Genomic DNA, 57,671 nt, shown 5'->3' on the forward strand with positions numbered 1-57,671 from the left:
TCGACAACAATTACCCCCTAAAATACTTCACCTAGTGATCGGGTTTGCTATCGTACTAGTCCCTACAATCTTAATCCAAAAACAGCCTGACTTGGGAACCTCTTTACTGATAGCCAGCTCTGGCATTTTTGTGTTGTTTTTGTCTGGTTTAAGCTGGCGTCTAATCGGAACAAGCGTGTTGTTGGCTATTCCCGGGGCGTTTGCAATGTGGCACTTTGTCATGCACGAGTACCAAAAACAGCGCGTCTTGACTTTGCTCGATCCAGAAAGTGACCCGCTAGGTGCTGGATATCATATAATTCAGTCAAAAATAGCCATCGGTTCAGGGGGAATAGAGGGCAAAGGTTGGTTGCATGGTACACAGTCACAGCTCGAATTTCTGCCTGAGCGCCACACTGATTTCATTTTTTCAGTATTAAGCGAAGAGTTTGGTCTGCTTGGTGTCGTCATGCTATTGAGTGTGTATTTATTTATAATCGGCCGTGGACTTTACATTGCTGTCAATGCACAAGAAGCATTTAGTAAGTTGCTTGCGGGCGCGCTCACCCTCACCTTTTTTGTGTATATTTTTGTCAATATCGGCATGGTATCCGGCTTATTGCCTGTTGTTGGTGTGCCACTACCTTTGATCAGTTACGGTGGGACATCAATGGTTACACTGATGGCTGGTTTCGGTATCATTATGGCAATAGCAACAGATAAAAAAATGTTACTAAAGTAATTTATGAAGAAAAACGTCCTTATTCCTTTGACTGCTTTACTACTTCTCAGCGCATGTAGCAGTCGATATCATACAAACCAAGACAAGGCACCGCTGCGTGCCCCGACAGAGCTCGAAATGCAGGATGCCAAAGTCACAAACGAGCCAAAAAGCGTCAGTGCTGGGCGGCCTTACACTGTGCTTGGCAAACACTATGCACCAATGTCAGATGAAAAAGGATTTACACAAACAGGAACTGCGTCTTGGTATGGCCGTAAATTCCATGGTTACTACACATCCAATGGTGAAACATTCAACATGTTTGACATGACTGCTGCTCATAAAACGCTGCCCTTGCCCAGTTTTGTCAGAGTCACCAATTTGCAAAATAACGTGAGCGCCATTGTTAGGGTGAATGACCGCGGGCCGTTTCATGATGATAGGGTCATTGACCTCTCTTATGCTGCCGCATACAAACTGGGTTATCATTTACAAGGTACAGCTGAGGTTAAGATTGAGGCAATTACTATTGACCGCAAAAATCCACGCTTAACTTATGTGCAAGTTGCCGCTGGCAGTAGTATGGAAAATGTACAGGCATTGGCTGTGCAACTTTCTAATAAATTTGAACTAGGTACACCCATCGCATTTGAAGATAATCTTTACAAATTGCGACTTGGACCCATTTTGGATGACCATACAGCACAAAAAGTGCTACAAACCTTACAAGAAGGTGAATTTAATAAAGCTTTCTTGCTTTACACAGAGTATGAACTTTAAAATATTCTAAAACTGAATTACATATTTTTTGTTCCGCGACTAATGCCTCCAGATAGGTATAATATGTAGTATGCAGTACAAAAATAAAATCTACTGGTTAGTCTAACAATAGAACGACTATCCAGACTAATTAAAAAGCGAGCATGATGACAGTATTTAAACCAAAAGTAGTTAAAAAAATCCTTGGTGTCGTGTGTTCTTTGTCATTGTTTTCGGCAAGTGCACAGATCATACCTTCTCCACCTCAAGTGAGCGCGAAAGGTTATTTCCTGGTCGACTTCACGACAGGTAAAGTCATCGCTGAAGGAGAAGCTGATACTAAGCTTTTACCTGCAAGTTTAACCAAAATGATGACCAGTTACGTGATTGGGACGGAAATTCTTGCTGGAAATATTTCTCCTAATGATATGGTTACCATCAGTGAAAAGGCCTGGGCAAAAAATTTCCCTGAATCTTCAAAAATGTTTATAGAAGTAGGGAAGAAAGTCAGCGTTGATGATTTAAACCACGGCATCATTATTCAATCAGGAAATGATGCATGTGTTGCAATGGCCGAGCATATAGCTGGCAGTGAAAGTGCTTTTGCTGATTTGATGAATGCACATGCTGAAAAGCTGGGTATGACCAATAGCTATTTTATCAATAGCCATGGTTTAGATGCTCCTGAGCAATTCACTACGCCCAGAGATATGGCCACGCTAGGGGCTGCGCTGATCCGAGATGTTCCTGATGAGTATGCTCTTTATAAGCAAAAATCATTTACTTTTAATGGTATCAAGCAATATAACCGTAACTCGCTGCTGTGGGATGCAAGCTTAGATGTGGATGGTATCAAAACCGGCCATACCGCAGAAGCAGGCTACAGCTTAGTCACTTCTGCAACCAAGGGCGATATGAGACTCATAGCCGTGGTAATGGGCACAGAGAGTGAACGAGCGAGAAAAGTAGAGAGCAAAAAACTGCTAAACTACGGCTTCAGATTTTTTGAAACCATTACACCTTACAAAGCAGGTGATAGCTTTGCAGATCAACGTATTTGGATGGGTAACAAAGAAACCGTTTCTTTGGGTATCACACAAGATACGCCCATTACTATTCCTCGTGGCCAGCGTAAGAATTTAAAAGCACATTTTGAGTTGGATCAAACGTTGACAGCTCCCCTTGCAAAGGGCAGTACTGTAGGTACTTTGTTCTTGCAACTTGAAGGGGAAGATATCGCCGAGTATCCACTTGTGACACTCGAAGAAATCGAAGAAGGCAGTTTCTTCAGTCGCATATACGACTACTTACGTTTACAGATCATGCAATAACCCTGTGCAGAGTATGTATATAATGCAACAGCGCCTCTACTAGAGGCGTTTTTTTTTGCTGCAAAAATGATAGAATGCCCGGCATTATTGAGGTGATGATGCCTAAGTGAAAACAATTCACATTACACAATCATCGCTTAGTATCTGTAGTGAGGAAACCGTCATGGTAACACCTGTAAAAAACACTAAGTTTGATGAGTACTTAGAATTCCCTTGTCCGTTTACTTTTAAAATTATGGGCCTAGCAAACGTAGATCTGACAGATCAAATTCTGACTAAAATGCAAGCTATTGCACCTGGCGACTACGCTCCAAAAGTAAAGCCAAGCAGCAAGGGTACTTATGAGTCTGTGACTTTGGTTGCAACGGTAACGTCAAAAGAACACATTGAGCAGATATATACCGAGTTAGGTAGTATCGAAGCGGTTCGTTACGTATTGTAATCAGGGAAGTCCATGAGCAACCATCATGTCATCATTCGTCATCTAGGACGAAAAAGTTACGAGCCAATATGGCAAAAAATGCAGCAATTCACAGATCAACGTGATGAATCTGCGCCAGATGAAATCTGGCTCGTTGAACACGATCCTGTATTTACTCAAGGTCAAGCTGGTAAAGCAGAGCATCTACTTGCGCCGGGAGATATTCCTGTTGTGAAAGTTGATAGAGGTGGCCAAGTAACTTATCACGGTCCTGGGCAGCAAATGATGTACGTGCTATTCAATTTGCGACGTCTAAAAATTGGCGTGCGTGAACTTGTTACTTGGCTCGAAGAAACCATTATTGATGCCTTGCAAGAGTATAATATCAATGCCTACGCTAAAGCAGACGCTCCAGGCGTTTACGTCGATGATCGTAAGGTGGCTTCTTTGGGATTAAGAGTGAGAAGAGGCTGTTCATTTCACGGGCTTGCACTCAATGTCAATATGGACCTTAGTCCATTTTTACGTATTAACCCATGCGGCTATGCCGGCATGGAGATGGTACAAACTAGCGATATAAATGGGCCTGATTCGCTCGATACAGCGGGTCAAGGGCTCATCAAACATATGCTTAAGCGCATTAACGCTGAGCATGTTGTTCACACTGAAGGGTTTGAGAACGAATGAGTAAACCAGTCAAAATGGAACCGGGTGTAAAGTTACGCGATGCTGAAAAAATGGCATTGATCCCGGTAAAAGTACTACCAACTGAACGAGAGCAAATGCTCCGCAAACCAGAATGGCTAAAGATCCGCTTACCAAAATCAAGTGAGCGAATCGAAGGGATCAAAAGCGCTATGCGAAAGCATGGCTTACATTCTGTTTGTGAAGAAGCGTCTTGCCCTAATTTGTCTGAATGCTTTAATCACGGTACAGCAACTTTCATGATCTTAGGTGCTATTTGTACTCGTCGTTGTCCATTTTGTGATGTGGCACATGGTCGTCCGCTGAAACCTGATGCGGCAGAGCCAGAGAAGTTAGCACTTACCATCAAAGATATGAAGCTCAAATATGTGGTGATCACCTCTGTTGACAGAGATGATTTACGTGATGGTGGTGCCCAGCACTTTGCAGATTGTATTAGAGAGATCCGCAAACATAACCCAGGCATTACCATTGAAATCCTAGTTCCTGATTTCCGCGGTCGTATGGACCGTGCACTAGAGATCTTAACTGAAACGCCACCTGATGTGTTCAACCACAACTTAGAAACAGCACCGAGACTATACAAACTAGCTCGTCCAGGTGCTGACTATAAATGGTCTTTAGAGTTGTTACGTCGATTTAAAGAAGCACACCCTGAAGTAAAAACTAAATCAGGTTTGATGGTTGGATTAGGGGAAGAGATCCCTGAAATCGAAGAAGTACTAAGAGATCTGCGAGAGCATAATGTTGATATGCTGACAGTTGGTCAATATCTTGCGCCTTCGAAGCACCACTTACCTGTTAAGCGCTATGTGCCACCAGTAGAGTTTGACGCACTAAAAGACTACGCAGACGAAATTGGCTTTTCACATGCTGCATGTGGCCCATTCGTTCGCTCAAGCTACCATGCTGATCAACAAGCTGCTGGTAAAGAAGTTAAGTAGTTTATCTTTACCCATAAAAAGCAAGTCTCACGACTTGCTTTTTACCCTACCTTTTATTTAACTATCAACTGATCTTCCCATAAATGGATGTGATTGGGGTTTGTCAAATTGAAGACCTTCACTGCCATGGTCTTTCCGGCCGCATTTTCACACTCGATAATTTGATACAAAACTTGATGCGCTGGATTCGTCAATACTTCATTTTTTATAAATACATCCGAATGAAAAGGACCTTTGCGGTCTTCGCCATGAAATAACCCAAGCGATACACTCCGATTTGCCAAAGTTGTACAGTAAGACTGCGTGTTTTGGTTATTAACACTAAGACGGCTTTCAATCTTATATGCTGAATGATAGCCATATGAATACGGTATATAAATAAACTTACCGGCAGGCTGTAAAGAAACTTGCCAATCGACAATTGGCGCGCCTGGTACATTGACCAACACATTGAACTCCTGCCCAAATTCGTCAGTACACCCGATATGAACCGTCTTAGGATCTTGCAGTGCACTTTCATCGCTGAACTCCGTTTCCATCGTCAAACTAGTCAGCACATGGGAGTTTATAGAGACATTTAAACTCGCAAGATTAGTATGTGTGCGATTGGAATACACATTGGCATTGTCACAGCGACTAAATTCGTTGCTAAGTTGTACGTTAAGTATCAGTTTGTGGGCATGCTCACTTGTAATAGCCACACTACTGACGGGTCCATAGGCGTAACTGGTTGTGCGTTCATAACCATCGACATCGGCCACATTTTGTACCGATGCATAAGAATTTAAACTCGCTAATAACGTACCAATGGTCAGTGATAATTTAGATAAAGACATAATAATTTCCTTTCATATTGAGAAAAAAATTTGTAGTCTGTACTGCTTACTCAGCTATCCATTGAGTAAAAAGTTAACAGGCAAATTCTCTAATATCAAAAGCCTTTATCTCCGAATAAACACCCTGAATTTGAAAATCTTCTTATTTAAATCAACAAATTAAAAATTCACTCAAAGGGCGATACGGGAACCCTTTGAGTTTAATAAGAAGTCATTAGAAAAAATCAGCTATCCTATGTAAAACACCAAAATCCATCATAAAAACTAATTTCTCAGTCACCAAAACTACAAGTTGGCTTACCTGACAAACCCTGGGGGTTTGTTTAGAGAGGTCATAATATTACGCAGGATCAGTAAGCGCGTAATAAACTAACCGAACTTATGATACACAGCACACGCGTAACTATTTACGCAGTTATTTCGGAGTCATTTCTTACCCCTTCAATAACTTGAGTAATATCCATTAAATACACATCTTCAATCAATGAAATAACATCATTCCATCTCGGGTTATATTCATTGTTTTCCCAGCGCCTTAACGTACGCTCCTCTATACCATAACAAGCAGCTGATTCAGCTTGTGTATATCCCCTACACTTTCGTGCATACTTTAATAATTGCGCGCCTTTTGGTGTACGCACTAACTTGACAGGTTTTGGACTTAAGTCAGCACCGCTATGAGCAGACACCAGATGCTGAGATAGTCTAGACTTCATTTGTGTATTAAATGTTGGGTGGTTGGCCATATTCACTTTCCTTATTTTTTTACGCAAGCAAGTACGTTTGCACTCAAAAGTGCCCTACTAACTGTTATAACTTACCGTAATTAATGCATACTGAACCGTACTAAAGCTCGGTCTGCGTAATTTTTTAATAAGTATAGAGCAAAATATTACGCACCACAACCGCTAATAAATTTATTCCTGCGTAAAAAATTGCATTGAGTTTATTTTTAAAGCTCCTTATAATGTCCAAATTGACGCTTAAATAGATGTGATGTAGGAAATGAAACCCATTATGGACGGAGAAAGTTACCTAAATACCCTGGCTGAACGTGTAGAGGAAGCTATAAAGCCTCACAGTATCAGGGCATTTGCGTCAAAAATTGATGTTTCTGAAGGCACTTTGCGTCGAATATTAAAAGGCGAAGACCCTAAGCTCAGTATTATTGAAAGGATTTCCAGTGAAGCACAAGTGAGTTTATTGTGGTTGATCACAGGAGAAGAGAGCTGCGCCCCTGACTCAACATTACACCCAATTGTAAAACTGGATGAGTTCAATGACGCCTTTGTATTAGTGCCAGGCTACCATGTCTCAGTTAGCACAGGACACGGCGCCTTTAATGATCAAATGCAAGTATCGAGGCATTTAGCATTTAGAAAAAAATGGCTCGAGTACAAGAACCTCGAAAAGAGTAAATTGGCAGTTGTATTTGCCAAAGGCGACTCTATGGAGCCAACCATTCACAATAACAACACCATTTTGGTTGACTTGAGTGACAAGAAGCTCAGCGAAGGTCTGATCTATGTAGTAAGACTTGGTGAAGAACTATATGCCAAGCGACTACAACAGTACTTAGATGGCTCGGTGAGGCTTATCAGCGATAATAAAGAATATGTAGAACAAGTCGTAAAACCCGACGAAATGGAGCAGTTGGAGATCATCGGAAAAGTAGTGTGGATTGGTAAAGATTTAACTTAGCTTTTTTCAAACACCGCACAGCACCTTAAAAGACAAAAATTAGCTGCGGTATAAAGTATCGCAGCTCCAATTAATAACACCTTCTCACCTCAAAGCTTGCATGTTCATTACCACACTTTAATTACGCTCATCCATCAGCATGACCTTTAAGTGTGTAACTGTAAAATTTTACACCTTAAAAAATTCAAAAAACCACAATAAAATCAAATAAAAAAACAACCAATTTAAAATAAAGTATTCTTTATGTAACTAGCACAAACCGCCATATATGATGGTGACATATAGAAATATTTTACTTTATTAAATGCTAACTCAGGTCGATAGACTGACCATTATGCTGTGAACAAGGTAGTCGGCTAATGAAATTTATTGATATTTTTGATACATGGAAACAATTGGGTGCATTAGAAAACACCTTGAGCGATGATCACCAACAAATAAGCTATCAAGATGCAATTCTACGTATCAATACTTATCGAAACTGGCTCTTAGATAACAAGTTAACCCCACCGATTGCATTTTGCTGCGATCAGTCAATTGAGCATTTAATGATGTTGATGGCCTTATTGAGCACCGACATAAATTTTGCTTTATTACCTGGCAATCACACTGAGTTTGATGGCGACGTATTTGGAGACCAATTACGTATGTCCGCCCACTATCACAGTGATTTAACACACATCACACTCAACAAACATGATAGGGGTAATACTACAACGATTGCGGGTGCGGTCTATTTTGTTACTTCAGGCAGTTTAGGCTCTCCAAAGGTAGTCGTGCATCAGAGAGAAAATTTGGTCGCCAACTCATTTAATGTGTTAGAGCGCCTGCCGCTTGACCATGAGAATCGCGTCCTTATTCCTGTTCCGATTCACCATATGTATGGTTTTGGTGCAGCCCTGTTACCTAGTTTGCTTGTTGGCGCTACAGTTCATATAACAAGCAACCTTAATATTATTAAATTTAAAACTGTCGAACATCACTTTGTTCCAAATGTTATTTACCTCACTCCCCATATGCTAGATGGCTTGCTCTATAAGCCAAATCACGATCTGGTCTATCAATTTATTGTCAGCGCCGGAGACTGTTTCGGCAATCATAAATATACTCGAGCCACGGCCAAATTTAAGCAGATTTTTAACCTTTATGGGTCTACCGAATTGGGAGTCATCGCAATTGGGGAAGTGCAAAAAGCCGGTCAAGAGATCAATGATGCGGTTGTTCCATTGAGCGCAGTAGAAGTCAAAATAGACAAGGGAAAACTCACTGTTAAGCATCCTTTTGGGTTTGACTATTATTTGCACCAACCAAAACAACAGTCACTCTTCACAACGGGAGATCTCGTCTCAATTTCAAAGCATAGTGGCTTTAGAGTTATCGGAAGAGACACATTTAGTGTAAATAGAGATGGCCGTTTACTTGCCTTTTCTGAACTGGAAACTCAAATCAAAAGACATCAAGACATAGAGGATGTCGTCCTAATAAAGGGCAAAGAAGATATAAAGGGGCATACTATTGTTGCAGTTGTTGGGTCAAGCACTCAGGCAGACCCCAAAGTTCTCCGCAAACAATTAGCTGATTATTTACCGCCCTACGCAATGCCTGCAAAGGTCATTGTCCTCCCGCAGCTGCCAAAGCTGAGCAGTGGAAAAATTAACCGAAAAGAAATAACAAAACTTTATGAGGGATCAGAAATATGATTGATGCATTAAAACAGCTTGTCGTAGAAAAACTCGATGTGAATCTCAGTTATGACGAATTCGACCACACAACCCCCCTTTTTGAAGATGGCTTGGCAATGGACTCTATTGTATTCACCGAGTTTGTCTTACTGTTAGAAAAAACCTTCAATGTTGAATTTGAGCATGACTCACTAACTTTCGAGAATTTTTACAATCTTGAAAAAGTGTCGCAGATCATCGCTAAGCACAGTGGCAAATAGCCATGTTGACTCTGACACTAAGTATAAGAAGCCAATATGGAAACTAAAAACGACGAAGCGCAGCTGCCTGTCAGTGATCTGAACCGCAAAGGCTTTATGACCACTTATCCGCCTAGTCGCTACTGGAAAGGCACATTTCAATCTGAAGCACTGGATAACGACAGACTAAATCTGTATATCCACATTCCTTTTTGTATTCAGCGATGCAGATACTGTTTTTTCAAAATTATAGAGTTGTCTGAGAGTAACCAGCAGGATATAGACAATTATGTCGACTACCTATGTAAAGAAATCGCGCTAGTATCGAAGCAATATGCATGGTCTAAACGTCCGGTCGATACGCTTTACTTTGGCGGGGGTACACCGAGTTTATTAAAAGCGCGTCATCTATCCCAGATCATGGATACCCTAAGCGCACATTACACAATGGCTTTATCTGAGTTTGTATTTGAGGTGGAGCCAATTACGTATAATAAAAAGAAGTCAGAAGAGCTCGCACAATTTGGTATTACGCGTCTTAGTTTTGGGATCCAGTCTTTTTGCGATGAAGTCGTCGCAAAGACAGGCCGAAAAGACACTGAAACGATGAACATAAAAGCCATTCAGCGGGCACTCGATACCGGTGTTATCGTCAATATTGACCTACTCAGTGGGTTGGAGGGGGAAACCGAACACAGCTGGCGATACAGTATTGACCGCGCGATTGCGCTCAATGTTCATTCGATCACTGTCTACAAAATGGAACTTTATCAAAATTCAAAATACTTTAGTGATCTACATAAAAACAGCATCATCCTACCAACGGATGACCAAGAAATGGCGTTTATGGATTATGCCATTGAGCAACTTCATGCTCATAGCTATCAAAATTCTACATTTTTTACTTTTACCAAAAATGGTGATTACCAACAAAAGCATTTACATCAGCGTTGGCAAGGTGAAGATACCTATGGATTTGGCGTTTCGGCCTTTTCGTCTTTACAAAGGGAATACATTCAAAACACTTCGAGGCTAGAGAAGTATAAAGCAACTATCGACCGAGATATGTTGCCCGTTGAGCGAGGTGCAAAGCTCACATCAATGGATTTGATAGCCAGAGACATAGTACTGGGCATGAAAACATCTCGCCTTGATTGCAAATGGCTCAAAGCAAAACACGGAGTTGATTTATTATCCCCAAACAATGTGATGCTACAAAAATTAATAGAGCAAAATTTTATTGCTGTACAAGAGAACACAATAAAAATGACAAACAAAGGTGTGTTTTATGGCGATTTTGTAGGTAAAGCGCTTAGTCGGCACTTTTTAGACTCATTCGCTTAATTGCCAAACCGTACACTACTCTATGGCGGTAGACACCTGACTTGGGTTCCCGTCGCCTTTATTACGAGTGTCTATTGAGGCGTATACATGATAGTTGACAGGTTCTTATACATTAAAAATTACCCCCTCAATGATTGTAAAAATCCACTAAATGAAACGGGTTTAACAAAATCTAATCGGACTCATCGTGGTGACACTCCAATAAAATAAGGAAAGTTCAACATGGTAAATAACTACCCAAACTTATTTGTCGTCGGCGCACCGCGCTCAGGCACAACAGCTATGTGCCTGTACTTAAAGCAACACCCGTCAATACATGTATCTATTTTGAAAGAACCCCACTACTTCGCAACAGATCTGATGGTGCAACCACATACAATCACTGAAACCAATGACTATCTAAAGTTATTCGTCAACTCACCTATCAATGCTGAAGGCTCGGTGTGGTATCTCACCAGTAAAGCTGCAGCGCACAATATTCACACACATTGTATAGACGCAAAAATCATTATTATGCTGCGCCGCCCGTGGGAGCAGATACAGTCGCTTCACTCGCTCTATTTACGCACTGGAAATGAAGATCAAGCTGATCTTGAGCGCGCTATATCACTTTGCCAAAATAGGCGAGAAGGAAAGTGTATTCCACCAGCGAGCTACTTTCACGACGGGCTGCAATATTTGAATAATGCCAGTTACTATCAACACGTCAAACGCTACATAGAAGTCTTTGGCAAAAATGTAAAAGTGATTTTATTTGATGATTTTATTCAAGATACGCACCGCATCATGGCCGAAACCTTTGACTTCATAGGCACAGTCCCCTTTGATGATATCGAGATTGACCAACAACAGGCCACACTCAAAATCCGCAATACTGTACTGCGTCAGCTCAAGCAATTACCTGAAAATATTCGCAACAAGCTACACCGCAACCACGTTCGTGTACACAAAACCGGGCAAGTCTCTTCGATGAGTAAATCTCTAAAGCAGTACCTCATGGACTACTATTACACCGATATTCAATCCACTGCGAATTTACTAGATCGAGATTTAATCAGCTTATGGTACGAGCGATAAATAAAGGACAGTCATGATTAATCTACACTATTTAACGCTACTCAAGAGATTGAAACATAGACACGAACACCTCAATGGCGAAGCCGTTGAAACCAAATTTCTTCATTTGCTCTCCTTAAAAATGCCCGATGTTGGGTTTGATCAGCTCCCTTACAACCCGCAGTGGCCGCAGTGGTTTGCGCATGAAAGACGGTGTTTAGTTGAGCAAAGTAATACACTAAAGTTGGCAGAAATTCAGCATATAGGCAGCACTTCAATCCCGAGTATGTGTTCAAAAAATATCATCGACATTGCTGCTAAAACCCCCTATGAACCCGATGACATTCACGTACAGTCTGCGCTAGCACAATTGGGTTATACATTTTATGGCAGAAGCCCAATTCATACGCAATGTAGTTGGTACTGGAAAGTCGAGTCTCGTAAATGTTATGTATTACACCTCGCCCATCACGCTCTCCCCTGCTTTAGCGAAGCCATCCTTTTTCGTAATTATCTTAATTCAAACAAAAAGCAAATCGCTAAATATCAAAAGTTCAAAGATCACGCTTTTGCATCAAGTTCTGACATGCTGTCATACTCTGTACGCAAAATTGACATTTACTGCGACATACTAAACGATGCAAAACGCTGGTTAGCAACGGCTAAACCATGAATGTAAGTCAATTGATGGGTCATAGGGTGGGGCTTTTCTCGTTCAAAAAAACAGTGTCACTTCTTCAGTTTGTGATGAAGTGACACTGATGTATTGCCATTAAGGTTTATTTTTGTATGGTCTTGTTAGGCCATGTTACCTAGCATTAAAGCTTTTTCCATGCACCACTTTTTCCAGGTTCATCACCTTTAGTCCACCACAGTGCCTGATAACGTGCACACAGGTTAGACGCATCGCAATGATTTACCTCTTCACCAGCGTTGTATGCCACGTTTACATGCCATGGAAACTCAGCTTGGCTAATCAATTTCCAAGCATCAGCAAAACGCGTCGGCTCAACACCAGATACCCAATATTTGGCTTCCCAAACAAGAGTTTGCTTCACTTCTTGGTCAAAGTGACTGACGCGGTCACCGGTATTGTAAATTGCAGATGCATCATACGCAGGGTGCCCACCAGTCCCTTTTGGCGTCACAGTCACCGTCACAGTATCCGTGTAGTTGTCCACTCCATTGTCAGAAACACTTAGCTGGAACACCAATTGTTCAGCCTGAGTTACTTGAGGAGCTGCAAAGGTTGCCTTATTGGTATCACCGCCTACCAATACAACCGTGCTACCTGACACTTGAGTCCAAGCATAAGTAAGTGCATCACCATCCGCATCGGATGTCGCACTACCATCTAATAATACGTTTGCAGTGCCTGATTCAACTTGCTGATCTGCACCGGCATTCACTACAGGTGGTGTATTTACAACACCATCGCGCACCGTAACAACGACTTCATCACTTGTACTACCGCCTTTGCCGTCATTGGCTGTAAAGCGCAATGTAATTGTGGCTTCACCAATTACATCAGGCGCAACAAATTCTACGTTTAGTGCGCTTGTTACACCAAGCGTCACCGCAGGGCCTGACACTTGTTGCCATTGATAGGTCAACGCGTCATTGTCCGCATCACTGGCTGTTGCAGATAACTTGACAACGGACCCGGACAATACACTTTGATCCGCACCGGCGTTGACCACAGGCGCTCGGTTTGAGCCGTCAACCAGTGGGTGTCCAAGAGATTCATGCATCCAGTTTAAGATGTCGCCGTTATCGGTATCAATTTCCCAACCAAACATACCTGCAAGGCCTTCTTGGAATACAAGTTCGCCTTTCGCTTTTATCGATCTTTGATCATCGTAAGAGATCAAATCCCCCGTGCTTGGACGGTAAATATAAGGTGCCTGCGCAACTGTATCGTAGTGGTACTCCCAATCGGGGTGTTTTGCCCACTGCGCAATGTTTGCATACATTAACGTGCCCGGCTCAAGTTTAAATGCATCCGCTGGTGCAGATGGTCCAGTTGCAGTGCCCTGCATATGGTGTGTACCAGGCGTATGCTCAACACCCGTCCAGCCTCGGCCATACATTGCAATACCCGCGATCAGTTTATTACCCGGTACTCCTTGCGCCTTGAGCAGATCAATACCTGTTTTTAGATTGTATTGTGTTGTACGTACATCAGAAGGTTTGAAATCAGAAGGATAAACCGCGGTTTGGTGACCTAGACCTTCTAAGTCCCAAGCGCCAAAATAGTCATAGGACATCATAAGAATATAGTCCATATACTTAATCGCTTCGCCGTAGTTGACCTTTTCTAATTTATCAAAACCGACATTGATGGCAGATGTTAGCTCGTATTTTCGACCTGTACGTGCTTCCTCTTCATCTAGCATTGCGCGAAGCTCTTTCATCAGTTTGATATAAGTTGCGCCATCACTTGGTGAACCTAGGTTAGGGTTTGCCGCCGCAACGCCTGGGAATTCCCAGTCGATGTCAATGCCATCCCAAAATTGCCATGTTCTCAAAAATTTACGACATGACTCAACAAACGTTTTTCGCTTGGCATCATCGGCCATAAAGTAGAAAGGATCAGATAAAGTCCATCCGCCAATAGATGGAATGATCTTAAGGTCGGGATAGCGTTGCTTCAATGCCATCATCTGACCATAGTTACCCTTGATAGCATCTTGATTCACTTGGTCACCAACAGGCTTCATATAAGCAGCCCAAGGATCTGGTGGCGCAAGTTCGAAGTCATTTAATCCAGCGGCAACACGTTGAAACGTATTGTAGCCAGTTGGGTTCTCTTTTTGAAAAGACTCATTAGGACCTGTGATAGCGACAAAACCATAAAAAATATGGGTTAAATTTTCCGCCGGAATATTATCGATGTAGTAGTCCATTCCCTCTACACGATACACGGACCATTCCGCCGCATACGCTGCGACAACTTTACCCGTTGTGTTGACGTATGATCGGTTTGTCATTTCAATCGGAAAACGAGGATCATTTACCTTCATTGGCAGTGGATCTAAATGGCTCCCTGCTGTATCAGCAACAACGAGCACTTTGTTATTAGTGCTGTCACTACATCCGTCCAGATTACACAGCTGCACGGTTAAATTAAATTTACCGCCTTTTGTAAATGTTAATGTTTCTACACCCGATTGCGAGCTGCCTACCTCAGTCAAAACTCTACTATGTACTACTTGCCCATCAAGTAAAATCTTAACTGTTTCGCCAGCTTCCCCAGTCCACTTTGACCAAGGCACAGAAACATCAACACTTGGCGCGACGACGACATCTTTATATGCCAGTGAATCTGTAATTGTTACTAAACTATGTTTTTCGACCATCCACTCTACTTTTGGTGCGCCAGGTACCGCAGCAAAAGCAGGAAGAGAAGCCATAAAGCCAGAGAGAAGCAATGCTTGCTTCACTCTGCTTAATACCCTGTTGTGTGATTTTTTCATTTTATTTCCTTCTACATGTTTTTCTTGTTTTACAGGTTATTATTTGCCTGCCTTTTTAAATTTCAGAGGGCCTTTATTACCACCTGAAAAATACTCTCCTATTAGATATTGCCCGTCATCAGACAAAGTTAAGGTATGGACACCTTCAGTTGTCCAGCCTGGGATCTGTTGTGTTACTTGGACCTTAACCGTAATGGTATCTTGCTCTCTCTTGCCAGCGCCATGTTCAACAAAAGGTATGCCTTTGAATTCAAGGTAATGTGCAGTAAAGATTTCACTACCCTGTTGCGACACTATCAAATGACCATTGGCAAAATTACTGTTGTTTACGTCATGCCATAATCCTGCAATACGCCTCTCGGCAGCTTGCTCCTTGACATTGGCCACATCAGAGACAGCGCTGTCATCAGCGTGAACAAGAAAAGAACAATGAAGTGTCAAAAATAAGATGATTGGACGAAAAGAAATACGCATGAGCTCATGTCTCTCTGAATTTAATTAACAAAACAAAAATACTGTTAACACCAATGTACCGAATATAACGCAAAACACAACCCACTTTAGGGACTAAAAAGTAATCACCGCAGTTCAATCTCTTTTTCTTTGCATGCACCCATACTTATAAATTTCCCTACCAAGTTGAAATTCAAGCTTATAAAAATTGAACAAAGTTAATTTCCTCAAAAACAAATAGTAAAAATAATTGACTAAATAACATTCAATGCCACGCCTTGACGACATTAAAAAACGTAGATACTTATACGTCCTTGGAAGTCTTGCAATTTTTCCAAACCGTCTAGATAAGCAATCATGCAAAGTAATTCTTGCTACGTGAACTAAAATTCAAATCATCACGGTCATCTGTCGATACTTCAAAGTTTTTTCTAAACATATAGGAAACGATATGGCACAGAACACCTATACCCCAGAAAAAGTGTGGCAATGGGAAGCTGGAAATGGCGGTAAATTTGCAAATATCAATAGGCCTACAGCTGGTCACCGTTTTGACCAACCACTGCCAACAGGTAAACACCCTTTGCAATTGTATTCATTGGCAACCCCAAATGGAGTTAAAGTCACTATTCTATTAGAAGAGTTGCTTGAAAAAGGGCTCAATGGAGCAGAATATGATGCATTTCTCATTGATATCATGGAGGGTGAACAATTTTCTTCCGGGTTTACAGATGTTAATCCGAACTCAAAAATCCCCGCTTTGGTCGATACCACACACCAACCTGCAATAAATGTGTTTGAATCAGGTTCAATCTTACTTTATCTAGCAGAAAAGTTCTCTGAGTTTATCCCTGACAAACTTGTAGATCGAACAAAGTGCCTTAACTGGCTATTTTGGCAAATGGGTTCAGCACCTATTTTGGGGGGTGGATTTGGCCATTTTTACGCGTATGCACCAGAAAAATTTCAGTACCCAATAGACCGTTACACCATGGAAGTAAAAAGACAGTTGGACGTATTAAATATTCATTTGCAGAATAATCGCTACCTGTGTGGCGATAACTACACCATAGCAGATATGGCTATATGGCCTTGGTATGGGGTACTTGTAGAAGGAGGTCTATATGAAGCCGCTGAATTTTTAGACGTGCAGGCATATCCAAACGTGATCCGTTGGGCTAAACAAATCTCCGCAAGACCTGCTGTAAAAAAAGGGCGAATGGTAAATCGCACGTGGGGGGAAGAGCACGAGCAGCTTCATGAGCGCCATGACAGCCAAGATTTTGAATCAAAGTCCCAAGATATACACACAGCTAAGTAACAAGGTTACTGCGTTAGCCTCATTTGAATGAGGCTTCCCGCTCGCTGTTAACCCTGCTTAGACATATATTCACTCATCCTTTCTTGCAGTTCCAATTCACTTAAATCTTCAATATGCGTAGCGATCGTCCATATATGGCCAAATGGATCTTCAAGTGTTCCCGCTCTATCGCCATAAAATTGATTCTCTACCGCTCTGAGTTCTTTTGCTCCCATAGCCAAAGCTTGAGAAAATACCATATCCACGTCTTCAACATAGTGCATTAAAGTAACGGGCGTACCGCCAAGTTGATTGGGCCCTTTAAAATGCATGTCGGGACATTCATCACTGATCATGAGGTGAGAATTACCTATTTTAAGCTCTGCATGGGCAACACCACCATCTGGCATATTCATTTGTAATACCAACTCGGCTGCAAATACCTTTTGATAAAATTGAATTGCCTGTGTAGCACCCTGCACAATAAGATATGGTGTTAAAGCGTGATAGCCTTCGGGAATTGCGTTCACGGCCATTGTAGTGTCTCTCAGTTGCTAGTTAGTCTGAATAAAATTAGTCTATTTATTGCAAAGCACAAACGACTGTGACCACAAAAACCAAGTTTTACCAATCTGAATATCCGCTTTTCTTCGTGAAAAAAAACGCTAAACTATGCGTTTTTATCGCCGTTAGGGGTCATTATGCAGCGCAAAAAATTAGTCAACCAACTTACTGAATTACTCAAGCCCTTCCAGATAAATGACTTTTGTCCAAATGGGTTACAAGTCGAGGGTAAAGACAACATCACAAAAGTAATTACCGGTGTCACCGCTAGCCAAGCGTTGATTGATGTCGCGATAGAAAAGAACGCCGACGCCATTTTGGTACATCACGGATATTTTTGGAAAGGCGAAGAGCAATCAATTACAGGCATGAAAAAACGCCGAATCCAAAGCCTCTTAGCGCATGACATCAATCTTCTTGCTTATCATTTACCCCTTGATGTGCACCCAGAGCTTGGAAACAATGCACAGCTCGGAAAATTGTTAGACCTAGAAATTGAACGCCCATTAGAGCCGTGGAACAAAAACAGTGTTGCAGTTAAAGGAAAACTCAAAAACCCGATGACGGTAGATGAATTCGCGAAACTAATAGAAGATAAGTTGGATCGAAAGCCGCTCGTTAATCAAGCTGGCGACCATCTCATTAAAACCATTGCTTGGTGCACAGGTGGCGGCCAAAGCTTCATCGACTTAGCAGCGAGTCAAGGTATCGATGCCTACCTGACCGGCGAAGCATCAGAACAAACAATTCACAGCTCCAATGAGCAAGGGATCCACTTTTTTGCAGCTGGACACCACGCCACAGAGCGTTACGGGGTGAAAGCCCTGGGTGAATACTTAGCCGACAAATACGACCTAGATGTAGAATTTGTCGATATCAATAACCCGGTATAAATATAACATGGCTAAAAAGCACTCCACCTCCGTGCCAACGGACCGCAATTTTTGCGATATTGCCGGAAAATTTAAAAATAACATTTACGGCACGAGTAAAGGCAAGATCCGAGAAGCGGTTCTAAAACGAGACTTGAATGAATTACTGAGCGAACACTTCGACAATAAACCACTCAGGATCTTAGATGTTGGGGGTGGACAAGGGCAACTGTCGCTATATTTAGCTGAACTCGGCCATAAGGTTATTTTACTTGATATCTCTGCGCAAATGTTGGCCATTGCCAAAGAGCGCGCCGAAGCACGGGAAATTTCATCACTGTCGTTTATCAATGCACCGCTGCAACAGCTCACAGAATTAGAGCTTGGGCAGTTTGATCTTGTACTTTGCCATGCCGTACTAGAGTGGGTTGTGGACCAAAAGGCGGCTTTGACAATCCTTAATAATTGCTTAAAGCCAGATGGTGTTTTGTCCTTGATGTACTTTAACAAATCAGCACAACGGTTGGCCAATATGGTCTACGGTAATTTTGATTATGTATCAAACGGTCTTCAAGTGAAACAGAAAGTGGGCCTGAGCCCAAACCAACCCCTTGAAAGTGAACATGTAGACAGTTGGCTCGCCGAACTATGTTTATGCACTTTAAGCAAGACAGGCGTTCGCTGTTTTCACGACTATTTACGTGAACTTAATAAAGCAGATGAGCAATTCGAAGAACTACTGGCACTTGAACTTAAATACAACAGAGCGGAGCCATATGCCTCGATTGGCAGGTACACCCACTTGCTCTTGAAGCAGGACCGATAGAAGGTAAAAGAAAGCGGCCTTAACACAAAATACCCACCACGGTATCAATGTTAAGGCCAAGACATTTGCTGTAAGAGAGCAGCCATTCAACGTTGACATAGTTGCATGAATTTGTCCCTTGAATCCCTTTGAATTAAATTGAAAAGCATTAAAATCATAAACTTAAATTTTTAAATTAAATTTTTTCATCACTAAAGTGCAGCAATATATAATCGTATAACTGCCGTTTTTTTGTAGCAACTCCCTGCCCGCCCGCTGACAAAATGACTTCTTTTTGTTTTTCTGAATCAACCCATGTGTAAACGTAAAATGGCGTCTGATCACCTGTTGAGCGCATCGCTCTAAGCAGCTTTAATCCAGCCAAGGGTTCTCCATCACGTCCCATATCAGAGATCACGACGGTATACTCGTACATACTTAACAGTAACAATGCTTCTTGGGTTGATGTGGTGTTGTAAACACCTATTTTTTGCTGCAAAAAATAACCTTGCTCTTTGACATTATTTTTGGGGTTGTCGTCTACCCACAAAATACGTCCTTTCGCATCTGTCGGTTCGCTGACTTTGAAGCCTGCATTTTGTTGATGTATAACTGACTGGTTTATCACTAACCAAATACATGCTGAGCACATCAGTAAAGTGACACCTATCCAAAACTTCAAATGTGCCCCATCTGAACTATGCTCTGCTCTGAGTAACTCTAGTTGAATCCTGGTATCTTCAGAAGCATATTCGAAGCTGACTACTATCTCAGGGTTGAATTTATACCCTTGGCCTCGAACAGTGATAATTAAATCTTGATCCACGCCAAGGCGCCGCAACAAACTGCGAGTATCGGAGATTAAGCGCGGCAGTGACCAAGGTGAAACCACTGAATCAGGCCACAAGTGAGCGACAAGCTCATCCTGAGCGCAAATTTTAGGCCGAGTATCAATTAAATAAACTAACAACTTAAAAGTGCGCTCTTCCAGAGCAACACTTTTACCATCCACTTTAAGGCTTTGGCTCCTAATGTTTAAAGCTGCATTAGAAAATTGATATTCCATATCACTATGATTTCCATTTAATTAACTAATAACCAAAAGAATTCATAGACTATACCAAAGTCTTCAACAGAGCTAGCCTTTATCGCTAGTAATAATGTCTAATAGAACAATGATATAAGCGAATATTGTCCAGATTGAGGCCTGCGTTCATCCCTCTAAATTGAAATTCACTGAATACAAACGATTACTCATATCTGTGGTCAAGGTGAGGACGTTACCGACAAACATCAATGAGCAATTGTTCAGCTATTGCCGATATAACATCTGGGTCTTTTTGCGCCTGAGAGAATGTTCTTAGGCCATAAATACCGACAATTAAACTTTGCGCACGTTGTTCAGGTAAACGCGCACCACTGAGATCCCCCTCTTCACCAGCTTGGACAAAAACCTCTCGCATAACGCTTTGCCACATAACGCACTGTTGACTGAGTACAGCTTGCGCTTGCTCATCTGTCTGCGCAATCTCATTGATGGCTTTTTGACTTAGACAAGATTGGGTCGGGTCACCGCTTACGCACTCAGCCACAATATTACCTAGATAAGCACTTAACCCACTTTTTGCATCTTTTTCATTGCTAAAGATGGCCTGCAGTTCAATATTTCGATCTAAATTATATTGCTCTAACGCCGCGAGCAGGAGCCCCTTTTTATTTTCAAAAGCACAGTATATTGATCCTGGGTGTAGACCTGTCGCTTGCTTCAAATCTTGCATGCTGGTCTTGTTAAACCCTTTTTCCATAAACGCATTCATGGCAGCTCTTAATACGGCTTCTCGGTTGAACTCTGCACTTCTCATAGGCTACTCGGGTAAATCATTTAGGTATATCTTAAACAAATTTGAACAAATGTTCAAAATAGCTCTTGAATGATCATTCAAATAAGGCTATCTTGAACAAACATTCAAATAAAGAGAACAACCCATGACAGATATTCTATTTCAACCTTATCAACTGAATTCCGCTATTTCACTGCAAAACCGAGTACTTATGGCACCACTTACACGATGCATGGCGGATGACGATCTTGTGCCCACTGAAGAAATGGCCACGTATTATGCTCGACGTGCAGACACAGGTTTAATCATTTCAGAAGCCACCATCATTCGCCCTGACGCTCAGGGTTACCCAAATACTCCAGGTTTATTCACTGACGAGCAAATCGCTGGTTGGAGAAAAGTGACAGATGCAGTACACCAAAAAGGAGGCAAGATTTTTGCTCAGCTGTGGCATACAGGTCGAGTAGCACACCCTTTCTTTTTCTCTGGTGAAAATGTCATCGCTCCCAGTGCAGAAGCTGTCGAAGGGACCGTACCTCGCATGCGTGAATTGACTTACATCACACCGACTCCGGCGACGGTGGCACAAATTGAAGAGCTCATCCATGACTATGCTCAAGCAGCCTCAAACGCAATGGAAGCTGGTTTTGATGGTGTCGAGATCCACGGTGCGAATGGCTATCTCATAGATCAATTTTTACATCATGACAGCAACAAGCGAGTCGACCAATATGGTGAGACACCTGAAAATATGAGCCGATTTGCACTAGAAGTCGTTGATGCCATAGCGGACCAAATTGGTTCCCATCGTACGGCTTTGCGTCTATCACCTGGTGCCTATTTTAATATGCAATCAGATCCGCGTGATAAGGACGTATTTGACTACCTATTACCTGAATTGGAAAAACGTGATTTGGCATTTCTGCACATCGGTATTTTCGATGATCAAATGACTTTCGACCACCTCGGAGGTAGAGCATCTGATTATGTAAGAAGTCGATACAACAGCACACTGGTCGGCGTTGGTGGATTTACACCACACACCGGTGCAGAAGCGATCCAAGCCGACCGTTTTGACTTACTGGCAATTGGTAGACCGCTCATTGCCAACCCCGATTATATTGAAAGAGTTAAAAATCACCAGCCACTGGTAGAGTACAGTGAAGAAATGCTCGCTTCACTTGTATAAATCTAGCCTCTGTTAGGGTTATCACTTCACAACTGGTAGCCCTTGGCTTTGCCACCCTAGCATATCCCCTTCCAAGTGTAACAATTTGAAACCCTGCTCAAGCAAAGCACGTTCGAAGATATTTGCCCTGCGACCAGAGCGGCAATACACAACTAACGTTTCACTCTTGAGTTTTGCGAGCAAAAATGACTGTGCAGCTATCTGATCGTAAGGGATATTAAGCGCACCTTTTAAATGACCACTTGCAAACTCCTCAGGCGTGCGAACATCTATGATGGTATGAGGCTTTGCTGACATTTGGTTAATTAAAAGATCTTTAGCACTGACTAACTTAGTATCCGAAAAGGACAAGGGGCTAAACAATATTGATATAACTATCATTAGCTTATATAAATTCAAAGAGCTCTTAAAGCGTCTTACATGCAACATATCACAACCCTCAAACTGAACATGCACTATTGGTAAATTATAGTCAAAATTAAATTACCCAAAACCAAAATAGTGTGTTTTTAGTAGATACAATTGATAATTTTTCTATTTGTTTTTTTACCGCAAAAAAACAAATAACATATTGATATTAATAACTTTAAAATATCAACTTTGAATTAATTTGTGTCTACTAGCCTTTAGTCTAATACCAGAATTTTAAATAGCGACTATTACTTACTGCACGCGTATTTGGGCAATTGGTTAGACAAATTTGATTTTATATTTTTAAATTTGAGTTATTAGTCTAAAATTAACATTGCTCATTGCGCTTTGAGTGACCATCGCAGTGGACTTGTGCCTATATTACATACAAAATGATGAGAATTTGTCTTTTATATTAAACAAATTAGTTATTATTTCGTCACAATAGGCATGAACAATAGCGTTAGTTTTAACCCCTTGCTGAACGCTTATAGGCTTCAGTGAATTTGTGGCTTAGTTGTGCAGTTGTTTTGCCACTTTATGTTCGGAACAGCATATTATGGAAAATCAAAAAATAGCAGTAGTAACAGGCGCTTTAGGTGGTATAGGTACTGCAATTACCCAAAAGCTCGTAGAAAATAATTACTTTGTTATTGCCGTGGCAAGCCCAAGACGTACCGAAGCAGACTTCGATACTTGGTGCAACCAATCAAATATTAACCCTAAGTTTGTTACTCCATTATTTTTGGACGTAACCGATGCCCAAGCGTGCAACAACAGCCTTGAGTCTATCATCGATAAACACGGTAAGGTTGATGTACTAGTTAATAACGCTGGTATTACCCGAGATTCATCGTTCAAGAAAATGAACGTACAGCAATGGCATGAAGTCATTGATACAAACCTAAATTCAATGTTTAACATGACCCAACCGTTGTTTGCACACATGTGTGGCAATAAGTCAGGTCGTATTATCAACATCTCTAGCGTAAATGGTCAAAAAGGACAATTTGGTCAGGCAAACTACGCTGCAGCTAAAGCAGGGATGATAGGTTTTAGTAAGTCGCTCGCATATGAAGGTGCAAGAGCAGGTGTTACTGTAAATGTTGTTGCACCCGGGTACACAGAAACCCCTATGGTCGCGAAAATGCGCGAAGACGTACTTGAAAGCATCAAAGCTCAAGTCCCTATGCAGCGACTTGCCACACCATTAGAAGTAGCTGAAACAGTAAGCTTTTTAGCCTCTGAAGGCGCAGCTTACATTACAGGTGAAACGCTGGCCCTCAATGGCGGCCTGTATATGAACTAGAAACTCAACGATACCATTTAGAAAAGGTAACTTTTCTGTAGTAGGTGGATATTGCATTTAATTTAACGGATTATCTCTCAATAGGAAGCAAGCCATGTACAACGACTTTTTTAAATCAATCACTGAGCAAAGCGAGAAGTTCTTCTCTCCAGCAATTCAGTTCAATCAATTAGTTGCTAAAAATATTGAGCAACTGGCTAAAATTCAACTTGATGCAGCTCATTCATTCACTGAAACATCAGTTGAACAACTTAAAACTGCAGCGGAAGTAAAAGACGTTAAGTCTTTCATCGATTTCAATGCAAGCCAACTAAGTGCAGTCAATAAGTTGAGCCAACAGCTGATCGAAGATGGACAAAAATTGACTCAACTAGGTCAAGAGTTTAAAGACAATTTAGAAACTATTTCTAAAGAAACTGTTAAAGCTGCAAAAGTCTAATACACTGTCGGCCTGTGTGAGATAAAGCTTGCTCAGGCCGCTCTGTCAAACTTTAGAGCTAACACCATTGACAAGTCTGTTTGTAATACCTCTTGAGTAAGCGTGCTCTAGCTACGAAAACGCCATGAATATACACCAGCTCTAACTCAAGTTTTCATGCAGTTTGTCAGGTAAATGCAGCGCCTTTTGCAGCAATGACTCGTCTGTCACACCTCCTACTAGGAAGCATAAAATGGATACCGACAATAAAGATTTTACTCAGACCATGAGCGCTTGGTGGCAGTATAATCAAGATCTTTACAGTATATTCTCACAAAATTTGTTCAATAATAGTCCCGTTCAAAAAGCGCTTAATGAACAAAGTGCGGAAGATTTTGGCGAATGGGCCAAAGAAATTACAAAGCAACCAGAGATATTTGCAAAACAACAATTAAACTGGTGGCAGGAACAATTAAAAATTGTTCAGCAAACATGGGAGCAAAGCCTGAACGCTTCAAGCGAAGAAGTTATCTCGACTGAGCGTGGCGACAAGAGATTTCTTGCTGACGAATGGCAAGATAACCCGTGGTTTAGCTACATAAAACAAAGTTATTTACTTTTTGGACAGTCATTACTTGATTCAATTCGTCAAACGCCAGGACTGGATGAAAAACTAAAAGAACGTCTCGAATTCTTTGCCAGGCAGGTTATTAACTCTATTTCTCCAAGTAACTTCATCACCACAAATCCAGAGTTATTAAAACTAACCATCGAGTCCGAAGGACAAAACCTAATTAACGGTCTTGAACTGTTCAAAAAAGATATGGCAAAAAGTGGCGACATGCTTAGGATCAGCATGACCAATGAGAATGCCTATGAACTAGGGAAAGATCTTGCTACCACACCGGGTAGAGTCGTCTTCCAAAACCACTTGTTTGAATTGATACAATATTCCGCTACGACAAAACAAGTACATAAAACCCCGCTTTTATTTGTCCCTCCTTACGTAAACAAATACTACATCTTGGACTTAAAAGAAGAAAACTCTTACGTCAAATGGGCCGTGGACAATGGTCATACAGTTTTCATGATCTCTTGGAAAAACCCAGATCCGAGTATGGCTGAAATTGGCTTTGAAGATTATGTCGTTGACGGTGTCATTACTGCCTTAGATGAGATAGAAAAGCAAACAGGTGAAGCATATGTGAATGCCATCGGTTATTGTATTGCCGGTGCACTAGTCGCAACCGCCATGGCGTATTTCACATCTAAGCGCATGAAGCAGAAAATAAAAAGTGCCACGCTGCTAACAACGTTACTGGATTTCTCTCAGCCTGGTGAACTTGGTGTTTTTGTCAATGAAGGTACTATCTCGGCACTCGAGGCGTACAATCTTCAAAACGGTGTTATGCACGGACACCTACTCGGCGTGTCGTTCAGTATGCTCAGGGAAAACAGCCTTTACTGGAATTACTACGTCAATAATTACCTTAAAGGTCAACCTCCTATGGATTTAGACCTCCTGTATTGGAACGGCGATAGCACAAACCTTACAGCAAAATGCCATAACTTTATGCTGCGTGACCTGTACTTGGAAAACCGCTTAATCGCCAATAAAGAAGTAGATATCAGAGGGACTAAAATTGATTTAACAAAGGTCAAACAACCTATCTATGCACTGTCTACCCGTGACGATCATATTGCGCTTTGGCAAGCGACCTTTAAAGGCTTCCAATATACCAGCTCAAAAACGACCTTTGTCCTTGGTGAATCTGGTCATATTGCGGGTGTGATCAACCCTCCTAAAGCCAATAAATATGGATTTTGGTCAGGTCCGGCTCTGCAGGGTGAAGCAAATGCATGGCTTGAAAAAGCTGAGCATACAAAAGGCTCATGGTGGGGGCATTGGGGTAAGTGGATAACTCAATTCACTGATGAAAAAGTACCCGCTCGGGCAGTAAAAACCAAAGCCAATCCTGGCATTTATGACGCCCCTGGGGAATACGTTAAAGCCAGATTATAGTATCAAAAAAGCGAGTAAAGCTTTGTGCCCTTTACTCGCTCATTATTTTTTTAGTGGTAGATAATAAAGAGCAGCTAGATGCACTTGCTGTTTTGTAATATCAGGGAAGTTACGCCTTATACCATAGGCATGATAAAGGGGCTCCAATATCTTGCTCCCGGCTAGATTGTCTAGCTGCCTCAAAAAATGCAAAGCACTGCCTTTTTTGCCCGCGCTCGCATTTTTTCGGCAACACATTTGATAGCGAGCAATAAGCCCTACCAAGCTGTGCTTTACACCTTCCTCTTGTAATTTTAATTCAGCTTCAATGAAAAAAGCGACACCGCTCCAATAAACACGCTGATATGCTTTTAACCGCCACATATTTTCAGATACCGAGGACAAAGTACCGGTAAATGTGCGCGTTGCTCTTTCACCTCGGGCAAGCCCCGCGCTGATACGTTGCACAAACTCTTCTGACGAGATGATACCACTTCTAAGCATTACCCCATTTTGTAAATAGGTCGCCAGCCCTTCCGCAAGCCACATATCCCGGTAAGCTAATAAAGGGTGATATAAATGAGCGAGTTCATGGTATAGCGTCCAATCTTCCTTTAAAGCCCATAATGACGCTTTGGTGTTGACATGAAGTGTGATGCTATCAATATTCCCCCGGGATATCTCGCCCCAGGGAACGGGTTCATTCGCATACTCAATAGCATGAATATAAACGGGTACAGTCGGTTGCTCTAATTTCCCAAGGACCAAGGTAGTTTTTTCAAGCCCGTGGTGCAACCAATTGTTCACTTTTTCAGATTCTAAAGACGTGTGGGGAGCACTGTGCCATACAGCGTCAATGTTATTGCTGCATGCAGGAAAACAACAGCCCATAAAACACGTAAATCCGACAATACAACGGCCTATAAGCCCCATAGTTTCTCATGCTATAAACTTGGATCCCAATTAGGATTATAGCGCTAGCTGCAGCCCTGTGTAGGATGCTTCAGTGTGAGAACCTTTTTTAATGGTAAAATGTTTGCCACCGAAGCGCACTCTGCCACGTTTTCGCTCAATAATTTTCTCAGCTAAACTTTTGTCGTCAACTAAGTCGACAAATTGTTTACGAGCTCTGTGTATTTGGATATTGATGTGGCTTTCACTAATGCCTAGATCTTTAGACAATTGAGATACACTCACCCAACCTCTTTCACTTTCTTCTTCTACAGCAGCCTCATCACGGGCCTTATAACGAGCTAGTAACGCAGTCAGATAATGATGTGTTCTGACGTCAAAATCTAATGCTGCGCCGTTATGATTCACTTTTAATTCTGTTATTTCTTCGTCTAGACTAATATCAAATACAAATTCAAGATTTGACTGGTGCGCTTTATCAATAGGCATGGTAGCTTCTTGAGAAGCTGCTTCAACTTGAAATAGGTACCATAGTTCATTTGCAACACACAGGTTATCACTGTCAGTTAGCGCAACTATTCTGCCACTTTCAAGGTGTTCGTAACACCAGCATAGTTTTTCATTATCATAAAAAACCACTAACTCAGGGTCTGCTTCAGAGGGAAGGAAGTGGTACTTTTCGAGCGGAATAACTTCATCAGGTTGATCATTACACGACGGGATCAGCAAATCTTTTGGCGGTGAAATTGAGTCTACGATAAAGGTCTGAGGGTGCATTTCAGAAAAAGTGATCTCATCATCAACTTTCAAGTGTATCGCTTGATTGTAAGCAATTCTCTGTCCGTTCAGCCATACACCATTTTTACTGAGGTCTCGCAACTCCCAATCCTGTCCATTGTGTTCAATGACTGCATGAATACGTGAAATCTCAACACCACTGACTTGCGTATCTACAGAGTATGTTAGCCTACCAAAGCGATGAAACGCCTTTAAGTAGATCACATCTGTACAGTCCTTTACTTTAAGCTTTGCCATGGATCCGCCTTATTTCTCTTTTTGGTACTATCTTGAACTAGGTATGTAGCGTAATACTTGCCGCAAGCTACCTTTTACACATTTTAACGCTTAAGCCCAACTAAATAAATTACGCCTTATTACACCTGCAAAAAATTGCAAAATGCTTGTGTCTACTTTACTCCGTGTCGATAACCTGATTCTGGTAATCTCCATCAAAATTGCCTAAAGTTATCAATGGCTCCCTTCAAATAAACTATGACACAAACTATGTTGCGTCCCATAACTATATCACTTGTATTGATACTCATCACTCATCTCATTAGCTTCCCAGCCACCGCTGATGCACCTATCAAGCCACGTGTTACAATTTTAGTAGACGATAGCTACCCCCCGTACTCATACGAAAGCAACGGATATCTATATGGCATCTATATCGAGCAAGTTAGACTAGCTGCGAGGCAATTATCTGAACACTATCAGGTAACACTTGAAGCAATTCCATGGAAACGGGGGGTGGCAGCAATGGAGAATGGCGAAGCCTTTGCTTTACTTCCCCCATATATCCACAAAGACAAAAGGCCCTATATTTGGCCTTACTCAGTATCTTTAGGCGCAGAAGACGTTGTGGCATTTTGCAACCCAGGCATTACGTTGAACAATATTTTGCAACGATCGCCTCAGCTACCTCCGATCAATATAGGTATTAATTCGGGTTTTTTGATTTTAGATAAGGAGCTGAATTCGGCGAAAAGGCAAGGCTTGATTAAAATTTGGGAAAATAAAGATACGCTAACCAATATTAAAAAGCTCTCGAAGTTTCGCTTAGACTGCTACGTCAACGACAGATTATCAACATTGATGGGATTTGAATCGGTAAAAAGAGAGATTCAAACACTGGATATGAAGCAGTTTAAAGAAGATCGCATAGTTCTAAGCCGAACCGCACACATTGGCTACACCAAAGACAATGGCGACAAGTTTCCATTCAAATATGACTTTATACAAAAAATGGATGAAGCTTTACTCACAGTTCAAGCGAAAATGAATGAATAAGCTACACGACGCATAATTAGCTTTTAATTCAGAACTGGTGATACACCTAAAAGTAAATGTATCACCGCGCTACCTATTTTTAAAAGCAATGCTGCGAATGCTATCGCATCCAAACTTTGATTTCTGCCAATCCATTTGATTGCAACAATTGTAATTGAGACTCTACGTTTTGACTCTGCTCGAACTCAAATGCGTCTAGCTCATCATCGAACACGACTGACGCAGCGCCATCTCCACCACTGCGCTTAACTTGATGCAATGCAATATCGGCCAAATTAACCGATGCTTCCCAACCAATTACATGCCCTCCTAGCATTTGCAAAGGATAGAAAGACCAACCAACAGAAACAGTCATTTTTGTAGACTTGCCGTTTGGTAAAGTAAAATCAAACTCGCCAATTGCTTTACATAGCTCTTTTACATACTCATCGACATCGGAGCATTGAAAATCTCTTAGTAGAAGCAAAAACTCGTCACCACTCCAACGCGCCACGTAGTCTGACCCCTGGGTGCGTGTATTGAGTAATGTCGCAAGCTGCTGGAGACAACTGTCCCCACCGATAGGGCCGTTTGCATCATTTACCTTGCTAAACTTGTCGATATTCAAAATCATTAAAACAAGGCTTTTCCCCTGCTCTCTCAATGAGTGAGCATTGCGCTGATAGTGTTCAATATCCTTGGGTAACTGATCGAATAAAAAGCGCCTGCTTTTGAGCCCTGTTAGTTCATCAGAGTGACTTACCAATTTCAGTTGCGTATTTACTTTATTTAGCTTTTCATTGGCTTTTCTCAACTCGGTCGTCCGCTCTGTTACCAGTTCTTCTAGCGCAGCCTGTTTACGCCGCTCTTGCGCTCTAAATACCCAGAAAACGAGATAAAATAAGAAAATAAAGCCACAAGTAATTATCAGCCTGAAAAATACAGTTTCGTCAAAACGGCGTGGGAGTGTCAATTTAACTGACTTTGAATGGGCCTCTTGCCAATCTTCACCTCGGCGCTTCACTTCCAACTTAAAGGTAAATTCACCCGGTGGTAAATTGGTATATATGGCCTCTCTTCGTGCCAACGCATCGCGCCATTGATCGTCATGTCCCTCGAGTTTGTATCTAAATTCAATACTTTGGGGCGCATAAAAATCAATTGCCGTATAGCGGATGGTCAAATCCCGTTCATTTGTATCAAGCACTATACTCTCAACAATTTTATTGGGTGTCAGTTCTCGTGTTGGGGTTGTGATCCCTTCAAAACGGGGCTGTAACTCACTATCACTGAACAACTTAACACTTTTAGGGATCCTCACCACCCCTTGCAAACTTGGATATAAAAGAACATCATCCACCTCAACAACTGAGTCATGACCAAGGCCTGTACAACATTGACTTGGCATGCCATCTAATTGACGATCAAAAGGATTTATCACCTGCTCTACTTTGAGGTTGTCTATTTCACGGGTAAATTGCTCTATCGACATGCGATAGACCCCTTTCATTGAACTAACCCAAATAAAGTTTTGCTCTTTGTCGTAATGCAATGACAGAATCGGTCCATATGGTAGACCGTGAGATGCGTCTAATTGGAACCAATCACCTGAACTGGTGCGATAATACAACCCGTCATAAAACGTACCGACCAGCGTAGTGTAATTTTCAACGTGTAATATACTCGTCACATAGGCAGATTCTAAAGAAGTTTGACCGCCGATCTTTTCAATTCCACGTTCATTGTATTTGTAAGCACCTTTATCAGTGCCAATAAACCCATAGCGAGGAAAGTCGACAATATAGGTGACAAACTGACTACCTAAAAAAGCATTATAGGTAAATGGCGTTAAACCATTGTAATCTAATCGATATAAGCCTCGCCCTGTACCGATCCAAAGCCCCCCTTGGTTAGACGGGCTAATCGTAAATACTTGCGTTTGACGAAATTCTCGATTTGGAATAGCCAATAAGCGGCCATCATCATAAATAACAACCCCTCGTCCAGTCCCTAAGTAAAGGCGGTCGTCAAGAAACTCCATATCGTGTACTTCAACACCCTTTAACTGGGCAGGCGTAATAATAGGCTGGTAGTTATCATCCTGATCCAGCATGCCAACCCCTTCACGGGTCGCGACCCAGACATTTCCTCTTGGACCCATTGTCATTGCCGAAATAGCTTGCTTGCCCCGCAAACCCGCTTGAAATCTTTCCACTCGACCTGAATGTGCAAGCCACAAACCTTCGTTTATGCTTGCAAGCCATACATTGTTGCTTTTATCAATGAACAAGTCGGTAAACCAAATCCCCTGATCAAGTTGTACGAGATCGACAGACTGCCACTCTCCACCACTTTCTTTATAAAGCAAACGACCATATGTAGAGACCCAGAGACCACCTTGCTCATCGCTTAAAAACTTATAAACTGCGCTGTTGCCAATTTCGTCAAAGCGACGCAAGACTTCATCAAAATCCAAGAAAAATGCGCCAAGTTGAGAAGCCAAAAATAGCTTGCCATCAACCCAAGCTAGGTCGTGAATGTTGGTTTGAGCCAGTTGTCTAGGCAGTGAGATTTTACTGGATAACTCCAGTCTCATACCGTTTGAGCCCACAAACTGCGCTTCTCCTATACGTAATAAGTGGCGCTCGTTGACCACCCAGATACCATCTGGAGATGGCGCCATTTTAGTTACAGCACCGACAATTTGACTGATATGTGTAAGTGATAATTTACTATCGTCTAAGTTGTTTTTATCCAACATTAAACGCTTAGCTGAGATGTAATACAGACCATTTGCCGCAACCCAGATGTTGCCGCTATTATCTTCAATGATGTCTTTTACATCCGCTTGTATTTTAAATTGCTGCGCTTTCATCGTCTGCGGATCGATACGCAACACGCCTCGTCGAGTACCTACCCACAGCATACCAAAGCGATCAACAACAAGCTTGTTGATTGCATTACTGACTAAAAAATTGGTGTTTTGAGTGTTAAAGTTTACAAACTGGTGCCCATCAAATCGGCTCAGTCCAAATTGTGTCCCGAGCCAGATATAGCCTTGCTGATCTTGCACCACACTTTTAATACTCTGTGATGGTAAATCATTTTGCATATTCCACTGTTTAACAACGTAATCGTTGATAGCCGCATTTACGTGAAACACAGCCGTCAAAATTAACAGTAGAAAAAACTTGTGCATAGATTCCCTCTTTTTCAACTTTAATTTAGCCGCCTAGGACCCCTGTTTTAAACAAAGCTTGGATACAAATCAATGAAAAAATACCAGCTAAAACATCATCCGCCATGATCCCACGGCCACCATGTAGCTTCTTATCCAGCATGCGGATCGGCCCAGGTTTTGCGATGTCGAAGAAACGAAACAGTGCAAAGCCGACCAACAATGACTGCCAGCTGATCGCAGCTCCAATCATTGTAATATAAAAACCTACGACCTCATCCCATACAATGGCAGGGTGGTCATGTACATTAACGTCCCGAGCCGTTTTACCACATACCCAAACCCCAAATATCGTCATCAATACTGCGAGGCAAACCTGAAACCATATAGGTAGCGTCATGGTGGCAAAAATAAAAGGCAAACCAGCCAAAGTACCGACTGTTCCTGGGGCTTTGGGGGCAAGTCCCGTACCAAACCCCAATGCAAACAATTGATGTGGGCGTTTGAGATTGAATTTTAACGACTTATCCAAGCTCGCTCCTAATTAAAGTGTTCATAGCCAGCTTGCTCTGGAATAGAGTATTTCTCGCCATTTTTGTAGAGCTCTATTTCGCCTACAGTATTAGTTATTTGTCCAATACAGGTCGCTTCGACACCGTACTGCATTAATCTTGCCTCTACGGCACTTCTGTTATTGTCGTTTACTGTAAAGAGCAATTGGTAATCATCACCATACGACATACTTAGCATATCAATAAGTGCTTGATCTTCCACCGCACGTAAATCATCGGATACAGGAACTTTGTCTACATCAATATCCGCTCCAACCATTGAGCGCTCTACAATGTGTTGTAAATCAGCCAGCAAACCATCGGAAATATCGATGCACGAAGTCGCCAAGCCTCTCAACACTTGTCCAGCCGCCACATGTGGTTTCGGATAATGTAATTTTTCGACAACACGCTTGGTTTGATCTGGACTTAATGCTATACCTCGTTTTCGAGATTCAATCGCTAAAGCCGCATCTCCCACTGGACCAGTAATATAAATCCAATCACCCACATTGGCACCAGAACGCGTCAATGCTTTTCCCTTTGGCACAATTCCTTTGGCGCAAATTGTGATAGTGAGAGGTCCTTGAGTCGTGTCGCCTCCGATCAACTGTACATTGTAGTATTCAGCGATTTCATGTAGACCTTCAGTGAACTCTTCCAACCAGGCCATATTGACATCAGGCAAAGTTAAACCTATTGATACCCAAGTAGGTTCAGCCCCCATTGCGGCCAAATCGCTAAGATTAACAGCCAATACACGATGACCTAACGCTCTTGGTGGAATGTCGGGGAAAAAGTGTACACCTTCGACTAAGGTGTCTGTGGTCACTGCAAGTTGACAATTCTCTGGAATTTCAACAACAGCACAATCATCACCAATACCAACGGCAACATCACGGCGAGTTATGCCTCTGCCTTTGAAGTAATGATTTATTAACTCAAATTCCTTCATACATTAAAAAAGCCGGCCAACGCCGGCTCTCCTCATGATTCTGATTATTTGCGGATTTTCTTAACTGCTTTGTCCAACACACCATTTACAAATTTATGGCTGTCTTCTGCACCAAAAATTTTGGCCAGTTCAATCCCTTCGTTGATGGCCACTTTATAAGGCACATCTTCACGGAACTTAAGCTCATACGCGCTTACGCGTAAAGTCGCTAACTCAACCATGTCTAAGTCGTCAAATGGACGAGATAGGTGAGGTTGAATCGCTTCATCCAACTGTTTATGGTTTACTGCAACACCACGTGCTAAATCTTTAAAATACTCTACATCAACTTTTGATACGTCATTTTCGATTAGCATTTGCTGTTCAATATCAGCAATCGGGTTGCCACTTAACTGCCATGAGTAGACAGCTTGCAATGCAAGCACACGCGCTTTACGTCTAGCTGCTGGTTTCACTGAGATTCCTCTTAAATTTGCTCAAGTACGTTAACCATCTCAAGTGCACCAAGTGCAGCTTCACCGCCCTTGTTGCCCATTTTGGTTCCCGCACGTTCGATAGCTTGCTCAATACTTTCTGTTGTCAATACGCCAAATGCAACTGGAATATCGTAATCTAATGAAACGCTTGCTAGTCCTTTGTTTGACTCGTTGGCAACCAGATCGAAATGTGGTGTGCCACCGCGAATAATAACGCCTAGCGCGATAATAGCATCATGCTCTTTTTTCATTGCAACACGTTTAGCTGCAAGAGGTAACTCAACGGCACCTGGTACATAAACCACTGTGATGTCTTCTTCTTTCACGCCACCTGTGCGCTTTAATTCATCTACAGCACCTTCTAATAAGCTGCTGCCAATGAAATCGTTAAAACGAGAAATGACAATGGCAAATTTTTTACCTGGTGCGAACTTGTTACCTTCAATTATTTTCATTAGATGATTCCTGATCAGTATTAGCAATAGCCAAATTGACGCGCATAATAGCACATCTTAAAGAAAAACACCTACTGTCCAGCAAGACAGTAGGTGTAAAAAGTGAAGACCGAGATTATTTCGGCTCTACGTAATCGACAACTTCCAAATGGAAGCCTGATAGTGCGTGATATTTCTTCGGCAAACTCATTAGACGCATTTTCTGAATGCCTAAATCTGCCAAAATCTGCGAACCAACACCTACAGTACGAGAAGTGCCTTGGAATTTGCGGTAGTTAATCTTTTCACCCTGATCTTCGGCAGCAAACGCTTTGACCAGTTGTTCCAAATCTTCTGTTTGCTCATGCTTACCAAGGATCACTAATGCACCTTGGTGTTCGGCGATATATTTCATTGCGCCATGTAAAGTCCAGCTACGGTCTGCACTTCTATCCGATAGGAGAATGTCATTGAACGTGCTTTGCAAGTGAACACGTACTAGCGTCGGTTCGTCTTCTTTTATTTCGCCTTTTAACAATACATAGTGAAGTTGATTGTCAATGGTGTCTTTATAAGTAACAAGGTCAAACTCACCAAACTCTGTTGGCAATTTGCACTGAGCTACTTTTTCAATGGTAGTTTCATTTAAGTTGCGATATTCGATCAAATCCGCAATTGTGCCAATTTTAATGTCATGCTCTTTGGCAAACACTTCTAGCTCTGGGCGTCTTGCCATAGTGCCGTCAGGGTTAAGAATTTCAACAATCACAGACGACGGCTCTAGTCCTGCCAAGCGAGCTAGGTCACAGCCAGCTTCAGTATGCCCAGCACGTGTTAAAACACCACCCGGCTGCGCCATGATAGGGAAAATATGACCTGGCTGAACAATATCCTCAGGTACAGCGCCTTTGGCAACAGCAGCTTGCACTGTGCGCGCTCTATCAGCAGCCGAAATCCCCGTTGTTACGCCTTTTGCAGCTTCAATAGACATAGTAAAGTTAGTAGAAAATTGAGCGCCGTTATTTCTAACCATCAACGGAAGGTCGAGCTGTTGACATCTCTCTTGCGTCATAGTTAAGCAAATAAGACCTCGGCCATAAGTCGCCATAAAGTTTATCGCCTCAGGCGTAATATGCTCAGCCGCGATGATTAAATCACCTTCATTTTCTCGATCTTCATCGTCCATCAAGATCACCATTTTACCGGCTTTAATGTCTTCGATGATTTCTTTTGCGCTATTTAAGCTCATAATTTTCCCATTATTTACTTTGTTTGAATGGCCAATTACTTAATAAAGCCAGCTTGTGCCAACAAACTGGTTGTGAGAGTCGATTCGCTGGAAGTCGTTTTGCTACCTTGTATTAAACGTTCCAAATATCTTGCAATTTGATCAACTTCTAAGTTCACCAAAGTACCGACTTTAAAGTCTGCGATAGTGGTTTCTTGCGCCGTGTGAGGCACGATGGTGAGTTTAAATTTATTGCCCTCGATGGCATTTACTGTCAAGCTGATCCCATCAATGGCCACAGAGCCTTTGTAGGGTATGTATTTTAATAACTCTTCAGGTGCCGATAGCCAGTAATCTGTCGCTCTGGCGTTCGCTTCAACAGAAACAATGGTTGCAATGCCATCTACATGACCCGAAACCAGATGTCCACCAAGACGTGAGACAGGCTGCAGTGCTTTTTCTAAATTCACCTTTTGACCAACTTGATACTCACCAAATCGTGTCAGTGATAGCGTTTCATTTGACACGTCAGCTCTGAAACCATCACTGTATTTTTCTACTACGGTTAAACAAACACCATTGGTCGCAATGCTGTCACCCAGTGCTACATCTGCCATATCTAAATTATGGGATTTTACTTTAACACTTAAGTCGCCTTGCTTTAGTGTTAGCTCTGATAATGTGCCGGTTGCTTCAATAATGCCTGTAAACATAAATTCTCTTATTTTTTAGTCGCTTTAATGCGAATATCTGTGCCTACTTGCGCACATTCTGTAATTTCAAGCTCAGCGATCTGACCCATTTCAGTCAATACCGAGCTGTTAAACAAACCTTTGCCGCCTTCGCCGATAATTTTTGGCGCCACGTAAATGATATATTCATCGATGAGGACTTGTTCATGCATTGCGCCACATAATGTCGCACCGGCTTCAAGCCATATCTGATTCACATTTTGCTGGGCTAAATATATTAGCGCAGCTCTAAGATCAAGTTTGTCATTTACAGTGGGCAAACATACTTGCTCTACGAAATGAGGCCACTGATGCTGATTATCAAGTTTGGAACGAAAAATAATGACTTTTGATCCACAGCTGAATAAGTTGAGCGCTGGATGTAAACGATTTTGCGAATCAATGATCACTCGAATTGGTTGACGCAGCTCTGCTAACTGAGAAACCTTGTCAAAATCTTCAAATTCACCAGCGCGCACATTAAGTTTAGCGTCGTCCATTAACACCGTATCAGCACCTGATAATATGGCACAACTTTGTGCCCGGTATTTTTGTACGTCCCGTCTCGCCTGCGGACCAGTTATCCATTTGCTTTGGCCATTTTGCAGGGCTGTTTTTCCATCTAAGCTCGCGGCCAGCTTTGCAATCACATAAGGCCTACCGGTTTCCATTCTTTTTAGGAACCCTTTATTCAGCGCACGCGCTTCGTGTTCAAGTAAGCCAAATGCTGTTTCGATCCCAGCTTCTTCCAACATTTTCAAACCATTACCGGCAACTTGTGGATTAGGATCCACCATAGCGCAAATTACTTTTTTTACGCCCGCATCTATCAACCCTTTTGCACACGGTGGAGTACGGCCATAGTGACTGCACGGCTCTAATGTTACATATGCAGTGGCTCCATGGGTATTTCCAGCAGCCTGCCGCAGCGCGTGTACTTCAGCGTGGGGACCACCCGCTTGTATGTGAAACCCCTGCCCTATCACTTGATCATTTTTTACGATGACACAGCCGACGTTCGGGTTAGGCGTTGTCGTGTACTGTCCTTGCTTAGCAAGTTCAATGGCCATTGCCATATAGTCATGGTCGGCCTGCGAAAACTCCATTAGTCACCCAACCTCGCAATTTCTTCACCAAACTCTTTGATATCTTCAAAACTGCGATACACCGAGGCAAAACGCACATAAGCGACTTTATCCAGCTTTTTAAGTGCTTCCATAATGCATTCACCAATCATTTTGCTGTTTACTTCACGCTCTCCGGTTGCTCGGATCTGAGATTTTATTTGATGTACAACTTCTTCTATTTGTTCTGTACTAACGGGGCGCTTCTCTAAAGCACGGTGTAACCCATTGAGCAGCTTATCTTCATTGAAAGGCTCTCGGGTGCCATCTTGTTTGATTACTCTTGGCATCAATAATTCAGCGCCTTCGAAGGTCGTAAAGCGCTCATGACAAACTATACACTCGCGACGGCGACGCACTTGATGGCCTGATGCCACCAATCGCGAATCAATTACTTTGGTATCTTTTGCCGTACAAAAAGGACAATGCATATATTCTCACTGTTAGGTAGTCTATTAATGCGGCGTGTTTGAAAATCATCAATGCCACTCAATGGCAACTACGCGTGTTCAATTGCGCAGGATGACAGAAAATAAAAAGGCCGCATAAATGCGGCCTTTATAATATCAAAAATAACGCAAATTGTGAGTGTAATTATGCGTAAACAGGCAATTTAGCACAGATAGCTTTTACCTTTTCTTTTACTTCTGCTTGCACTGATTCATCATTGATGTTGTCAAGTACATCACAGATCCAACCTGCCAGTTCACCCGCTTCTGCTTCTTTAAAGCCACGACGAGTGATCGCAGGAGAACCAATACGTAGACCTGACGTTACAAATGGAGAGCGCGGGTCATTAGGTACTGAGTTCTTGTTAACAGTGATATTTGCACGACCAAGCGCCGCATCAGCGTCTTTACCTGTGATATCTTTATCAATTAGGTCTAGTAGGAACAGGTGGTTATCTGTTTTACCAGAAACAACTTTGTAGCCACGCTCTTGAAGTACTGCAACCATAGCTTGTGCATTTTTAACAACTTGAGTTTGGTAAGTCTTGAACTCAGGCTCTAACGCTTCTTTGAATGCTACTGCTTTTGCCGCAATAACATGACATAAAGGACCACCTTGGCCACCTGGGAATACTGCACTGTTTAGCTTTTTGTAAACATCTTCATCGCCACAAGCTGATACAATTAAACCACCACGCGGACCAGCAAGCGTTTTGTGCGTAGTTGTTGTCACAACGTGCGCATGAGGTACAGGGTTAGGGTATACACCAGCCGCAACTAGACCTGCTACGTGTGCCATGTCTACAAGTAAGTATGCGCCTACTTTGTCAGCGATTTCGCGGAACTTAGCCCAATCAACAATACCTGAGTATGCAGAGAAACCACCAATGATCATCTTTGGCTTGTGCTCAAGTGCTAACGCTTCTACTTGTGCATAATCGATCTCACCGGTTTCTTCGTTTAGACCGTATTGGATTGCATTATAAGTCTTACCTGAAAAGTTTACGTGAGAGCCATGAGTCAAGTGACCGCCGTGTGCAAGGCTCATACCTAACACAGTGTCATGTGGCTGAAGTAGAGCTTGGAATACCGCTGCGTTTGCTTGTGAACCAGCATGTGGCTGTACGTTTGCGTAATCAGCACCAAATAGTTCACATGCACGATCAATTGCAAGTTGTTCTACAACATCAACGTGTTCACAACCACCATAGTAACGCTTGCCTGGGTAACCTTCTGCGTACTTGTTTGTAAGCTGTGACCCTTGAGCCTCTAAAACACGCGGGCTACAGTAGTTTTCAGATGCGATTAGCTCAATGTGCTCTTCTTGACGAGTCGTCTCTGATTGGATCGCGTTAAATAGTTCAGGGTCAAAATCTGCAATATTCATGTTACGTTCTAACATGGTTTCTCCTAGGTGCACGTATGATTAAATTTACCGAATGCAATTGTACGCAATTTACATCCAATTGCCTACGAAATCTGCGTGAGCATATTTAAGCAAGGATTGAATTTATTTCACAGTGTTTAAGGGATGATATTTTTTTATTTAAATATAAAAAAAAATTATGTAAATTGATTTTTTCATTAAAAAATAAAATATGCATACATTCACCCATTGTTACTTACTGTATGCACAAATAGTTTAATCAGCTGCGCTTATGGTACTAACTTTTCAAAAAGGCGCTTCTTTAACCCTTCGTAGTCGGCACTAATTGATTCAGCTAAACACTGCTTTGCCAGCGCAGCTGCAAGGACTTCTGGCATTTCAAGTTGTTGTTCTAGAACACCTTCAACAGACTCTTTAAATTTAGCTGGATGCGCTGTAGCCAAAAAGATACCTGTTTCATTTTCTGCATGGTTTAAGCGTAGACCTTCATAGGCTATTGCCGTATGCGGCTCTGCAATATAACCAAGTTTATTGATTTCCTTCATCACTTCTTGGGTGCGAGATTCTGAAACCGAACATGAATAAAAATCATCTTTAGCAAAAGAGTTACCATTAAGCATACTTTCAACTCGTGGCCAGTTATTAGGTTTACTCACATCCATAGCATTAGACAATGACTCGAGCGTAGCATTTGGGGACCAATTTCCTGTTTCGATATAACGCGGTACAGTATCATTCTGATTAGTCGTCGCACTAAGCTTTTTAACAGGTAACCCTATTGCAGCCGCTATCATGGCAGCACAAACATTGCCAAAATTGCCACTCGGTACTGATACATGAACCTGCTCGCGTTGCGAGTCTTTTAATTGTGCAAATGCCTCAAAGTAATAGCACACTTGGGCTAATAACCGACTGATATTAATTGAGTTGGCTGAGTTCAACCCTAGCTGAGACTTAACTTCATCATCCAAAAATGCCTGTTTTACCAGCGCCTGGCAGTCATCGAAGCTGCCATCTACTGCGAAACAATGAATATTGCCACCAAGTGTAGTAAACAACTTTTGTTGTGCGAGTGATATCTTGCCTTTAGGATATAAAATCACTACATCAACATTTTCTTTGCCATAAAATGCATGGGCAACAGCTGCCCCTGTATCACCGCTGGTGGCAGTTAAAATGGTGACACGCTCACCTTGATTAAACAAGCTAATGCACTCTGACATAAAGCGTCCACCAAAATCTTTGAACGCCAATGTTGGACCATGAAACAACTCTAAACAATAAGTACCGCTTTCCACTTCCACCAGCGGCGCAGGAAAGTTAAAAGCACTTTTGACCATGGCATCCAATGTATCGCTAGGTAGCTCATCACCAATCAAATGCTGCAATATACGGCTGCTACGCGCTTGAAATGGCATAGCCAATAGTGCGTTAATATCCTCGAGTAGCACTAGATTTTGTGGGAAAAAAACGCCTTGGTTGCGGCCTAAGCCGATTTTAACCGCTTCTGTAAATGAAACCTGCTGCTGAGGGTCCATTAGATTTACTAAATTCATATCAATTCCTTAAACCAATTCTCTGGTACCTGCACTGTCCAGCTGACAGATATGGCTAAAACCGTGCTCATTTAAATAATTCGACTCTAGCCAAGACTGGCATTGATGGGCCACGTTTAATGTTGGGCACAGAGCAAATAATGTTGGGCCTGCGCCTGATATACTCACTACGCTCGCACCTAGCTCAGGTAGACTCAACTTGGCATCAGCGTATCCATCAATCAACTCTGATCGACAAGGCTCTGCCACTGAGTCTTGCATAAGCGATACTGCCTCACTAAATCTATTTAGTTGTAGCAGCGCGCAAAATGCTGACAATCGTTGTGCAAAAGCAACACTGTCTCCAAGTTTCAATTCTGGCGGTAACACTGCTCTTGCCTTTGCAGTATTTAAAGCAAAACCAGGATAGGCCACCACAATGTACCAATTAGGGTCAACTGGCAAAGCCAATGCGCGATTTGGTACCAACTCAGCCGTCAACTGGAGCCCTCCCAAATAGCATGGCGTGATATTATCGTAGTGACGAGCCCCACTCACCTTAGCTTCAAAATCAGCCATCAACTCGATCATTTGAATTTGAGACAGCTGTGTGCCTGCAAAAGCATTCAACGCTGCAAATGTTGCAACAACGGAACAAGCACTAGATCCTAGCCCAGAGCCGACCGGCAACCTTTTTTCAAGGGTCAATGACAGACTAGGCATATCAGCTTTCACATGCGATCTAAAATGTGTTAAACACTGAAAGGCGAGGTTATCTTGTGCTTCTTGAGGCAATTTGTGGGCATATTTACCAACGCAGCTAAACTGATCTCGCTGAGCTTCTTCAATACTAACCACATCGCCCAGTAACTGACCATCAATCGGCGCAATCGCTGCACCAAGCGAATCGAATCCAACGCAAAAATTCCCAATTGAGGCTGGCGCATAAAATTTTCTCATGTTGCGCTCCTAACGAGAGAGTGTTTTTAAGATATCGGCAAATACGCCTGCGGCCGTTACTTCTGCGCCCGCCCCATAACCTCTGATCACAAATGGCTTAGGCTGATAATACTGACTCAAAATTGCCAGTGCATTTTCTCCATCACGTATATCAAACAACGCATGGCTAGCGTCCACCGCTTCTATACCCACTTTACATTTGCCGTCTTGAATGCTGCCAACATAGCGTAGCTTTTTACCTTCACTGGCAGCGCTTTGAACCCGATCAGAGAATGTCGCATCCAATTCAGGCAGACGAGCCATAAACTCATCAACTGAACTGCCCTGCGCAAATTCCTCAGAGACCACTGGTTCAACTTGAATATCATTCAACTCCAAATCAAATCCAGCCTCACGAGCAATGATCAATAGCTTTCTCGCCACATCAGTACCTGATAGGTCATCCCTCGGATCTGGCTCTGTGAAACCATTTTGCTTCGCTTTCGCGGTTGCTTCTGACAGGCTGAGACCATCTTCTATCACCCCAAACATGTATGACAGAGAACCAGATAAAATACCGTTGAAAGACAGTAATTCATCACCTGCACCAAACAATAACTGCAAATTGTCTAAAACTGGCAACCCTGCTCCAACGTTAGTTTCATATAAGAACTTCCTACCAGAACCTTGTGCTGCATTTTTCAGCTGATGGTAATACGCCATATCGCCAGTGTTGGCTTTCTTATTGGCGGCTACCACATGGAACCCTGCATTTAAAAAGTTTGCGTATTGATCTGCAAGTTGCTCAGAAGAACTACAATCAACAATAACTGGATTAATCAAGTGATTCACTTTGACAAAATGTTCTAATTTATTCAGGTCAAATCTGGCCTCACTTTGCGCCAGTTGACTTTGCCACTGTTCGAAATCAACACCCTCTTTACTTAAAAAGCACTGTTTCGAATTCGACACACCATAAAGATTTAACTTGATATTGCGTTTTGCCAGCCAGTCTTGTTGCTTTTCGAGTTGTTTGATTAACTCTTTGCCGACTAGGCCACAACCCAGTAAAAAGAGGTCTATGGAAGGAACATGAGTAAAGAAGTTCTCATGACAAACTTTCATTGCGTCTTTACACAACTCACCTGAAACAACAGCAGAGATCGCACTTTCCGTAGAGTCTTGTGCAATTGCAACCACGTTTACTTGAGCTTGTGCCAAAGAGGCAAAGAATTTAGCAGCAAGCCCTTTGTGTGACTTCATATTGTCACCGACCAAAGTTACGATGGCGAGCTTTTTACGTACTTCAACAGGTTCAATAAGTCCCGCGTGCGTCTCCAATGTAAATGCCGCCTCTAACGCATTGAGTGCCAAGGCTAAATCCTGTTCATACACACAAAAACTAATACTGAACTCACATGACGACTGTGTGATCAGGACAATCGACACATTGTCATTAGCCAGTGCGCCAAACACTCTTGCAGCCATACCCACTTTGCCTTTCATACCCGGCCCAGACACCGTCAGCATAGCTAGATTATCCAAACTTGATAGTGCTTTTACAGGCGCATCACCTGTGCCGTCAGAAGAGATTAAAGATCCAGGCACATCCGGATCATGAGTGTTTTTTATCTCGCATGGGACATTGGCTTTAGCACATGGCAAGATTGTTTTAGGGTGCAACACTTTTGCTCCGAAATAGGCAAGCTCCATCGCCTCCTTATATGAAAGGCGGTCAACTTTGGTGGCCTTCTTAATCAGCCTAGGATCCGCACTATACACCCCATCGACATCCGTCCATATTTGGCAAATATCGGCATTGAGACTTGCGGCCATTACAGCCGCTGAATAATCAGACCCATTGCGACCCAGTGTTGTCAGCTCGCCTGCAGCATTGCTACCGGTAAACCCGGCCATGATATAAATACCTGAGTCTTCAGAAGCCACTTGCTGGCTAACAGCTTCACGAGTTTTATCCAAGTCAACTTCGGCATCTAAGTATTGGGCGTGAGTCTTGATACAACTTGTCGCATCCAAAGCACGGGCACCATGCGCTTTCAACATAGTAACCATAAGAGAAACGCTTACTCGTTCACCAAAGCTAATCGCAAAAGCATTGACCGATGCTGGGCACTGTTTAAGCAATTGGACACCCTGCAATTGTTGTTTGAGTAAGTCCAACTTAGGCCAACCTAAAACCTCTCCATATTGTGATTCAACTTCGCGTTTAAGGGCCACACAGCGCGACTCTAGTGCATCCCACTGTGCAGCATAATCGTCGCCGCGCGCAGCTATTTGAACCAATTCGACCAAACTATCAGTCATACCTCCAGGAGCTGATAGCACAACAACCGCTTTCTCACTGCCATAATTCAGGATCAGAGACTGCACGCGACTTAAACATGCTATATCTGCCAGTGAAGAGCCTCCAAACTTTAAAACTCGCATTTTTCAATTTTCCTCATTCCAGAAACGAAAAAGGCCTGTGCTCTTGGTGAGCACAGGCCTTTTTTAAATATGCACGGACCTATGCCACTATCCAGTATGGATGGTGGTCGTAATAATAATTGTCACGTTACATGTAATTGGGTTCATGGTTTTTACGTTAACCTAAGATTAGTTTTTGCTTAAAAAATATTTACAGGACTTAGACTGCCCGATCTTTGGCCAATCTGTCAAGTCGATAAATAGAAATTAAATATGCAAAAAGTTCAAGATACGTACTGGAAAGTGAAATACTTATCTAACGAATACCATATTCGTTAAGTAAAGACATAAGTTGTTCTGATTTGACTGGCTTTTCAAGGAATTTTAAAGCCCCCAATTGTGCCACTCTTGTTTTCATTTTGTCCTGAATGTCTGCCGAGATCACAACCACAAAAGTTTCAATTTTAAGTGCCTTGATCGCCTCAAGCACACCTATCCCATCCAATATCGGCATGGTCAGGTCAAGACAGAGCAAATCAATTTGCGAATTTTGCAATATTTCGACGGCTTCTTGGCCGTTTTTAGCCTGACAAACCTCAACATCTAAGTGTGTGTTCAGGCAGCGCACAACTTGCTTACGTGCAACAGTTGAATCGTCACACACTAACACGGAATAGCTCATAAGAAGGTAAATCTTTATTGTTCTAGTAACAAATAAACGTTATTGTTGTTCTAATCTTATAACACAATAATCAACATCCAGTAAGTTTTTTATATACGCTTATATGTTGTAAAGATAGCAAGATAAACATTTATTTTTAGCCATTTATTGGCTAACTTTAAGTTTAACACGCGTGCTATAACATGGTCGTCAGGAGCGAAGAACACTCCATGCTACAGAAAAGTCTGTCGAAAAAACTACTTACAAACGTTCTGTCAGTTTACTTTCTGCTAACGTTTGTCGTAACTTGTGGACAAGTTGTCGCAGAATATGTCAACACTAAAGACTACATCCGTAACGAATTGACCATGCTGCAAAAAACCTTCAGCCGCAGCCTGACACGTGCTATCTGGGAATTAAACACCAAACAGACTGTCACAACTGCCGAAGGGTTATTGGCAATACCAATGATCGAAGGGATAATTGTGCGAGATGATAGTGGCGAAATCATCTCTCAACTCGGGCGCTCTCTAAATATTCACGAACTATACAGTCAGCAGCTTGTTCAAGAAGAAGCCTTAATTGAAGATACGCCTTCCGGGTTATTCGGGTACACATTCCCACTTATTTTTGAGTTTTCAGGAAGGGCTACACAAGTCGGTGACGTCACCTTATTCTCTAGTCGCGAAGTCGTTTTCAGCCGAATTATGATCTCTATCTACTTTTTGATAGGGAATGCCATGGTTAAAACGACCTTCTTAATTATCCTATTTTTATTGGCCTTTAGAAAACTCCTCACAGAGCCACTGACAGACCTCACAGAACAGATAGAAGACTTTGAAGTCGACAATGTTGATGGACATAAAATAGATATTGATACCACTGAACGAAATGAGCTCAAGGTTATGGAAGAAGCCTTTAATAAGCTGATCGACAAAGTTGCCGAATATCGAAAACAACTCGATCAGACGCAAAAAGAGCTCATTATTAGTAATGAAAAATTAGATCAACACAATATTCAGCTCGAGCAAGAGGTTGCTAGGAAAACATCAAACCTTAGTCAGGCGATGATGGACTTACAACAACAAAAATATGAACTAGAAAAGCAAAAGCTGACACTCACAGAAGAGATAGACCTGCGGCGCCAAACAGAAGAAGAGCTACTGACAAAACAAAACGAATTAGAAAAATATGTCGAAGAGCTGAATATGGCACAAGAACGCTTGGTCGGTTCAGAAAAAATGGCTGCATTAGGTGGTCTTGTAGCTGGTATCACCCATGATATCAATACACCTGTTGGTATTGGCGTTACTGCGACTTCCTTTTTGCAAGAGCGCCTCGATCAACTGGAAGCTGCCTATAAAGAAAAAACCTTATCTCCGAAGGCCTTGGAAGAGTTTATGCACGAAGCAAAACAAAGTGCGAGCCTTCTAACCAACAATCTCGCTCGGGCATCTGAATTGGTTGCCAGCTTCAAACAAATTGCAGTTGATCAGGCCAGTGAGGCGGTTAGAACCATAAACTTCCAACAGTATTTAGGCGAAGTTCTTCGTTCTTTACACCCCAAATTGAAAAAAACCGCGCATGAAGTCAATATTGATTGCCCGGCAGATCTGACTCTTAATTTGCCAGCCGGAGCCATTAGCCAGATTTTCACTAACCTAATCATGAACTCTCTTATCCATGGCTTTGAAGGGGTGAATAAGGGCACCATAGATATCCAAATTACTGATGACAATGAAGATGTCAAAATCGTTTATAAAGATAACGGTAAAGGCGTCTCACCTGCACAATTAGAGAAACTATTTGACCCCTTCTTTACCACTAAACGAGATCAAGGTGGCAGTGGTCTTGGTACACATATTACCTTCAATTTGGTGAAACAAACATTGAATGGTGACATTGAAGTTAGCTCAGAAGAGGGTCAAGGGCTCACCTACCACATTAGTTTCCCGAAAGAAATGAAAGCACAACAGGCAATGTTTAGTTAACCCTGACACCAGCGGCGTGAATTGACCTTTTATTCACGCCTTATCACCCAATCAAATTTAATCACAAAAGCCACAATATTGGCTTTGCTCGAAACACCTTTGATTTGCTATGATGCAATTCGATTTTTCACTTGGATATTTGAATATATGTGGTTCAGCAACCTGATCTGTTACCGTTTTAAACAAGATGTTTCGTACACGCAAGAAGACTTTGAAAAAGCACTTGAGCAAGATATATTCCGCGCTTGCGGCAGCCAAGATATGAGCACCTTTGGTTGGGTAAACGCATTAGGGAAACACGGTCAAACTCTGTCTCATTTCTCACAAAATAGCATATTGTTATGTGCCAAGCGCGAGGAAAAAGTACTGCCAGCGGCAGTGATCAATGATATGGTCGCTGAAAAAGTCGAACAGATAGAGCGTGAAGAAAACCGCCCAGTAAAGAAAAAAGAAAAAGATGAACTTAAAGAAAATATCCTAGCCACTCTGCTGCCTCAGGCATTCAAAAAATCGAGTTTGCAGTTTGCCTTTATTGATCAAGAAAGCGGCTGGGTTATCGTCAATAGTGCGAGCTTTAATAAAGCTGAAGAAATGATGGCTTTACTACGTAAATCTTTGGGCACACTGCCTATTGTTCCTGCATTTGCTAACTACGACCTCGATGTATTCTTAACTGATTGGCTTACAAAGTTTGAAGCGCCTGAAGGTTTTGCTATTGGTAATGATGCAGAACTACAAGATGCTGCTGACGAAGGTGCACAAGTTAAATTAAAGCAACATGACTTAGCCAGTGATGAAATTAAGCTTCACTTAGAAAATGGCAAGCGCGTCACTAAACTCGCGCTGGATTGGAAAGAGCGTGTACAGTTTTTATTGCAGAACGATGGTTCAATCAAACGTGTGAGCTACAATGATGCACTGAAAGAGCAAAATGCTGATATTCCAAAAGAAGATTTAGCAATTAAGTTAGATGCTGACTTTATCCTTGTCTCAGAGGAAGTAAAAGAATTACTTGAAGACCTCACAAAAGAGCTAGGTGATAAAGACGATCTTTAATAAAAAAGGGCCTCAAGGCCCTTTTTTATTGTATAAACACAAATTTAAGCAAACATCGATTTCACATCCGTTAGCAAGTCTAAATATGCATCATCTGTAAACATATCAATAGAGCGAAGTACGCCTTTTTCTTCATATACACCCAACGCAGCGGCTTTGTCTGATACTTGTAAAATCCCTTCAACAATAGCGCCAGCACGGATAAAATCAACATAACAAACATGCTCAGGCTTATAGTTTGGGTTAGCCCAACTTTCTGCAACCTCAACAAAATCGTCAGTAAATCCCCACTCACGCATAATAGCACCACCTATACGACCTGCTAATTTTTGAATTGCGTGCGCTAAAAAGCTTGGGTTTGCAAATACTTCAGGGTGCTTCTCTGCTTCTGTCAAAATGGGTAACACACCAATATTAAATACTAGCGAGGCAAGTGTAATTGTGTCTTTATTCAGCGATGTATGTTTGTTCAAGCGCAAGTAAAACTCCATGGTCGAAATCGCTTGGCAAGCCACTTTCAAGGTTTTTTGCCACGCTTTGTCCATGTACGTTTTTATCAACTTGTTATTTGAAACGAACAGCTGTTCCATTGCCATGGCTGTAGCAATATTTTTTATTTGCCGAAGCCCAATACGTGTCACCGCTTGATTTAAGGTATTTACTTTAATAGAACGTCCCATAAAGCCGCTATTTGCTACTTTTATCATACGTGCAGCCAATGCAGGATCATGAGATATCACGTCTGCCATTTGCAGTAGGTTGACTTCGGGGTCGTCGGCTGCTTGACGAACTCGAACAGCAATTTCAGGCAAGGTAGGTAAAACGAGTGTGTCATTATTGATTTTATCGACAAGAATGGTAAGTAATGCGTTTTCTGTAGACATATGGTCAAGTCCTTTAAATTCGCCACTTAACGATGGCCTTATAATTTTTACTGCTTTAAGTATTGTCTAACTTCTCGATAAAGTTAAGAAAAGTATAAAAATTATTCTGAGCATGGTGACAATAGAAAATACTTTGTTTTTACCGTTTGCTCAATTGGTATTTTTTCCGCATCATAGATGCGACACAATCATAATAACTAAAATCCTGGGATAAATGATGAAACTTTCTAAACTCTCTAGCGCGATTTTAATCGCTTCCGGTTTGCTAGTAAGTGCATGCTCACAACAACAAGCAGACACACCAAAATCGAATACAGCCGCTGCGCAAGATACAGTGACCTATTCATTGCAAAATATTGATAAAAACCGCCTCAATATTTATACAGAAGTCACTTTAACCAGCGACCTGAGCCATCTTAATGACAACCAGAAAAAAATGATTGCACTGCTTATAGATGCCTCAAAAATCATGGATGACCTATTCTGGAAACAAGCTTTTGGTCAAGACAAAGATACCTTCCTTGCGCGCATCGACGACCAACAAGTACGCCGTTTTGCAGACATTAACTATGGCCCTTGGGACCGCTTAGATGGCGACAAAATTTTCCTAACTCGCTTTGATGATAAAGCCCCTGGAGCAGAGTTTTATCCCAGTGATATTTCCAAAGAAGAACTAAACCAAGCTGACTTTAAAGACAAGCAGGGTCTTTACTCCATGGTTAAAAGAGACCAACAAGGTAACTTATATTCAGTGCCATATGCCACTGAATTTAGGTCTGAGCTAGAAGCTGCAGCCAAGCTTTTAAGAGAAGCCAGCGCCCTTGCTGTAGACAAGCAGTTTTCAAATTACTTAAACCTGCGTGCTGATGCCTTGTTAAACAACAGCTATCAACCTTCAGATTTTGCATGGATGGATATGAAAAATAACCCTATCGACGTGGTTATTGGTCCTATCGAAACATATGAAGATCAACTTTTTGGCTACCGAAGCGCATTTGAGTCATACGTATTAGTTAAAGACTTAGCTTGGAGCGAACGCCTCGCAAAGTTTGCGGCATTTTTACCTGAACTCCAAACCGGCTTACCGGTTGCACAAAAATATAAACAAGAAGTCCCAGGCTCAGATGCAGATCTTAACGCTTATGACGTAGTGTACTACGCAGGACACTCAAATGCTGGCAGTAAAACCATTGCTATCAACTTACCGAACGACGAACAAGTTCAGTTAGAAAAAGGGACTCGCCGGCTACAACTAAAAAATGCGATGCGCGCTAAGTTCGATAAAATTCTCGTACCCATTGCGGATGAGTTGATTGTGCCAGAGCAGCGCAAGCACATTACGTTTAACGCATTTTTTGCCAATACTATGTTCCATGAAGTTGCGCACGGCTTGGGGGTAAAAAATACCCTCACAGGTAAAGGGACTGTACGTCAGTCGCTACAAGAGCATGCCAGCGCCATAGAAGAAGGTAAAGCCGATATCTTAGGACTTTACATGGTGGAGCAGCTACTGAAAAAAGGCGAGATAACGGAAGGCACCTTGGAAGACTATTATGTTACCTTTATGGCTGGCATCTTCCGTTCGGTCCGCTTTGGCGCGTCAAGTGCTCATGGTAAAGCCAACATGATCCGCTTCAATTTTTTCAAACAAGAAGGCGCATTTTCTAAAAATGCCCAAGGCTTGTATCAAGTTGATATGGATAAAATGGGTGCTGCAATGGAAAAGCTATCTAATTTGATCCTCACCCTACAAGGTGATGGTGATTACCAAAAAGTTGACCAACTAATTGCAACTCACGGAGATATAAAAACAGAGCTGCAAGCAGACTTAAATAAGCTGGCCAATGCAAATATCCCCGTCGACGTCACCTTCAAACAAGGCAAGTCTGTCTTAGGGCTTTAAATACTCAAAAGGCGCTAAAATGACAGCGCCTTTTTTAACGCCAATAATTGACTGTCACTGTATGGTTGAGCCGGGTGCAAACCCCAAACCGGTTTAGGCCAAGCGACGTCATGTGTATAACGCGCAATATGATGCACATGTAGTTGCGGTACCATATTACCCAATGCAGCAACATTGAGTTTATCTGGCGTGAAAACCGCCATTAAAAGCTCACTTAGTTGCTTTGACTCCTGCCAAAATTGGCTCTGCTGCGTTTCTGTCAAATCAATGATTTCCCGCGCACCTTCAACTTGAGGCACAAGAATAAACCAAGGGTATTGACTATCATTCATCAATAATACTTTGCACAGCGGCCATGACGCTAACTCTATACAATCTCTCTGTAATTCAGGGGCAAGTTCAAATGCCATGTATTCTACTCCGATAAAAAAGCAGATACCCAGTATCTGCTTTATATTCATTGATCAACACGATCATGGTGTTGTCTTAAGAACACTCGTCCTTATAAACAATAGCGAGCAAATAAGCTGCTTACAGTTGCGGCTGTTGGCTTACCATGCTGCCAATCACCGTTTTCCACACCGCTACCAGCAATATCCATATGTACATATGGTAAAGGTAGCTCAGAATCGCAGCCATGTTTGTCCAAACCACCTACAATGGCTAAAAATGCCATTGGGAACTGGTGGCCTCGCGCTGTTACCGCTGAAGGTGCATTGTTACTAGAGAGTACATCATCAGCTAAAGTGCGCGGCTGTACAAAGTCATAATCTTCTCTGCGACTGCGAGAAACTTCCGCACAATCAGCCCAGACATCTCCTTTATCAGCAATCAAGCGCGATACTGAATTTGCACGTGCCGGACCATTTTCAACAAATGCACTGTATGGACCCATTGCCCTTGCTGCATGGCCGGTAAGTGTGGCAACTGTGAATAATTCAGGGTTTACCTCTGATTTCGCTAAGTCTTTCATCTCGCTGAGTAAATCCCCCATTGCTAAACGTCCTTCAGCATCGGTGTTACCAATACGTACACGTACACCTTCGCGGGTTTCGATAATTTCATCGGGAACAAAGCAATCAGAGCCAATAGAATTTCTCACAACGGCTAGGTAAGCAATCACCTTCACACCTTTTGGTTGATACTCGGCCACTGACTTCATAAACCCAGCAACAGATGCTGCACCGCCTTTGTCACGACTCATACCAGCCATAAAACCGCCCACTTTTAAGTCTGCGCCGCCTGTATCGTAAACAAGACCCTTACCTACAAACATTAAAGTGCGCTCGATATCGCCTTCAGGTATATATTCCATTTTAACAACACGCGGGTGATGGCGCTCCACGGCATACGACGCGCGCGCAACCGTGCTCAACATTGGATATTCTTTATCTATAGCAGCGATGTCAGAAATGACTTCTACCTTAACCGAGGTATTTTCAAACAAAGATACACAATAGTCAGCAAAACGAGGAGGAGCCATACGCTCAGGCTCTGTACCACATAAATCACGCGCCGCATACTGACCCGCTGCAATCGCATTAATCTGTGAACAAAGCGCATCTTCAGCGCCAACTAAGTAAACACTTTCTACCGGCTCGATTTGCGCTCCACGATACTCTCGCGCTTCTAAAGGCTGCCAAAGTGCCTGACACATTCCCAAAAATGCAACCTGTAAGGCATTTTGATAACGTTCATCACTCGGGACACCTGCCAACACCACGACGGGTTTTACAGCACCAGCAGCTTTGGCTTGTGCAATGGCCGCTTGACCAGCAGCGAAGAAACGACGCACATCATCGTAATCACGATTTAGAGGTCCGGTCGGCGCTAAAATTAAACGTTGACCCGGAACTTGAGGCGCCAACAAGACATTTGCCTGTGTTGCCAAACGTGCATCTACGGCCAAATAAGGCGCAGCTGCCTCATTGAGCTGTTTATCGCCTAAATCACTTACATCTGAAGTAATGACGATTAAGGCATCAGCGTCACTTTGTTGCCAATTTGATGCTGGCAATGAGAGAGGAAAAGACATAAAAAGGCCCTTGTTCTTGTAATTTAAGGGCCAATTATCGGTTATTTATTTGCAAGAGCCAAGTTAGCTTGTCGATTCTTCACTGTCCGTAGCTGCTTCCGCTGTACTTTTCAGTTTACTGACCACACTCCATGCTTCTAACATCACCAATACACTCACGACTAATACGATGATATCTAATCCAACTAGTAGCCAATTGCCCTTTTCGTAGTATTCTCCCAATTTAATCAAGCCCGCGAAAAATGCCATTAAGATCACAAATATCATGGGGATAAGCGTAAATTTGGCTGGTCGGCCCAACTTGATTAGATAAACAGAGATCACCAACAGGGTTAGGCTTGCCAAAATTTGGTTAGTCGAGCCAAACAACGGCCAAATTATCATGCCCCCACTACCAGAGGCTCCGCCGGCACCAAATGCAAGTAATAAGCAACATCCCACAGCAACTAAGGTGGCGACAATGCCATTTTTTAGTACTGGTAACTTATAGATATCACCCCACTCTTGGATGATATAACGCTGTAAACGCACACCTGAGTCCATAGTCGTGCCCGCAAACAAAACGACCATAACAGCTAATAAAGTTGATGCGATTTCAGCGGATAGTCCCCACCCGGTGCTGATCAAGTTAGATCCGCCTTGAATAAATGCGCCAACAGAACCTGCACCGAGGTGACTGTATATTTCGTGCATTCTTCAGGCGATACCGCCAACATAACCCCGCTCACAGCCACTAAAGTAATAAGCGCCAACGAACCTTCACCAACAGCACCCAAATACCCGACAAAACGACCATCGGTTTCTTTATTTAACTGCTTTGAGCTGGTGCCTGACGATACGATGCCATGGAAACCAGAGACAGCGCCACACGCAATCGTGACAAAGAGCAATGGAATAATGCTTGGCGTGTCGATAGCCGTTTGCGTATTAAATGCTGGTGCCGTTATATCTGGCATCACAACAAAAACCGCACCGTAGAGCAATACCAGCCCAACCAGCAATTGCATGCCATTAATAAAGTCTCGAGGTTGTAATAACATCCAAACAGGTAACAAAGACGCAACTGCCGCATAAACAAATAAGATTAATATCCAGCTGGCTTTATCTGTCAATCCAAATACCTCGCTGGGAAGCGCAATAGGCATGCCACTGCCTGCATAAATTGTTGCATACAGCACCACAACACCCACTAAGCACAATGGGATCAGTGGCACTCTTCGTTTTAACAACTGGCCAATGATCAAAGCAACCACTATTGCCGACCAAGCAGGGAAAACAGCATTGGGGTTGGCAACAAACGAATTCGCGATCACAACACCAAAAACCGCATTTACCATTAAGAGTACTAAAAATACCACAATCATAAAGAGCGAACGGGTGCGCTTGCCAATGACAGTTTCAGATAATGCCCCCATTGACTTACCCTTATGGCGAGCACTAGCCCAAAGTGCGCCCATATCATGGACACCAGCAAAAAAGATGGTACCAATTACCACCCAAAGTACAGCAGGAACCCAGCCCCAATAGACTGCGATAGCAGGGCCAACTATGGGCGCAGCACCAGCCACAGAAGTAAAATGATGACCCCACAACACCACTTTATTGGTTGGAACATAATCAACCCCATCATTAAGTTCATGGGCAGGTGTGACGAAGTTATCGTCCATTTTGAAAATTTTGGTTGCGATAAACTTAGAGTATACAAACCAGCCAAATAGCATACCCAAAATACCGAACAACACTATCATGATCGATTGCACGAGATGTCCTCTGTGTTATTTTTGTATTAACATTACTCTAACACGGAAACATGTAATTTCAGTTATATTTTAGTCGCACGCCCCCTAACAGCTGTAAAGTTTGTCTTGTGATCTCAATTAAATAGGCCCATTTGTACCTGATTACTCGGCGCATCACCCAAACCAATTTGCACCCCCACCAGCCGCACAGGTTTATTGCCATAGCGCGCCACAGCCTGCTCTAATAAAGTACACAAAATATCTTTATCTATGTGGTGACATTGACATTCCTTGGTGGTTTGAGAAAAATCGTAAAACTTTACCTTAACCCCCAACTTGGTAAATTCACGCTCTGCTTGATATCTAGCACTTCTACGGGTAAGTTCGGGGATGAGTTTGTCACATAAAATAGACTTTAACTGCGCTAAATCTTTAATGTCCTTCTCAAACGTTGTTTCAACCCCTACCGACTTGCGTACTCGCTCTGCCTCTACGCCTCGGTCATCAACACCTTGGCAGCGCCGCCACAAAACCCTGCCAAATTTCCCGAAGCGCGTAGCCATTTCATCTTGGCTCAGTGCTTTGATATCACGGCCTGTAACAAGTCCACATGCCAGTAACTTTTCATGTGTCACTTTTCCAACCCCAGGGATCTTTCTCAGCGGCAACTCATCGATAAAGTCATCTACTTGAGTGGGTGTGATCACACATTGTCCATTGGGCTTATTTTCGTCACTGGCGATTTTGGCTAAAAACTTGATTGGTGCAACACCGGCTGACGCTGTCAGCCCAGTTTCATTATAAATATCGGTACGGATCTGCTGCGCAATCAAGGTGGCACTGCCTTGACAAACCTCACAGTCAGTAACGTCTAAGTAGGCTTCATCCAAAGACAAAGGCTCAATCAAATGGGTGTAGCGAGAAAATATTTGCCGGATTTGTTGAGACACTTCTTTGTATACCTGCATGCGACCCGGAACAATGACCAATTGAGGGCAAAGTTGTTTAGCCTTGTAGTTAGACATAGCAGATCGCACCCCAAACTCTCGTGCAATATAATTCGCGGTACTTAACACCCCACGATGGCTATTTCCACCTATCGCCATGGGTACTTTAGCGAGTGCGGGGTTATCACGCATTTCTACCGCTGCATAAAAACAATCCATATCAATATGGATAAATTTTCTCACCGACGCGCCCTCACAAAATACTGTTTACTTATACAGTATAGTGGCAGTTTTCTAGTTATTTGTCTATTGCTTCAATAGCTACAATTTATGAACTCGCCTTTTTATGTCAGGAGCAGGCATTGACGCATAGCAGTACATAATAAACGCATACAGTGCAATATTCTGAAGGAGCAGAACAAGCGCAACAAAGTAGTCTCTAAAATAGAGTTTGATATAGGGGGTGTCTATTAACCAATACTTATAACAAAGAATCTCAATCCAAGTTATAAAATTCACAATTGCAGCCAATGTGAAGAGCCGCAATAAAAAAGATTCATAAACAGTCAGTTTCTTGCGCATTGCAACAGTTAAGAAAAACCCCCTGCGGGTTTTTTGATATATAAAAAATGCAATGTAGCGTCGCAAAAGTATCGGCAACATAAATACAAGGCATATAAAGGCTTCAAAGATATAGAAGTGCGTTTTCCAAGATATGGTTACTTGATAACAAGCAAAACTAATGCATGTAAGTATGGAATAGCTGATAACTAACCACCGTGCGAATGGGTTCCTCCAGCCAATGACTAGCCCTAAGAAAAGTACAACAAACCCTAAATTATCAATTACAACAAAGAAAATATGATTATCCACTTCCCAATAAACCTAACATCGTTTACTTCCAAAAACTTAGGTACAATAATTTATCAATCAGATACATTCAATCATTTGTTTACAATAAAGGCACAGCCGCTAACTTTAATAACCCACTGTAAACAAACCTCAGCAGAATAAGTAGAAATGCTCTACACTGCTGTTAGTGAATTTGTATGTATCTAACGACTACATCTTAGCTGTTTAAACCTGTTCGATTTTGCAAGGAGTATCTATGAAGTACAGCCAATTAGGCCACTCATCACTAAAGGTTTCACGAGTTTGTTTAGGAAGTATGACTTGGGGGTTGCAAAACAATCAGCACGATGCTGATGAGCAAATCAACTACGCGCTGAGTCAGGGGATCAACTTTATAGACACCGCAGAGATGTACGCAGTACCCCCTTCACCAGATACCTATGGTAAAACCGAATTGATCATCGGTGACTGGATCAAACGCCATGAAGAAAAACGACAAGAAGTTATTTTGGCAACAAAAATAGCGGGCGCGGGACTCGGTTGGATTAGAGAGGGAAAACCTATCGATAAAAGTGCAGTCATCAACGCTGTTGAACAATCGCTACAACGACTGCAAACAGATTATATAGACGTGTACCAATTACATTGGCCAAATCGCACATCACCGCATTTTGGTAAACACTGGCACGGTATGTTAGACCTACACGCCGTCAGCAAAGCACAACAGCTCGACGAAATGAGTAATATCCTTGAAGCCTTAAAACTATGTCAAGATCAAGGAAAAATTCGTCATTGGGGGCTTTCTAATGAAACCCCATGGGGGATCAATACTTACTTACACTTGTGTGAGCAACACGGTATAGAACGACC

The 57,671-nt window shown here is 42.3% G+C and carries 52 protein-coding genes and 1 pseudogene (2 of these 53 running past the window's edge); 24 read left to right on the forward strand and 29 right to left on the reverse strand.

Annotated elements, in window-relative coordinates; genetic code table 11:
• From rodA to lipA, 6 genes are all read left to right on the forward strand, one after another.
• Positions 1–721, forward strand: the 3' portion of a protein-coding gene (gene rodA, locus MHN81_RS13260; protein WP_023398557.1) for a rod shape-determining protein RodA. Its footprint begins 386 nt before the window's first position; 721 of the gene's 1,107 nt are visible here — the last part of the coding sequence; its start codon lies beyond the left edge, outside the window; the stop codon is at positions 719–721.
• 3 nt (positions 722–724) lie between these two features.
• Positions 725–1,480, forward strand: a complete 756-nt coding sequence (locus tag MHN81_RS13265) for a septal ring lytic transglycosylase RlpA family protein (RefSeq protein WP_023398556.1) — start codon at positions 725–727, stop codon at positions 1,478–1,480.
• 146 nt (positions 1,481–1,626) lie between these two features.
• Positions 1,627–2,790 carry a serine hydrolase gene (locus tag MHN81_RS13270; protein WP_036975601.1) on the forward strand — a complete coding sequence of 388 codons (1,164 nt, stop codon included), beginning with the start codon at positions 1,627–1,629 and terminating at the stop codon, positions 2,788–2,790.
• Between the two features lie 163 nt (positions 2,791–2,953).
• Complete coding sequence (ybeD, locus tag MHN81_RS13275; RefSeq protein WP_023398554.1) at positions 2,954–3,232, forward strand: DUF493 family protein YbeD; 279 nt, start codon at positions 2,954–2,956, stop codon at positions 3,230–3,232.
• A 12-nt stretch (positions 3,233–3,244) separates the two neighbouring features.
• The gene (lipB, locus tag MHN81_RS13280; protein WP_023398553.1) at positions 3,245–3,898 is read left to right on the forward strand and encodes a lipoyl(octanoyl) transferase LipB; all 654 of its coding nucleotides are present in this window, start codon (positions 3,245–3,247) and stop codon (positions 3,896–3,898) included.
• Complete coding sequence (gene lipA, locus MHN81_RS13285; RefSeq protein ID WP_023398552.1) at positions 3,895–4,860, forward strand: lipoyl synthase; 966 nt, start codon at positions 3,895–3,897, stop codon at positions 4,858–4,860. The genes lipB and lipA overlap by 4 nt, the downstream gene beginning before the upstream one ends.
• A gap of 53 nt (positions 4,861–4,913) precedes the next feature.
• Here lipA and MHN81_RS13290 read toward each other — a convergent pair whose 3' ends face one another.
• A complete protein-coding gene (locus MHN81_RS13290; RefSeq protein WP_239425943.1) occupies positions 4,914–5,696 on the reverse strand; it encodes a hypothetical protein in 783 nt (260 codons plus the stop codon).
• A 407-nt stretch (positions 5,697–6,103) separates the two neighbouring features.
• Entirely contained in the window at positions 6,104–6,442 is a 339-nt protein-coding gene (locus MHN81_RS13295) for a helix-turn-helix domain-containing protein (protein ID WP_023398550.1), read from the reverse strand.
• Between the two features lie 271 nt (positions 6,443–6,713).
• Here MHN81_RS13295 and MHN81_RS13300 point away from each other — a divergent pair, with 271 nt between their 5' ends.
• The 6 genes from MHN81_RS13300 (at position 6,714) to MHN81_RS13325 (ending at position 12,391) form a co-directional block, all read left to right on the forward strand.
• The gene (locus MHN81_RS13300; protein ID WP_023398549.1) at positions 6,714–7,397 is read left to right on the forward strand and encodes a helix-turn-helix transcriptional regulator; all 684 of its coding nucleotides are present in this window, start codon (positions 6,714–6,716) and stop codon (positions 7,395–7,397) included.
• Positions 7,398–7,756: 359 nt separating this feature from the next.
• Positions 7,757–9,097, forward strand: coding sequence for an AMP-binding protein (locus tag MHN81_RS13305; RefSeq protein ID WP_239425944.1), 1,341 nt, complete (start codon positions 7,757–7,759; stop codon positions 9,095–9,097).
• Positions 9,094–9,339 carry a phosphopantetheine-binding protein gene (locus MHN81_RS13310; RefSeq protein WP_023398547.1) on the forward strand — a complete coding sequence of 82 codons (246 nt, stop codon included), beginning with the start codon at positions 9,094–9,096 and terminating at the stop codon, positions 9,337–9,339. Before MHN81_RS13305 ends, MHN81_RS13310 begins: the two co-directional genes overlap by 4 nt.
• A 36-nt stretch (positions 9,340–9,375) precedes the next feature.
• Positions 9,376–10,662 carry a coproporphyrinogen-III oxidase family protein gene (locus MHN81_RS13315; RefSeq protein ID WP_239425945.1) on the forward strand — a complete coding sequence of 429 codons (1,287 nt, stop codon included), beginning with the start codon at positions 9,376–9,378 and terminating at the stop codon, positions 10,660–10,662.
• Positions 10,663–10,884: 222 nt separating this feature from the next.
• Entirely contained in the window at positions 10,885–11,739 is an 855-nt protein-coding gene (locus MHN81_RS13320) for a sulfotransferase (RefSeq protein ID WP_023398545.1), read from the forward strand.
• Positions 11,740–11,752: 13 nt separating this feature from the next.
• Positions 11,753–12,391, forward strand: coding sequence for a GrpB family protein (locus MHN81_RS13325; RefSeq protein ID WP_239425946.1), 639 nt, complete (start codon positions 11,753–11,755; stop codon positions 12,389–12,391).
• Positions 12,392–12,536: 145 nt separating this feature from the next.
• On the opposite strand, the gene MHN81_RS13330 is transcribed toward MHN81_RS13325, so the two are convergent.
• Both MHN81_RS13330 and MHN81_RS13335 read right to left on the reverse strand, forming a co-directional pair.
• Positions 12,537–15,194 carry a glycosyl hydrolase family 18 protein gene (locus MHN81_RS13330; RefSeq protein ID WP_239425947.1) on the reverse strand — a complete coding sequence of 886 codons (2,658 nt, stop codon included), beginning with the start codon at positions 15,192–15,194 and terminating at the stop codon, positions 12,537–12,539.
• A gap of 39 nt (positions 15,195–15,233) precedes the next feature.
• Positions 15,234–15,668, reverse strand: a complete 435-nt coding sequence (locus MHN81_RS13335; protein WP_023398542.1) for a hypothetical protein — start codon at positions 15,666–15,668, stop codon at positions 15,234–15,236.
• Positions 15,669–16,098: 430 nt separating this feature from the next.
• Between MHN81_RS13335 and yghU the strand changes: the two genes are divergently transcribed.
• Positions 16,099–16,968, forward strand: coding sequence for a glutathione-dependent disulfide-bond oxidoreductase (gene yghU / locus MHN81_RS13340; RefSeq protein ID WP_239425948.1), 870 nt, complete (start codon positions 16,099–16,101; stop codon positions 16,966–16,968).
• 47 nt (positions 16,969–17,015) lie between these two features.
• On the opposite strand, the gene MHN81_RS13345 is transcribed toward yghU, so the two are convergent.
• A complete protein-coding gene (locus MHN81_RS13345) occupies positions 17,016–17,483 on the reverse strand; it encodes a VOC family protein (protein WP_023398540.1) in 468 nt (155 codons plus the stop codon).
• A gap of 165 nt (positions 17,484–17,648) precedes the next feature.
• Here MHN81_RS13345 and MHN81_RS13350 point away from each other — a divergent pair, with 165 nt between their 5' ends.
• Together MHN81_RS13350 and MHN81_RS13355 are read left to right on the forward strand one after the other, a co-directional pair.
• The gene (locus tag MHN81_RS13350) at positions 17,649–18,404 is read left to right on the forward strand and encodes a Nif3-like dinuclear metal center hexameric protein (protein WP_023398539.1); all 756 of its coding nucleotides are present in this window, start codon (positions 17,649–17,651) and stop codon (positions 18,402–18,404) included.
• Between the two features lie 7 nt (positions 18,405–18,411).
• Complete coding sequence (locus MHN81_RS13355; protein ID WP_239425949.1) at positions 18,412–19,209, forward strand: methyltransferase domain-containing protein; 798 nt, start codon at positions 18,412–18,414, stop codon at positions 19,207–19,209.
• 175 nt (positions 19,210–19,384) lie between these two features.
• Here the strand turns inward: MHN81_RS13355 and MHN81_RS13360 are convergent, their stop codons facing one another.
• Together MHN81_RS13360 and MHN81_RS13365 are read right to left on the reverse strand one after the other, a co-directional pair.
• Positions 19,385–20,254: a winged helix-turn-helix domain-containing protein gene (locus MHN81_RS13360; RefSeq protein ID WP_239425950.1), complete on the reverse strand. Its 870-nt coding sequence runs from the start codon at positions 20,252–20,254 to the stop codon at positions 19,385–19,387.
• A 214-nt stretch (positions 20,255–20,468) separates the two neighbouring features.
• Entirely contained in the window at positions 20,469–21,050 is a 582-nt protein-coding gene (locus tag MHN81_RS13365) for a TetR/AcrR family transcriptional regulator (protein ID WP_239425951.1), read from the reverse strand.
• A gap of 124 nt (positions 21,051–21,174) precedes the next feature.
• Between MHN81_RS13365 and MHN81_RS13370 the strand changes: the two genes are divergently transcribed.
• Positions 21,175–22,218, forward strand: a complete 1,044-nt coding sequence (locus MHN81_RS13370) for an alkene reductase (RefSeq protein ID WP_023398535.1) — start codon at positions 21,175–21,177, stop codon at positions 22,216–22,218.
• Between the two features lie 21 nt (positions 22,219–22,239).
• Here the strand turns inward: MHN81_RS13370 and MHN81_RS13375 are convergent, their stop codons facing one another.
• A complete protein-coding gene (locus MHN81_RS13375; RefSeq protein WP_239425952.1) occupies positions 22,240–22,647 on the reverse strand; it encodes a rhodanese-like domain-containing protein in 408 nt (135 codons plus the stop codon).
• 541 nt (positions 22,648–23,188) lie between these two features.
• Here MHN81_RS13375 and MHN81_RS13380 point away from each other — a divergent pair.
• The 3 genes from MHN81_RS13380 (at position 23,189) to phaC (ending at position 26,379) form a co-directional block, all read left to right on the forward strand.
• Positions 23,189–23,938, forward strand: coding sequence for an SDR family oxidoreductase (locus MHN81_RS13380; protein WP_023398533.1), 750 nt, complete (start codon positions 23,189–23,191; stop codon positions 23,936–23,938).
• A gap of 94 nt (positions 23,939–24,032) precedes the next feature.
• A complete protein-coding gene (locus MHN81_RS13385; protein WP_023398532.1) occupies positions 24,033–24,377 on the forward strand; it encodes a phasin family protein in 345 nt (114 codons plus the stop codon).
• A gap of 232 nt (positions 24,378–24,609) precedes the next feature.
• Positions 24,610–26,379, forward strand: coding sequence for a class I poly(R)-hydroxyalkanoic acid synthase (gene phaC, locus MHN81_RS13390; RefSeq protein ID WP_023398531.1), 1,770 nt, complete (start codon positions 24,610–24,612; stop codon positions 26,377–26,379).
• 42 nt (positions 26,380–26,421) lie between these two features.
• Here the strand turns inward: phaC and MHN81_RS13395 are convergent, their stop codons facing one another.
• Together MHN81_RS13395 and MHN81_RS13400 are read right to left on the reverse strand one after the other, a co-directional pair.
• On the reverse strand, positions 26,422–27,291 hold the full coding sequence (locus MHN81_RS13395) for a hypothetical protein (protein ID WP_239425953.1): 870 nt from the start codon (positions 27,289–27,291) through the stop codon (positions 26,422–26,424).
• Between the two features lie 36 nt (positions 27,292–27,327).
• Positions 27,328–28,305 carry an FHA domain-containing protein gene (locus MHN81_RS13400; RefSeq protein WP_023398529.1) on the reverse strand — a complete coding sequence of 326 codons (978 nt, stop codon included), beginning with the start codon at positions 28,303–28,305 and terminating at the stop codon, positions 27,328–27,330.
• A gap of 249 nt (positions 28,306–28,554) precedes the next feature.
• On the opposite strand from MHN81_RS13400, the gene MHN81_RS13405 reads away from it, so the two are divergent.
• Positions 28,555–29,340, forward strand: coding sequence for a transporter substrate-binding domain-containing protein (locus MHN81_RS13405; protein WP_023398528.1), 786 nt, complete (start codon positions 28,555–28,557; stop codon positions 29,338–29,340).
• A 100-nt stretch (positions 29,341–29,440) separates the two neighbouring features.
• On the opposite strand, the gene MHN81_RS13410 is transcribed toward MHN81_RS13405, so the two are convergent.
• The 14 genes from MHN81_RS13410 to MHN81_RS13475 all read right to left on the reverse strand — a co-directional run bounded on the left by MHN81_RS13410 (position 29,441) and on the right by MHN81_RS13475 (position 45,415).
• Entirely contained in the window at positions 29,441–32,518 is a 3,078-nt protein-coding gene (locus MHN81_RS13410) for a ligand-binding sensor domain-containing diguanylate cyclase (RefSeq protein ID WP_023398527.1), read from the reverse strand.
• A gap of 25 nt (positions 32,519–32,543) precedes the next feature.
• Positions 32,544–33,029, reverse strand: a complete 486-nt coding sequence (locus MHN81_RS13415; RefSeq protein WP_023398526.1) for a phosphatidylglycerophosphatase A — start codon at positions 33,027–33,029, stop codon at positions 32,544–32,546.
• An 8-nt stretch (positions 33,030–33,037) separates the two neighbouring features.
• Positions 33,038–34,003, reverse strand: a complete 966-nt coding sequence (thiL, locus tag MHN81_RS13420; protein ID WP_023398525.1) for a thiamine-phosphate kinase — start codon at positions 34,001–34,003, stop codon at positions 33,038–33,040.
• Between the two features lie 44 nt (positions 34,004–34,047).
• On the reverse strand, positions 34,048–34,458 hold the full coding sequence (gene nusB / locus MHN81_RS13425; protein WP_023398524.1) for a transcription antitermination factor NusB: 411 nt from the start codon (positions 34,456–34,458) through the stop codon (positions 34,048–34,050).
• A gap of 11 nt (positions 34,459–34,469) precedes the next feature.
• On the reverse strand, positions 34,470–34,934 hold the full coding sequence (ribE, locus tag MHN81_RS13430) for a 6,7-dimethyl-8-ribityllumazine synthase (RefSeq protein WP_023398523.1): 465 nt from the start codon (positions 34,932–34,934) through the stop codon (positions 34,470–34,472).
• A 115-nt stretch (positions 34,935–35,049) separates the two neighbouring features.
• Entirely contained in the window at positions 35,050–36,162 is a 1,113-nt protein-coding gene (ribBA, locus tag MHN81_RS13435; protein ID WP_023398522.1) for a bifunctional 3,4-dihydroxy-2-butanone-4-phosphate synthase/GTP cyclohydrolase II, read from the reverse strand.
• A 35-nt stretch (positions 36,163–36,197) separates the two neighbouring features.
• The gene (locus MHN81_RS13440) at positions 36,198–36,854 is read right to left on the reverse strand and encodes a riboflavin synthase (protein WP_023398521.1); all 657 of its coding nucleotides are present in this window, start codon (positions 36,852–36,854) and stop codon (positions 36,198–36,200) included.
• A gap of 8 nt (positions 36,855–36,862) precedes the next feature.
• Complete coding sequence (ribD, locus tag MHN81_RS13445; protein WP_239425954.1) at positions 36,863–37,978, reverse strand: bifunctional diaminohydroxyphosphoribosylaminopyrimidine deaminase/5-amino-6-(5-phosphoribosylamino)uracil reductase RibD; 1,116 nt, start codon at positions 37,976–37,978, stop codon at positions 36,863–36,865.
• Positions 37,978–38,427, reverse strand: coding sequence for a transcriptional regulator NrdR (gene nrdR / locus MHN81_RS13450; RefSeq protein ID WP_023398519.1), 450 nt, complete (start codon positions 38,425–38,427; stop codon positions 37,978–37,980). Before nrdR ends, ribD begins: the two co-directional genes overlap by 1 nt.
• Positions 38,428–38,590: 163 nt before the next feature.
• Complete coding sequence (gene glyA / locus MHN81_RS13455; RefSeq protein WP_023398518.1) at positions 38,591–39,847, reverse strand: serine hydroxymethyltransferase; 1,257 nt, start codon at positions 39,845–39,847, stop codon at positions 38,591–38,593.
• 254 nt (positions 39,848–40,101) lie between these two features.
• On the reverse strand, positions 40,102–41,388 hold the full coding sequence (gene thrC / locus MHN81_RS13460) for a threonine synthase (RefSeq protein WP_239425955.1): 1,287 nt from the start codon (positions 41,386–41,388) through the stop codon (positions 40,102–40,104).
• A gap of 9 nt (positions 41,389–41,397) precedes the next feature.
• Positions 41,398–42,327: a homoserine kinase gene (gene thrB / locus MHN81_RS13465; protein ID WP_239425956.1), complete on the reverse strand. Its 930-nt coding sequence runs from the start codon at positions 42,325–42,327 to the stop codon at positions 41,398–41,400.
• Between the two features lie 9 nt (positions 42,328–42,336).
• Positions 42,337–44,754: a bifunctional aspartate kinase/homoserine dehydrogenase I gene (gene thrA / locus MHN81_RS13470; RefSeq protein ID WP_239425957.1), complete on the reverse strand. Its 2,418-nt coding sequence runs from the start codon at positions 44,752–44,754 to the stop codon at positions 42,337–42,339.
• Positions 44,755–45,049: 295 nt separating this feature from the next.
• Positions 45,050–45,415 carry a response regulator gene (locus MHN81_RS13475; protein ID WP_036975591.1) on the reverse strand — a complete coding sequence of 122 codons (366 nt, stop codon included), beginning with the start codon at positions 45,413–45,415 and terminating at the stop codon, positions 45,050–45,052.
• Positions 45,416–45,624: 209 nt separating this feature from the next.
• Here MHN81_RS13475 and MHN81_RS13480 point away from each other — a divergent pair, with 209 nt between their 5' ends.
• Positions 45,625–47,385, forward strand: coding sequence for a HAMP domain-containing sensor histidine kinase (locus tag MHN81_RS13480; RefSeq protein WP_036975588.1), 1,761 nt, complete (start codon positions 45,625–45,627; stop codon positions 47,383–47,385).
• 147 nt (positions 47,386–47,532) lie between these two features.
• Positions 47,533–48,441 (forward strand): recombination-associated protein RdgC, encoded by a 909-nt coding sequence (gene rdgC, locus MHN81_RS13485; RefSeq protein WP_023398512.1) that lies wholly within the window; start codon positions 47,533–47,535, stop codon positions 48,439–48,441.
• A gap of 44 nt (positions 48,442–48,485) precedes the next feature.
• Here the strand turns inward: rdgC and MHN81_RS13490 are convergent, their stop codons facing one another.
• Entirely contained in the window at positions 48,486–49,325 is an 840-nt protein-coding gene (locus MHN81_RS13490) for an HDOD domain-containing protein (RefSeq protein ID WP_023398511.1), read from the reverse strand.
• 217 nt (positions 49,326–49,542) lie between these two features.
• Here MHN81_RS13490 and MHN81_RS13495 point away from each other — a divergent pair, with 217 nt between their 5' ends.
• Complete coding sequence (locus tag MHN81_RS13495; RefSeq protein ID WP_239425958.1) at positions 49,543–51,228, forward strand: Zn-dependent hydrolase; 1,686 nt, start codon at positions 49,543–49,545, stop codon at positions 51,226–51,228.
• 14 nt (positions 51,229–51,242) lie between these two features.
• Here the strand turns inward: MHN81_RS13495 and MHN81_RS13500 are convergent, their stop codons facing one another.
• The 4 genes and pseudogenes from MHN81_RS13500 to dinB form a co-directional block, all read right to left on the reverse strand.
• Positions 51,243–51,638: an HIT domain-containing protein gene (locus MHN81_RS13500; protein ID WP_239425959.1), complete on the reverse strand. Its 396-nt coding sequence runs from the start codon at positions 51,636–51,638 to the stop codon at positions 51,243–51,245.
• A gap of 92 nt (positions 51,639–51,730) precedes the next feature.
• On the reverse strand, positions 51,731–53,263 hold the full coding sequence (locus MHN81_RS13505; RefSeq protein ID WP_239425960.1) for a leucyl aminopeptidase family protein: 1,533 nt from the start codon (positions 53,261–53,263) through the stop codon (positions 51,731–51,733).
• A 63-nt stretch (positions 53,264–53,326) separates the two neighbouring features.
• Positions 53,327–55,023, reverse strand: a pseudogene (locus MHN81_RS13510) (carbon starvation protein A).
• A 113-nt stretch (positions 55,024–55,136) separates the two neighbouring features.
• On the reverse strand, positions 55,137–56,192 hold the full coding sequence (dinB, locus tag MHN81_RS13515) for a DNA polymerase IV (protein ID WP_239425961.1): 1,056 nt from the start codon (positions 56,190–56,192) through the stop codon (positions 55,137–55,139).
• 865 nt (positions 56,193–57,057) lie between these two features.
• Between dinB and MHN81_RS13520 the strand changes: the two genes are divergently transcribed.
• Positions 57,058–57,671 carry the 5' portion of an aldo/keto reductase gene (locus MHN81_RS13520; RefSeq protein WP_023398504.1) on the forward strand. Its footprint extends 439 nt past the window's final position, so the window shows 614 of its 1,053 coding nt (coding positions 1–614); its start codon is at positions 57,058–57,060; its stop codon lies beyond the right edge, outside the window.

This window comes from Pseudoalteromonas sp. Of7M-16, from assembly GCF_022347805.1.
Classification (GTDB): domain Bacteria; phylum Pseudomonadota; class Gammaproteobacteria; order Enterobacterales; family Alteromonadaceae; genus Pseudoalteromonas; species Pseudoalteromonas luteoviolacea_F.

What these genes read in the sequence shown, in the direction of transcription:
- lipA (WP_023398552.1), top strand. Translation starts at nt 3,895, where the DNA reads ATGAGTAAACCAGTCAAAATGGAACCGGGTGTAAAGTTACGCGATGCT.
- MHN81_RS13370 (WP_023398535.1), top strand. Translation starts at nt 21,175, where the DNA reads ATGACAGATATTCTATTTCAACCTTATCAACTGAATTCCGCTATTTCA.
- MHN81_RS13315 (WP_239425945.1), top strand. Translation starts at nt 9,376, where the DNA reads ATGGAAACTAAAAACGACGAAGCGCAGCTGCCTGTCAGTGATCTGAAC.
- MHN81_RS13395 (WP_239425953.1), bottom strand. Translation starts at nt 27,291, where the DNA reads ATGGGGCTTATAGGCCGTTGTATTGTCGGATTTACGTGTTTTATGGGC.
- MHN81_RS13270 (WP_036975601.1), top strand. Translation starts at nt 1,627, where the DNA reads ATGACAGTATTTAAACCAAAAGTAGTTAAAAAAATCCTTGGTGTCGTG.
- MHN81_RS13410 (WP_023398527.1), bottom strand. Translation starts at nt 32,518, where the DNA reads ATGCACAAGTTTTTTCTACTGTTAATTTTGACGGCTGTGTTTCACGTA.
- MHN81_RS13290 (WP_239425943.1), bottom strand. Translation starts at nt 5,696, where the DNA reads ATGTCTTTATCTAAATTATCACTGACCATTGGTACGTTATTAGCGAGT.
- MHN81_RS13350 (WP_023398539.1), top strand. Translation starts at nt 17,649, where the DNA reads ATGCAGCGCAAAAAATTAGTCAACCAACTTACTGAATTACTCAAGCCC.
- MHN81_RS13405 (WP_023398528.1), top strand. Translation starts at nt 28,555, where the DNA reads ATGTTGCGTCCCATAACTATATCACTTGTATTGATACTCATCACTCAT.
- MHN81_RS13380 (WP_023398533.1), top strand. Translation starts at nt 23,189, where the DNA reads ATGGAAAATCAAAAAATAGCAGTAGTAACAGGCGCTTTAGGTGGTATA.
- MHN81_RS13385 (WP_023398532.1), top strand. Translation starts at nt 24,033, where the DNA reads ATGTACAACGACTTTTTTAAATCAATCACTGAGCAAAGCGAGAAGTTC.
- yghU (WP_239425948.1), top strand. Translation starts at nt 16,099, where the DNA reads ATGGCACAGAACACCTATACCCCAGAAAAAGTGTGGCAATGGGAAGCT.
- ribE (WP_023398523.1), bottom strand. Translation starts at nt 34,934, where the DNA reads ATGAAAATAATTGAAGGTAACAAGTTCGCACCAGGTAAAAAATTTGCC.
- MHN81_RS13295 (WP_023398550.1), bottom strand. Translation starts at nt 6,442, where the DNA reads ATGGCCAACCACCCAACATTTAATACACAAATGAAGTCTAGACTATCT.
- MHN81_RS13375 (WP_239425952.1), bottom strand. Translation starts at nt 22,647, where the DNA reads ATGTTGCATGTAAGACGCTTTAAGAGCTCTTTGAATTTATATAAGCTA.
- MHN81_RS13505 (WP_239425960.1), bottom strand. Translation starts at nt 53,263, where the DNA reads ATGTCTTTTCCTCTCTCATTGCCAGCATCAAATTGGCAACAAAGTGAC.
- nrdR (WP_023398519.1), bottom strand. Translation starts at nt 38,427, where the DNA reads ATGCATTGTCCTTTTTGTACGGCAAAAGATACCAAAGTAATTGATTCG.
- MHN81_RS13305 (WP_239425944.1), top strand. Translation starts at nt 7,757, where the DNA reads ATGAAATTTATTGATATTTTTGATACATGGAAACAATTGGGTGCATTA.
- rdgC (WP_023398512.1), top strand. Translation starts at nt 47,533, where the DNA reads ATGTGGTTCAGCAACCTGATCTGTTACCGTTTTAAACAAGATGTTTCG.
- MHN81_RS13360 (WP_239425950.1), bottom strand. Translation starts at nt 20,254, where the DNA reads ATGGAATATCAATTTTCTAATGCAGCTTTAAACATTAGGAGCCAAAGC.
- MHN81_RS13325 (WP_239425946.1), top strand. Translation starts at nt 11,753, where the DNA reads ATGATTAATCTACACTATTTAACGCTACTCAAGAGATTGAAACATAGA.
- thiL (WP_023398525.1), bottom strand. Translation starts at nt 34,003, where the DNA reads ATGAAGGAATTTGAGTTAATAAATCATTACTTCAAAGGCAGAGGCATA.
- MHN81_RS13265 (WP_023398556.1), top strand. Translation starts at nt 725, where the DNA reads ATGAAGAAAAACGTCCTTATTCCTTTGACTGCTTTACTACTTCTCAGC.
- MHN81_RS13400 (WP_023398529.1), bottom strand. Translation starts at nt 28,305, where the DNA reads ATGGCAAAGCTTAAAGTAAAGGACTGTACAGATGTGATCTACTTAAAG.
- MHN81_RS13440 (WP_023398521.1), bottom strand. Translation starts at nt 36,854, where the DNA reads ATGTTTACAGGCATTATTGAAGCAACCGGCACATTATCAGAGCTAACA.
- ybeD (WP_023398554.1), top strand. Translation starts at nt 2,954, where the DNA reads ATGGTAACACCTGTAAAAAACACTAAGTTTGATGAGTACTTAGAATTC.
- thrB (WP_239425956.1), bottom strand. Translation starts at nt 42,327, where the DNA reads ATGAGAAAATTTTATGCGCCAGCCTCAATTGGGAATTTTTGCGTTGGA.
- MHN81_RS13480 (WP_036975588.1), top strand. Translation starts at nt 45,625, where the DNA reads ATGCTACAGAAAAGTCTGTCGAAAAAACTACTTACAAACGTTCTGTCA.
- MHN81_RS13300 (WP_023398549.1), top strand. Translation starts at nt 6,714, where the DNA reads ATGGACGGAGAAAGTTACCTAAATACCCTGGCTGAACGTGTAGAGGAA.
- thrA (WP_239425957.1), bottom strand. Translation starts at nt 44,754, where the DNA reads ATGCGAGTTTTAAAGTTTGGAGGCTCTTCACTGGCAGATATAGCATGT.
- ribBA (WP_023398522.1), bottom strand. Translation starts at nt 36,162, where the DNA reads ATGAGCTTAAATAGCGCAAAAGAAATCATCGAAGACATTAAAGCCGGT.
- MHN81_RS13500 (WP_239425959.1), bottom strand. Translation starts at nt 51,638, where the DNA reads ATGGCATTTGAACTTGCCCCTGAATTACAGAGAGATTGTATAGAGTTA.
- glyA (WP_023398518.1), bottom strand. Translation starts at nt 39,847, where the DNA reads ATGTTAGAACGTAACATGAATATTGCAGATTTTGACCCTGAACTATTT.
- lipB (WP_023398553.1), top strand. Translation starts at nt 3,245, where the DNA reads ATGAGCAACCATCATGTCATCATTCGTCATCTAGGACGAAAAAGTTAC.
- MHN81_RS13335 (WP_023398542.1), bottom strand. Translation starts at nt 15,668, where the DNA reads ATGCGTATTTCTTTTCGTCCAATCATCTTATTTTTGACACTTCATTGT.
- MHN81_RS13355 (WP_239425949.1), top strand. Translation starts at nt 18,412, where the DNA reads ATGGCTAAAAAGCACTCCACCTCCGTGCCAACGGACCGCAATTTTTGC.
- MHN81_RS13475 (WP_036975591.1), bottom strand. Translation starts at nt 45,415, where the DNA reads ATGAGCTATTCCGTGTTAGTGTGTGACGATTCAACTGTTGCACGTAAG.
- ribD (WP_239425954.1), bottom strand. Translation starts at nt 37,978, where the DNA reads ATGGAGTTTTCGCAGGCCGACCATGACTATATGGCAATGGCCATTGAA.
- MHN81_RS13320 (WP_023398545.1), top strand. Translation starts at nt 10,885, where the DNA reads ATGGTAAATAACTACCCAAACTTATTTGTCGTCGGCGCACCGCGCTCA.
- thrC (WP_239425955.1), bottom strand. Translation starts at nt 41,388, where the DNA reads ATGAATTTAGTAAATCTAATGGACCCTCAGCAGCAGGTTTCATTTACA.
- MHN81_RS13310 (WP_023398547.1), top strand. Translation starts at nt 9,094, where the DNA reads ATGATTGATGCATTAAAACAGCTTGTCGTAGAAAAACTCGATGTGAAT.
- MHN81_RS13345 (WP_023398540.1), bottom strand. Translation starts at nt 17,483, where the DNA reads ATGGCCGTGAACGCAATTCCCGAAGGCTATCACGCTTTAACACCATAT.
- MHN81_RS13495 (WP_239425958.1), top strand. Translation starts at nt 49,543, where the DNA reads ATGAAACTTTCTAAACTCTCTAGCGCGATTTTAATCGCTTCCGGTTTG.
- MHN81_RS13490 (WP_023398511.1), bottom strand. Translation starts at nt 49,325, where the DNA reads ATGTCTACAGAAAACGCATTACTTACCATTCTTGTCGATAAAATCAAT.
- MHN81_RS13330 (WP_239425947.1), bottom strand. Translation starts at nt 15,194, where the DNA reads ATGAAAAAATCACACAACAGGGTATTAAGCAGAGTGAAGCAAGCATTG.
- phaC (WP_023398531.1), top strand. Translation starts at nt 24,610, where the DNA reads ATGGATACCGACAATAAAGATTTTACTCAGACCATGAGCGCTTGGTGG.
- MHN81_RS13365 (WP_239425951.1), bottom strand. Translation starts at nt 21,050, where the DNA reads ATGAGAAGTGCAGAGTTCAACCGAGAAGCCGTATTAAGAGCTGCCATG.